The following is a 57,671-nucleotide window of genomic DNA, read 5'->3' as shown; positions in this document are numbered from 1 at the left end:
CTGGTCAACGCCGACCCGCGTGAAATCGTCTGGACCTCCGGTGCCACCGAGTCCGACAACCTGGCAATCAAGGGTGTCGCGCATTTCTACGGCAGCAAGGGCAAGCACCTGATCACCACCAAGATCGAGCACAAGGCGGTCCTGGACACCATGCGCCAGCTGGAGCGTGAAGGTTTCGAGGTGACTTACCTTGACCCGCGTGAAGATGGCCTGGTGACGCCCGAGATGATCGAAGCCGCGCTGCGCGATGACACTATTCTGGTGTCGGTGATGCACGTGAACAACGAAATCGGCACCGTCAACGACATCGCGGCCATCGGCGAACTGACCCGCTCCAAGGGCATCCTGTTCCACGTCGACGCCGCGCAGTCCACCGGCAAGGTCGAAATCGACCTGCAAAAGCTGAAAGTCGACCTGATGTCGTTCTCGGCGCACAAGACCTACGGTCCAAAAGGCATCGGCGCGCTGTACGTGAGCCGCAAGCCGCGTGTTCGCCTGGAAGCGACCATGCACGGCGGCGGTCACGAGCGCGGCATGCGTTCCGGCACCCTGGCGACCCACCAGATCGTTGGCATGGGTGAAGCATTCCGCGTGGCCAAGGAAGACATGGCTGCCGAAAACGTTCGTATCAAAGCCTTGAGCGACCGTTTCTTCAAGCAGGTCGAAGACCTCGAAGAACTGTACGTCAACGGCAGCATGACTGCCCGTGTACCGCACAACCTGAACCTGAGCTTCAACTACGTCGAAGGCGAGTCGCTGATCATGGCGCTCAAGGATCTGGCGGTGTCGTCCGGTTCGGCCTGCACCTCGGCGTCCCTTGAGCCTTCGTACGTACTGCGCGCCCTGGGCCGCAACGACGAACTGGCACACAGCTCGATCCGCTTCACCTTCGGCCGTTTCACCACCGAAGAAGAAATCGATTACGCCGCGCAGAAAGTCTGCGAGGCCGTCACCAAGCTGCGCGCTCTGTCGCCGCTGTGGGACATGTACAAAGACGGCGTCGACATTTCGAAGATCGAGTGGGCGGCACACTGATATATAAGTCGCCGCACACGGGTCCTGTCACGCGCATTGAAATGCAGGCGTGCAGGGCCTAAAGAGCGACTCTCTGATGAGTGAGGATAAGTACCATGGCTTACAGCGAAAAGGTCATCGACCACTACGAAAACCCGCGCAACGTCGGCAAGATGGACGCGGAAGATCCTGATGTCGGCACCGGCATGGTCGGCGCTCCGGCGTGCGGCGACGTGATGCGCCTGCAGATCAAGGTCAACGAAGCCGGTATCATCGAAGATGCCAAGTTCAAGACCTATGGCTGCGGCTCCGCCATTGCTTCCAGCTCCCTGGCCACCGAGTGGATGAAGGGTAAGACGCTGGACGAGGCAGAAACCATCAAGAACACCCAGCTGGCTGAAGAACTGGCCCTGCCGCCAGTGAAAATCCACTGCTCGGTTCTCGCTGAAGACGCCATCAAGGCCGCTGTTCGCGATTACAAGCAGAAGAAAGGCTTGATCTGACTTTCAAGATTTGGCGACGAGTAAGGAGTCACCGATGGCTATCAGCATGACAGAAGCGGCTGCTCAACACGTGCGCCGCTCCCTCGACGGGCGCGGCAAGGGTGATGGGATTCGCCTGGGTGTTCGCACCACGGGCTGTTCCGGCCTTGCCTACGTGCTGGAGTTTGTCGATGAGGTTGGCGAGGACGATCAGGTATTCGAAAGTCACGGCGAGAAAGTGATCATCGATCCGAAAAGCCTGGCGTACCTTGACGGCACCGAGCTCGATTTCGTCAAGGAAGGGTTGAACGAAGGCTTCAAGTTCAACAATCCCAACGTGCGCGGTGAATGTGGCTGCGGCGAAAGCTTCAACATCTGAGGCTGCTCGTGGGTACTCCTTGTCATTTCGCTTTGTTTGAGCTGCAACCGAGCTTCAACCTGGACCTCGACCAGTTGGCTACGCGCTACCGTGAGTTGGCGCGCGGCGTCCATCCAGACCGCTTTGCCGACGCTTCCGAGCGTGAGCAGCGGCTGGCGCTAGAGAAATCCGCGAGCCTCAACGAGGCCTACCAGACGCTCAAGAGTCCTCCCAAGCGCGCGCGTTACTTGCTCGCCTTGAATGGTGGCGAGCTGCCGCTGGAGGTCACGGTGCATGATCCGGAGTTTCTTCTGCAGCAGATGGAGTTGCGTGAAGAGCTCGAAGACCTGCAGGACAGTGCTGACCTGAATGGCGTTGCCGCGTTCAAGCGCCGCCTGAAAGTCGCCCAGGATGAACTGAACCAAAGCTTCGCAGCTTGCTGGAACGATGCCGTGCAACGTGAACGGGCCGAACGCCTGATGCGGCGCATGCAGTTCCTGGACAAGCTCACTTACGAAGTGCGCCAGTTAGAAGAGCGCCTCGACGATTAACCCAGTGCCGCCAAGGTTGCACGCCTGATATACAGATAAGTCCTGATTACGATGGCCCTACTGCAGATCGCCGAACCCGGCCAAAGTCCTCAACCGCACCAGCGTCGCCTGGCTGTGGGGATTGACTTGGGCACTACCAATTCGCTGGTCGCTGCATTGCGCAGTGGTCTTTCCGAACCTCTGGCCGACGCTGCCGGGCAGGTCATCCTGCCGTCTGCGGTGCGCTATCACGCCGACCGTGTCGAGGTGGGCGAGTCCGCCAGGCTGGCGGCCGCTGCCGATCCGTTGAACACGGTGTTGTCGGTCAAGCGCTTGATGGGTCGTGGTTTGTCCGACGTCAAGCAGCTGGGCGAGCAACTGCCGTATCGCTTCGTCGACGGCGAGTCGCACATGCCGTTCATCGACACCGTGCAGGGGCCGAAAAGCCCGGTCGAAGTCTCCGCCGACATCCTCAAGGTGCTGCGTCAGCGCGCCGAGGCGACCCTGGGTGGCGAGCTGGTCGGTGCGGTGATCACCGTTCCGGCCTATTTCGACGATGCCCAGCGCCAGGCCACCAAGGACGCGGCCAAGCTGGCCGGCCTGAACGTGCTGCGCTTGCTCAACGAGCCGACCGCGGCAGCGGTGGCCTATGGTCTGGACCAGCAGGCCGAAGGCCTGGTCGCCATTTATGACCTGGGTGGCGGCACTTTCGATATTTCGATTCTGCGCCTGACCGGTGGTGTGTTCGAGGTGTTGGCTACCGGTGGCGACAGCGCCCTGGGTGGCGATGACTTCGATCACGCGATTGCCGGCTGGATCATCGAGTGCGCCGGTCTGTCCGCCGATCTCGATCCGGGCACGCAGCGCCACTTGCTGCAAACCGCTTGCGCGGCCAAGGAAGCCCTGACGGACGCCGCGGTGGTCGAAGTCGCTTACGGTGACTGGAAAGCCGAACTGACCCGTGAAGCTTTCGATGCGCTGATCGAGCCCATGGTCGCCCGCAGCCTCAAGGCTTGCCGTCGTGCCGTTCGCGACTCCGGTATCGAGTTGGATGATGTGCATGCGGTGGTGATGGTGGGCGGTTCGACCCGCGTTCCCCGTGTGCGCCAGGCCGTGGCCGAGGCGTTCGGTCGTCAGCCGTTGACCGAAATCGACCCGGATCAAGTAGTGGCCATCGGTGCTGCGATCCAGGCGGATACCCTGGCCGGCAACAAGCGCGATGGTGGCGAGCTGCTGCTGCTTGACGTGATTCCGTTGTCCCTTGGGTTGGAAACCATGGGCGGCCTGATGGAGAAGGTGATTCCACGCAACACCACCATCCCGGTCGCGCGGGCCCAGGACTTCACGACCTATAAAGATGGCCAGTCGGCCATGATGATTCATGTGCTGCAGGGCGAGCGCGAGCTGATCAGCGATTGCCGCTCGCTGGCGCGCTTCGAGTTGCGCGGTATTCCGGCCATGGTCGCGGGTGCGGCGAAGATTCGCGTGACCTTCCAGGTCGACGCCGATGGCCTGCTCAGCGTTTCGGCCCGTGAGTTGGGTTCGGGCGTCGAGGCGAGCATTCAGGTCAAGCCGTCCTACGGCCTGACCGACGGCGAAATCACCCGCATGCTCAAGGACTCGTTCCAGCACGCCAACGACGACAAGGTCGCCCGTGTGCTGCGTGAGCAGCAAGTCGATGCCCAGCGCTTGATCGAAGCGGTGCAGGGCGCCCTCGATGCGGACGGTGATCGTCTGCTCGACGCCGAAGAACGCATGGTCATCGAACTGCAGATGCAAGAACTGGCCGAGCTGATGAAAGGTACCGATGGTTATGCCATCGAGCAGCAGACCAAGCGTCTGTCGCAAGTGACCGATGCTTTTGCTGCCCGCCGCCTGGACTCGACGGTGAAAGCCGCTCTGGCGGGGCGCAACCTGAATGAGATTGAGGAATAACGATGCCGCAGGTCATTTTTCTGCCACACGAAAAGTTTTGCCCGGACGGCATGGTTGTGGAGGCTGAGACCGGTGTGTCCATCCTCGAACTGGCTCATGAGCACCATATCGAGATGGAAAGTGCCTGTGGCGGCGTCTGCGCCTGCACCACCTGCCACTGCCTGATTCGCGAAGGCTTCGACTCTCTGGAAGAGGCTGACGAGCTGGAGGAAGACTATCTTGATAAGGCCTGGGGGCTGGAAGCCGTGTCGCGCCTGGCCTGTCAGGCCAAGGTCGGGACCGAAGACCTGACTGTCGAAATCCCGAAATACTCGCTCAACCATGCTGCCGAAGCGCCGCACTGATTCAAGGAATTGTCATGAGTCTTAAATGGGTTGATGTGCTGGAAATCGCGATCCAGCTGGCTGAATCCAAACCGGATGTGGACCCGCGTTACGTGAACTTCGTCGATCTGCACCAATGGGTGCTGGCATTGCCGGAGTTCAGTGATGACCCCACCCGCGGTGGCGAGAAGGTGCTTGAAGCGATTCAAGCGGCCTGGATCGAAGAAGCCGACTGAACGCACCGTACGCTGTTAGGCAATACCAAAGAACCCGCGTATAATTCGCGGGTTTAATTTTTCGCAAATTACCGTTTCTGGAGTTACACCATGGCTGTTCAACGTACTTTCTCCATCATCAAGCCTGACGCTGTTGCAAAAAACGTTATCGGCGAGATCACCACTCGTTTCGAAAAAGCTGGCCTGCGCGTTGTAGCTTCGAAACTGAAGCAACTGTCCAAGGCTGAAGCTGAAGGCTTCTACGCTGAGCACAGCGCTCGTGGTTTCTTCGGCGACCTGGTTGCTTTCATGATCTCCGGCCCGGTTGTTGTCCAGGTTCTGGAAGGCGAAAACGCTATCGCTCTGAACCGTGAGCTGATGGGCGCTACCAACCCTAAAGAAGCTGCTGCCGGCACCATCCGTGCTGACTTCGCTGATTCCATCGACGCCAACGCTGTACACGGTTCGGACTCCGAAGCCGCTGCTGCTCGCGAAATCTCGTACTTCTTCGCAGCTACTGAAGTAACCACTCGCTAAGCATTGCTTAAGAGTGAAGGTGAATCCATGACTACATCGACTGTAAAAACCAACCTGCTGGGTCTGACTCAACAGGAAATGGAAAAATTCTTCGACTCAATCGGGGAGAAGCGTTTCCGTGCCGGTCAGGTAATGAAATGGATTCACCACTTTGGTGTCGATGATTTCGACGCCATGACGAACGTCAGCAAGGCCTTGCGCGACAAGCTCAAGGCCATTGCTGAAGTCCGCGGCCCCGAAGTGGTCAGCGAGGACATCTCCACCGATGGCACCCGTAAGTGGGTGGTGCGCGTGGCGTCCGGTAGCTGCGTCGAGACCGTGTACATTCCCCAGGGCAAACGTGGCACCTTGTGCGTTTCGTCCCAGGCAGGCTGTGCCCTGGACTGCAGTTTCTGCTCCACCGGCAAGCAAGGCTTCAATAGCAACCTCACCGCCGCCGAAGTCATCGGCCAGGTGTGGATTGCCAACAAATCCTTTGGCAGCGTCCCGGCAACCGTCGACCGTGCCATCACCAACGTGGTGATGATGGGCATGGGTGAGCCGCTGCTGAACTTCGACAACGTCGTGGCCGCCATGCATCTGATGATGGATGACCTGGGCTACGGGATCTCCAAGCGCCGCGTGACCCTGTCCACCTCGGGCGTGGTGCCGATGATCGATGAGCTGTCCAAGCACATCGACGTCTCCCTGGCGTTGTCCCTGCACGCACCAAACGACGCATTGCGTAACCAATTGGTGCCGATCAACAAGAAGTATCCGCTTAAGATGCTCCTCGAGTCGTGCCAGCGCTACATGTCGTCCCTGGGCGAAAAGCGCGTGCTGACCATCGAGTACACCTTGCTCAAGGACATCAACGACAAGGTCGAGCACGCGGTTGAAATGATCGAGTTGCTCAAGAACATCCCGTGCAAGATCAACCTGATCCCGTTCAACCCGTTCCCGCATTCCGGTTACGAGCGTCCGAGCAACAACGCCATCCGGCGTTTCCAGGATCAACTGCATCACGCAGGCTTCAACGTCACCGTGCGTACCACGCGCGGCGAAGACATCGATGCGGCCTGTGGTCAATTGGTAGGGCAGGTGCTGGATCGCACCCGTCGTAGCGAACGTTATATTGCCGTGCGTGAGTTGAGCGCCGACAGCGATATGGCGCAAGACGCTGCGAATCGTACCTAAGAGAGGATCTCTATGTCCCTGCGCGTTGCGCTGCTCTTGCTGTTTGCCAGCCTGTCGGCTGGCTGTGTTTTGTCGGGTGACTTCGACCCGATGAAAACCAGCAAGGGCCGTGACGAGGCGCGCACTGCCTACGTGCAATTGGGCATGGGGTATCTGCAACAGGGCATGGCCGAGCAGGCCAAGGTACCGCTCAAGAAGGCGCTGGAGCTCGATGGCTCGGACGCCGAGGCCAATGCGGCCCTGGGCCTGGTGTTTCAGGTCGAAATGGAACCTGAACTGGCTGACCGGCATTTTCGCAAGGCCCTGGCAGCCCGTCCGGGTGATGCGCGTATCCTGAACAACTACGGCAGCTTTCTCTTTGAAGAGAAACGTTACAAAGAAGCTTACGAGCGCTTTGAACAAGCCGCCGCCGATAGCCTTTACCCTGGACGTTCGCGGGTGTTCGAGAACCTGGGCATGACCGCCGCGATGCTGGGGCAGCGCGACCTGGCCCGGCAGCAACTGGAAAAAGCCCTGCGCCTGAATCGTCAACAACCCCGAGCATTGCTGGAAATGGCTGAGTTGTCCTTCGAAGACAGGCATTATGTGCCGTCGCGTGACTATTACGACCGTTTTAGCCTGCTCGCGGAGCAAAATGCACGTAGTCTATGGCTCGGCGTTCGGCTGGCCGGCGTGTTCGACGATCGTGACAAGGCCGCCAGTTTAGGTCTGCAATTAAAACGACTCTATCCCGGTACACCGGAATATCAGCAATACCTGTCGGAGCAATGATGAAAGCGGCGCATCCCGAAGTTGTAGCAGCGACTCGCGTAAACCCTGGCCAGACCCTGCGTCAGGGGCGTGAAAGCAATGGTTGGTCGCTGAGCGAAGTGGCTCTGAAGCTCAATCTCACCGTGATTTCCCTGAGCAATCTGGAAGCCGGCGCGTTCGACAAGCTGCCAGGGCACACCTTTGCCCGTGGCTATATCCGCGCTTACGCCAAACTGCTCGACATGGACCAGGCCGTCCTGGTTCAACAATTCGACCAGCACACCGGCACCGATGCCAAAGGCAGCAACGTACACAGCCTGGGTCGCATCGAAGAGCCAAGCCGCGTTTCCCACACCATTTTGCGCATTGTCAGCCTGTTGTTGCTGATCGCCGTCGTGGGTGGCGGTTTTGTCTGGTGGCAGGATCAAACCTCGCTGCGCACCAAGGACTTGATCGGCTTGAACCCCGAGCATGTTGAAGTCGAAGGCGCCGATGGCACCACGCAGATCCACCCGCTCGACGAGCCGGAAGATCAGGCGGTGGCACAAGCCCAGACTGAAAGCACCACACCGCTGGAATTGCCTGAGGCCGCAACAACTGACGAGGTCCAGGAAAACACCCAGGTACCGGCCCAGGCAGCCCCGTCTGTGACGCCGGCCGCTCCGGTTGTCGTGGCGCCTGTGGCACCAGTCGCCCCGGTCGTGGCCGTCGCCGCCGTTGCTCCGGCGCCTGTCGCGGCAGCCCCGGTAGTCCCGGTAGTCCCTGCTGCCCCGACGGTAGCACCGACTGCTCCGGTAGCCGGCGCCGGTCAGGTGCGGATCCAGTTCGTGGCCGACTGCTGGACACAAGTCACCGATGGCAACGGCAGAGTGCTGTTGAGCGGTCTCAAGCGTAAAGGCGAGGTCGTCGACCTCAGCGGTAAGCCACCCTTTGCAGTACGCCTGGGCTTTGCCCGTGGCGCGCAGATCAGCTACAACGGGCAAGCGGTCGATGTCGCTCCGTTCACCAGTGGCGAGACTGCTCGCCTGAAGTTGGGTCAATAAGTCATGCACGGCGAATCTCCAATCAAACGTCGCGAATCCCGCAAAATCTGGGTCGGTTCGGTACCGGTGGGCGGTGATGCGCCTATCGCTGTGCAGAGCATGACCAACAGCGATACCAACGATGTGGCCGCCACCGTGGCCCAGATCAATCGCCTGGAAGCGGCTGGCGTCGATATCGTGCGGATTTCCGTTCCGGACATGGATGCCGCCGAAGCCTTCGGTCGCATCAAGCAACTGGTCAAGGTGCCATTGGTTGCCGACATCCACTTCGACTACCGGATCGCTTTGCGCGTGGCCGAACTGGGCGTTGATTGCCTGCGGATCAACCCGGGCAACATCGGTCGCGAAGACCGTGTGCGTGCGGTGGTCGATGCGGCCCGCGACCGCGGGATCCCGATCCGTATCGGGGTGAACGCCGGTTCCCTGGAAAAAGACCTGCAAAAGAAATATGGCGAGCCAACGCCGGCCGCGCTGGTGGAGTCGGCCTTGCGTCACGTCGAGCACCTTGAGCGCCTGAATTTCCAGGACTTCAAGGTCAGCGTGAAGGCCTCCGACGTGTTCATGGCCGTTGAAGCCTACCGTCTGCTGGCCAAGGAAATCGTGCAGCCACTGCACTTGGGTATCACCGAAGCCGGCGGTTTGCGTTCAGGCACAGTGAAATCCGCCGTGGGCCTCGGTATGCTGCTCGCCGAAGGGATTGGCGATACTATCCGCATCTCGTTGGCGGCCGACCCGGTCGAGGAAGTGAAAGTCGGCTACGACATTCTCAAATCCCTGCACCTGCGTTCCCGTGGTATCAACTTCATCGCCTGCCCGAGCTGCTCGCGGCAGAACTTCGATGTGGTCAAGACCATGAACGAGCTGGAAGGGCGCCTCGAGGATCTGCTGGTGCCGCTGGATGTGGCGGTCATCGGTTGCGTGGTCAACGGTCCTGGCGAAGCCAAAGAGGCCCATATTGGCCTGACCGGCGGTACGCCGAACCTGATTTACATCGACGGCAAGCCGTCGCGGAAACTGACGAATGACAATCTCGTGGATGAGCTTGAACGCTTGATCCGCGAGAAAGCGGCCGAAAAGGTCGAAGCTGACGCAGCGCTCATCGCTCGCGGCTGATCGAACGAATTAAGGAATTTTTGTGAGCAAGTCTCTGCAAGCCATTCGTGGCATGAACGACATCCTGCCCGAACAGACCCCGCTGTGGCGTCATTTCGAAGGCACCGTCTCGCGTCTGCTGGATAACTACGGTTACAAGCAGATCCGCATGCCGATCGTCGAGTTCACCGAGCTGTTCAAGCGCTCCATCGGTGAAGTGACCGACATCGTCGAAAAAGAGATGTACACCTTCGAGGACCGCAACGGCGACTCGCTGACCCTGCGCCCCGAAGGCACGGCGGCCTGCGTGCGCGCGGTGCTGGAGCATGGCATCACGGGCGGTGGCCAGGTGCAGAAACTCTGGTACATCGGCCCGATGTTCCGCCATGAGCGTCCACAGAAAGGCCGTTACCGCCAGTTCCACCAGATCGGCGTTGAAGTCTTCAACCTCGATGGTCCGGACATCGATGCCGAGCTGATCGTGCTGACCTGGCGCCTGTGGGGCGAGCTGGGCATTCGTGACGCGGTCAAGCTCGAGCTCAACAGCCTGGGTACCAGCGAATCCCGTGGTCGTTATCGCGAGGCCCTGGTCGAGTACCTGTCGGCCCGCCTGGACCAACTGGACGAAGACAGCCAGCGCCGCCTGAAAACCAACCCGCTGCGGGTACTCGACACCAAGAACGCCGATACCCAGGCGGTACTGGTCGATGCGCCGAAGATGGCCGACTACCTCGACGAGGAGTCGCGCGCTCACTTCGAAGGCCTCAAGGCTCGCCTGGACGCCGCCGGCATTCCTTACGTGATCAACCCGAAGCTGGTGCGCGGGCTGGATTACTACAGCAAGACCGTTTTCGAATGGGTCACCGACAAGCTGGGTGCCCAGGGCACTGTGTGCGCGGGCGGCCGTTACGACGGCCTGGTCGAGCAGATGGGCGGCAAGCCGACCACGGGCGTTGGTTTCGCCATGGGTATCGAGCGCCTGGTGCTGCTGCTGGAAACCCTGGAGCAGATCCCGCAGGAAATCTCTCGTCAGGTCGATGTCTACCTGTGCGCTTTCGGCGAAGCGGCCGAGCTGGCCGGCCTGACCTTGAGCGAGCGGGTGCGTGACCAGTTGCCCAACCTGCGCCTGCAAGTGAATGCCGGCGCCGGTAGCTTCAAGAGCCAGTTCAAGAAAGCCGACAAGAGCGGTGCACTGTACGCACTGATCCTGGGTGACGACGAAATGGCCCAGCAAGTGGTAGGTTTCAAACCCCTGCGTGGCCAGGGCGAACAACAAAGCATTGCCTGGGATGCGCTCGCCGCTCACCTGGCCACCTGCGTCGTGCAGGGTTGAAGCTGTCCAACAGCCGATTTAGCGAATAAGGAGTATTGGGGTGTCGAGTACCGAAGATGAACAACTGGCGGATTTGAAGGACTGGTGGACGCGCAACGGTAAACCCCTGGTCACTGGCGGCCTGTTGGCGCTGGTCATCGTGTTCGGCTGGCAGGCGTTCCAGAAATATCAGGGCAACCAGTCGCAAGGTGCCTCGATGCTCTATCAGCAATTGCTGGAAACCACGCTGACCCCGGACGGCAAGCCTGACATGGCCCGTGTCGCGGACCTGTCGAACAAGCTCAACAGCGAGTTCAGTGGCACTGCCTACGCGCAGTACGGCAGCCTGTTCGTGGCGAAAGTCGCGGTCGACAGCGGCAAGCTCGATGACGCTGCACGCGAACTCAAGGCCGTTGCCGACAAGCCGGCCAACGCCGCCCTGGGTGAAGTGGCGCGTCAGCGGCTGGCTCAGGTGTTGGCAGGGCAGAACAAGGTCGATGAGGCCCTGAAACTGCTCGAAGGCGATGCGGACAAGGCATTCCTGGCCACTCGTGAAGAGCTCAAGGGTGACCTGCTGGTCCAGTTGGGCCGTACCGACGAAGCCCACGCGGCGTATCAAAAAGCCAAGGCGGCGCTGTCGGATGAAGCGGCGGTAGGCGGCCTGCAAATCAAACTGGACGACCTGGCCAAAGGGGATGCGTGACGTGATCCGTTGGAAACATGCAGCATTGCTGGCTCTGGCCGTTCTGGCCGCGGGTTGCAGCAGCAACAGCAAAAAAGAACTGCCACCGGCGGAGCTGGTCGACTTCAAGGAAGAAGTGGTCCTGCAAAAGCAGTGGAGCCGTTCGATCGGTGACGGTCAGGGCGAAACCTACAACATGCTGGTGCCGGCGATCGACGGCAACACCATCTATGCCGGCGATGTCAGCGGCGTGGTCGTGGCGATGGATCGCGGCAACGGTGACGTCAAGTGGAAAAAGGATCTTGAACTGCCTGTTTCCGGCGCCGTTGGCGTGGGTTACGGTCTGGTAATGATCGGCACCCTCAAGGGCGAAGTGGTCGCTTTGGACGCCATTAACGGCGAAGAAAAGTGGCGCGCTCGTGTGACCAGCGAAGTGCTGGCGCCGCCTGCGAACAACGGTGACGTGGTGGTGGTTCAAACCCAGGACGATCGCCTGATCGGCCTGGATGCGGCCACTGGCAACCAGCGCTGGTTGTATGACAGCACACCGGCCGTACTGACCCTGCGTGGCACCAGTGCGCCGATCGTGACCAATCGCCTGGCGCTGGCCGGTCTGTCGACCGGTAAAGTCGTGGCGCTGAACATCTCCAACGGCGTGCCGGTGTGGGAAACTCGCGTCGCGATCCCGCAAGGCCGTTCGGAACTCGATCGTGTGGTCGACATCGACGGTGGCCTGCTGTTGTCTGGCGGTACCCTGTACGTCGCCAGCTATCAGGGTCGCGTTGCGGCGCTGGACATGGAGAGCGGTCGCCAGCTCTGGCAGCGTGATGCTTCCAGCTATGCCGGTGTCGCCCAGGGTTTCGGTAATGTCTATGTGAGCCTGTCTTCGGGCACGGTTGAAGGCGTCGACGAACGTTCCACCACGGCATTGTGGAGCAACGATTCGCTGGCCCGTCGTCAATTGTCGGCTCCGGAAGTGTTCTCCAGCTACGTTGCAGTCGGTGACCTGGAAGGTTACCTGCACCTGCTGAGTCAGGTGGACGGTCGTTTCGTCGGCCGTGAACGCATCGACAGCGACGGCCTTCGTGCCCGTCCGCTGGTGGTGGGTGACACGATTTATGTGTATGGCAACAGCGGCAAACTGGAAGCCCTGACCATCAAGTAAGGACTATGCTTGGGGTTAATACCCCAGGCAGCCCCGGATTTCCGGGGTTTGCAGCGCTTGCAGGCGCTGCCCCGAGCACCAGCCGCTGCCTCGCAGCGGCTTTTGTATTTTCTGAAATAACGAAGTGGAGAGCCGCATGGTTCCCGTAATCGCCCTGGTGGGCCGACCGAACGTCGGTAAATCCACCATGTTCAACCGCCTGACCAAAAGCCGCGACGCTATTGTCGGCGACCTTTCCGGTCTGACCCGTGATCGCCAATACGGTGAGGCAAAGTGGCAAGGGCGCTCCTACATCCTGGTCGACACCGGTGGTATTTCCGGTGATGAACACGGCATGGACGAAAAGATGGCCCAGCAGTCGCTGCTGGCTATCGAAGAAGCCGATGTCGTTCTGTTCCTGGTAGACGCCAAGGCTGGCTTCACCGCCGCCGACCAGATGATTGCCGAGCACTTGCGCAAGCGCAACAAACGCTCCCTGCTGGTGGCCAACAAGATCGACAACATCGATCCTGAAATGGCCCGTGCTGAATTCGCTCCGTTGGGCATGGGCCACGCCATTGGTGTTGCCGGTGCGCAAGGTCGCGGTGTGAACACACTGCTGGAAGCCGCCCTGAGCGAATTCCCGCGTGACACCGAAGAAGAGGACCTGAACGCCGACGTCGCCGAAGGCGAAGAAGCTGTGCGCATTCCTGGCCCGAGCGAAAAAGATGGCATCAAGATCGCCATCATCGGTCGTCCGAACGTTGGCAAGTCGACCCTGGTCAACCGTATGCTCGGTGAAGACCGGGTGATCGTCTATGACCAGCCCGGCACCACGCGCGACAGTATCTACATCCCGTTCGAGCGTAACGACGAGAAGTACACGCTGATCGACACCGCCGGTGTGCGCAAGCGCGGCAAGATCAACGAGGAAGTTGAAAAGTTCTCGGTGGTCAAGACCCTGCAAGCGATCAAAGACGCCAACGTGGTGATCTTTGTGATGGACGCCCGTGAGGGCGTGGTGGACCACGACCTGAACCTGCTGGGCTTTGCCCTGGAAGCCGGTCGAGCCATCGTTATCGCCTTGAACAAGTGGGACGGCATGACGCCGTCGGAACGTGACTTCGTGAAGATCGAGCTGGAGCGTCGGCTGTTCTTCGTCGACTTCGCCGACATCCACTTCATCTCGGCACTGCACGGCACTGGCGTGGGTAACCTGTACCAGTCGGTACAGAACTCGTTCAAGTCGGCGATCACTCGCTGGCCGACCAACCGCCTGACCCAGATCCTCGAAGACGCTGTTGGCGAGCACGCGCCACCGATGGTCAACAACCGCCGGATCAAGCTGCGTTACGCCCACTTGGGCGGTGCCAACCCGCCGTTGATCGTGATCCACGGTAACCAGGTCGAGAAGGTTCCGAACTCTTACGTCCGTTACCTGGAAAACACCTACCGTCGTGTCTTGAAGCTGGTCGGTACGCCGATCCGCATCGAGTTCAAGGGGGGTGAAAACCCGTACGAAGCCAACAAGAACACGCTCACCGACCGTCAGGTCAACAAGAAGCGTCGCTTGATGTCGCACCACAAGAAAGCCGACAAGAAGCGCCGCGACAAAAGGTAAAAGGGCCGCTGCAAGTTGTAAGCTGTAAGCGGCAAGTGAAGAACTTGCCAGCTTCAGCTCTGTAGCTTGTAGCTCGCACCGATACCAAGAAAGGGTCCTTTTCGGGGCCCTTTTTTGTGCCTGGAGGTTTGACGCTTGACCGCTTGTGGCTTGCCGCTTGAAACTTGCAGCTCACCTGCAGGGGCCCACCGATGATCACCAGCAAGCTGCCGAATGTCGGCATCACCATCTTCACCCAAATGTCTCAGCTCGCGGCGCAGACCGGTGCGCTGAACCTGTCCCAGGGATTTCCCGATTTCGATGGCCCGCAGGCCCTGCGCGATGCAGTGGGGCGGCATATTGCCAGTGGCCACAACCAGTATTCACCCATGACCGGCCTGCCGGTGCTGCGCGAGCAAGTGGCCGCGAAGATTGCCCGCAGCTACGGTGCCAGGGTCGATGCCGACACCGAGGTGACCATCACGCCCGGTGCCACCCAGGCGATCTTCTGCGCCATTCAGGCAGTTATCCACAGCGGCGACGAAGTGATCGTCTTCGACCCGGCCTACGACAGCTATGAGCCTTCGGTGGAGCTGGCGGGTGGGCGTTGCGTGCATGTGCAACTGGGGGTGAAGGACTTTGCCATCGACTTCCAGAAGCTGCGCGAAGCGCTGAGCCCGCGTACACGCATGATCATCCTCAATTCGCCGCATAACCCCAGCGGTGCACTGATCTCCCGTGCCGAGCTGGATCAACTGGCCGAGCTGATCCGCGACCGCGACATCTATGTGATCAGCGACGAGGTGTACGAACACCTGGTATTCGATGGCGTGCCCCATGTCAGTGTCCTGGCCCACGAAGAGCTGTATCAACGCGCCTTTGTGGTCAGCTCGTTTGGCAAGACCTATCACGTCACCGGCTGGAAGACCGGTTATGTGGTCGCGCCACCGGCATTGACCGCGGAACTGCGCAAGGTGCACCAGTACGTCAGTTTCTGCGGTGTCACCCCATTGCAGTACGCCTTGGCCGACTACATGGCCGAGCACCCGGAGCATGTCGAGGAGTTGCCGGCGTTCTATCAGGCCAAGCGCGATCTGTTCTGCGATTTGCTCCTGCCTTCGCGTTTCAGTTTTACCAAGGTCGCCGGCACCTATTTCCAGCTGGTCGACTATTCCGCGATTCGCCCGGACCTGAACGACGTCGACATGGCGATGTGGATGACCCGCGAGCATGGTGTGGCGGCGATCCCGGTGTCGGTGTTCTACCAGAATCCACCGCAGGAACAGCGTCTGGTGCGCCTGTGTTTTGCCAAGCGAGAGGAGACCCTGCGTGAGGCAGCGGAAAAACTATGCGTGATCTGAGTACCTTGCCCAATCTTAATGTTGCGCTGATCCAGACCACGCTGGCCTGGCATGACCGTCAGGCCAACCTCGAGCATTTCGAGCCGTTGCTGGAGCAGGCACGCGGCGCGGACCTGATCATCCTGCCGGAGATGTTCACCACCGGTTTCTCCATGGAGTCAGAGACCCTCGCCGAAGCGGAAAACGGCCCGACCAGTAAATGGTTACGGGCTCAGGCGGCGAAGCTGGGCGCGGTGATCACCGGCAGTGTGATCGTCCAGGCGGCCGATGGCAGTCATCGCAACCGGTTATTGTGGGCGCGACCGGATGGCGAGGTTTGGCACTACGACAAGCGTCACCTGTTCCGCATGGCGGGCGAGCACAACCATTTCACCCCGGGTGAGCGTCAGGTGCAGTTCGAACTCAAGGGCTGGCGGGTGCGTCCACTGATTTGCTACGACCTGCGCTTCCCGGTCTGGAGCCGTGATCCACACGACACCGACCTGTTGCTGTACACCGCCAACTGGCCGGGAGCCCGGCGTCAGCACTGGAACCGCTTATTGCCGGCGCGGGCGATCGAGAACCTGTGCTACGTGGCAGCAGTGAACCGTGTTGGCACCGATGGCAAGGGCTTTGCCTATACCGGCGACAGCCAGGTGCTGGATTACCAGGGCGAGACGCTGCTCAGCGCCGGCGAGGCCGATGGGGTGTTCAAGGTGGTGCTGGATGCCGCCGAACTAGCCGCTTACCGCACACGGTTCCCGGCTGATCTGGATGCCGATACCTTCAAGTTCCTGTAGTACCCCATGTGGCGAGGGAGCTTGCTCCCGCTGACCTGCAAAGCAGGTCCAAGGCAGCCGATGAGTTCGTTCTGACGGAATGTGCTGATGGCTCTGGGAGGAGGGGGGCGCTCCGCGCCCCAGCGGGAGCAAGCTCCCTCGCCACAACAGCTCCCTTGTCTCAATGGGACACTCCAGCAACGCAAAAGGCCCCGAGGTTCACACCCCGGGGCCTTTTGCGTTTCGGCTATCGTGTTACGCCGCCTTGGCCTGTGGCTGGCTCAGCGAGCGGTTCAGGGCGCTGAACAGGGCCTTGAAGCTGGCGGTGGTGATGTTTTCATCGATGCCCACGCCATGCACTGCACGTTCGCCGTTCACACGCAGTTCGATGTAGGCCGCTGCCTTGGCATTGGTGCCCGCGCCGATGGCGTGTTCGTTGTAGTCCATAATTTCCACCGGGATCGGCAAGCCGGCCACCAGGGCTTCCAGGGCACCGTTGCCCTTGCCGCGCCAGTGCAGGTTGGTTTCGCCCTGGCCTTTGCTGGAGACTTCCACTTCGACCGAGCTATGGCCGTTCTCTTCCTGCAGGCGATGGCTGACCAGCGCGTACGGGGTGTTGGCCTGCAAGTACTCGCTGTGCAGCAAGGCGTGGATCTGCTGGGCCGTCATTTCGAGGCCCAGGCGATCGGTTTCGCGCTGAACCACCTGGCTGAACTCGATCTGCATGCGGCGTGGCAAGTTGATGCCGTATTCCTGTTCCAGCAGGTAGGCGATACCGCCTTTGCCGGACTGGCTGTTGACGCGAATCACGGCCTCGTAGCTGCGGCCGATGTCGGCCGGGTCGATCGGCAAGTACGGCACTTCCCACAGGGCGTCCGGTTGCTGCTGGGCGAAGCCCTTGCGGATAGCGTCCTGGTGCGAGCCAGAGAATGCGGTGTGGACCAGGTCGCCGACGTACGGGTGACGTGGGTGAACGGCAATCTGGTTGCACTCCTCGACGACCTTGCGCACGCCGTCGATGTCGGAGAAATCCAGCTCAGGGTTGACGCCCTGGGTGTAGAGGTTCAAGGCCACGGTGACCAGGTCGACGTTGCCGGTGCGCTCGCCGTTGCCGAACAGGCAGCCTTCGACGCGGTCGGCGCCAGCCATCAGGCCCAGTTCGGTGGCCGCAACGCCAGTGCCACGGTCGTTGTGGGTGTGCAGGCTGATGATCACGCTGTCACGACGGTTGATGTGACGACCGAACCACTCGATCTGGTCGGCGTAGATGTTCGGCGTGGCGCACTCAACGGTGGCGGGCAGGTTGAGGATCATCTTGTGTTCGGGGGTCGGGTTCCAGACCTCGATCACCGCGTCGCAGACTTCCTTGGCGAACTCGAGTTCGGTGGCGCTGAAGGTCTCCGGCGAGTACTCGAACGTCCACTCGGTTTCCGGCTGCTGGGCAGCATGCTTGACGAACAGCTTGGCCGCGCTGACCGCGATTTCCTTGACGCCGTCCTTGTCCTGGTTGAAGACGATCCGGCGGAAGGAAGGGGAGGTCGCGTTATACAGGTGAACGATGGCCTTTTTCGCCCCGCGAAGGGATTCGAAGGTGCGCGCAATCAGGTCTTCACGGCCCTGGGTGAGCACTTGGATGGTGGTGTCGTCCGGGATGTGGCCGTCTTCGATCAGGGTTCGCACGAAGTCGAAGTCGGTTTGCGAGGCTGCCGGGAAGGAGGCTTCGATTTCCTTGACGCCCACCGACACCAGGGTTTTCCAGAAGCGCAGCTTCTTCACCGCGTCCATTGGCTCGATCAGCGACTGGTTGCCGTCGCGCAAGTCGGAACTGCACCAGATCGGCGCGGCGGTGATGGTCTTCGACGGCCAGGTGCGATCCGCAATGTCGATGGTCGGGAACGCGCGGTATTTGGAAGACGGGTCTTTGAGCATGCTCATCTGGGAAGTCCTTATTCTGTTGGCCGAAAAGTGGCGGCCTGCCGGTGGATCAAAAATACGTGGGATAAAACCGGGGGCGAGGCACTGCGATTCAGCCCGGCAGTCGTGCGCTGACGAGGCACAGGCTGCGGTGCTGGCGAAGCTGAATGAGGGTGTGAGAGGTTTTCATGCCTTCAACCCTAACCGCGGCGAGGAAGGATGGCAAGCAGTCGAAAAACTTTGAGAGGAATACTCGAAAAGTCGTTTTTCGCGAGATTTTATTCGTGGATTATGTGGAAATGTTGCTGGGTATTGCGCAGACCGTTCGTCATGCGCAATCCCTGTGGGCGGGTTATGGCTGGAACGCACCAATGAAAATCGCCGGGTCCACACGAGCATCGTTCAGGCTGACGTTCCAGTGCATGTGTGGTCCGGTGGCGCGGCCGGTGGCGCCGACTTTACCGACGATACCGCCGCGGGCCAGTTGCTGGCCGACTTTCACGTCGATTTTCGACATGTGGCAGAACATGCTGATAAAGCCCTGTCCGTGGTCGACGAAGACCGTGTTGCCGTTGAAGAAGTAGTTGCCGATCAGGATCACCTTGCCGCCCGCAGGGGTCTTGATCGGGGTGCCGGCCGGCACTGCGAAGTCCAGGCCAGCGTGGGGATTACGCTCTTCGCCGTTGAAGAAGCGGCGCACGCCGAACTTGCTCGATAGCGGCCCGTTGACCGGTTTGTCCAGCAGCAGGTTGCTCGGAATGTTCGGGCTGAAGGTGCGGTAGGCGCTGAGTTGCTCGGCCAGTTCACCCTCGATGCGCTTGAGATTGGCCGGGTTCGGGTTGACCTGCTGCGTGTTCTTCAGGGTAATGCGTTGCTCCGGGTATTGCTTGGTACCGACAGTGAAGCTCAGGGCGCGGTCACCGCTGCTGATTTGCTGGGTACCGGGTTTGACCGTCAGGGGCACGCCGACAATCGCCAGCCAGTTGTTCTGCTCCTTGACCACCAGCACCGGGTTGCCCTGGTAACTGGCCTTTGGCGCCTGGGCCGAGGTGCCCAGGTCGAGCACCGCAACACCTCCGGGAACCGGCTTGTTCAGCAGGCGGGTGATGTAGCTGTCGGCGTGGGCGTTGAAGGTCAGGCACAGCAGAACGAGAACACTGAAAAAACGCGGCATGGATCAATCCAGTAGAGAAAGGGTGACAGGCGTCAGATGGTTGTCTTCGACCCGGACCTGCAGTTCGCCTTCGCCCAGCCTGGCTTTCAGGCGTTGGCCATTGTGGGTTTGCGCGGCGCTGCGGATCGCGTTACCGCGTTCGTCGAGCAAAATGCTGTAGCCACGGCCCAGTGTCGCCAAAGGGCTGACGACATGCAGGGTTTGCATCTGGGTCTGCAGGTGCAGGCGTCGCGCCTTGAGGCCTTCGCGCATCGCACGCGGCAGGCGTTCGGCGAGGCTGTCCAGGCGCTGGCGCAAGAGTGCCAGTTGCCGCCCCGGGTGCTGTCCGGCGAGGCGGGTTTCCAGGCGGATCAAGCGTTCGCGGCGAGCCGTGAGGTTGCGCTCGAAGGCGCGGCGCAGGCGCATGTCCAGATCGTCCAGGCGCTGTGCCTGCTGACGCAGGCGTTCGCCGGGATGGCGCAAGCGCCGGGCCATGCCTTCCAGGCGCAAGCGGTCACGCATCAGGCGGTCGCGCATGCGCATCACCAGTCGGCGGTGCAGGCTTTCGACTCGGTGCAGCAGGTCGCTGGAGTCCGGTGCCAGCAGTTCGGCGGCGGCCGACGGCGTGGGGGCGCGGACATCGGCGACGAAATCGCAGATCGACACATCGGTTTCATGGCCGACGGCGCTGACGATCGGCGTGACGCAGGCGTCCACCGCACGGGCCACGGCTTCTTCGTTGAAGCACCAGAGGTCTTCCAGCGAACCACCGCCACGGGCCAGGATCAAGGCATCGAAGCCGCGGGCGTCGGCCAGTTTCAGGGCGCGGACAATTTGCCCGGTGGCTTCACGGCCCTGCACGGCGGTAGGGATCAGGGTCAATGCCACGTGCGGCGCGCGGCGGCGGAACACACTGATGATATCGCGGATCACCGCGCCGGTGGGCGAACTGATGATACCAATGCGTTGCGGATGCGCCGGCAGCGCTACCTTGCGTTCGGCGCTGAACAGGCCTTCGGCGCTGAGCTTTTCCTTCAGGGCATCGAAGGCCAGGCGCAGCGCACCGTCACCGGCCGGTTCCACGGTGTCGAGAATCAGCTGGTAGTCGCCACGGCCTTCGAACAGCGAGACCTTGCCCCGGACCTTCACCGCCAGGCCGTCCTTCAGCGCCTGGCGCACCCGTGCCGCGTTCTGCCGGAACAGCGCGCAACGCACCTGGGCGCCACTGTCCTTGAGGGTGAAATACACATGGCCGGACGCCGGACGGGCGAGGTTGGAGATTTCGCCTTCGACCCAGATGTTGCTGAACACGTCTTCGAGCAACACCCGCGCGCGGCCGTTGAGCTGGCTGACGGTCAGGACTTCACGGTCCAGGCCGAGTCTTGCAAAGGGATCTTTAATCATGGGGCGCAGTTTAAAGGCATTCGGCGATCAATCTCCATGAGTCAGCGCAAATCCCTTGAGGGAGCGGGGTCGGCGCTATTCCCGCAGAAGCTTGCGCAGGACTGGGTGAAGTGTTGCGTGAACTGCTGGACCAGCGCCGTGGGATTTTGCGCGAAGGCGAGGGCAACGGTGCTCTGGCAATCCGGATCCGCCAGGGGCAGGAAGCGGATGTTGGCTGGCGCGATGTCGCGCATCGATTCCGGCAACAAGGCAATCCCGAAACCGGCCTGAATCAGCTGCAACTGGGTGGTTTTGCGCGACACCACGCGGGCTGCCCTGGGGAAAAAGCCCTGGCGCATGCACAGCTCGGCGGATAAATAGCTGAGCCCGCCGCGCTGCGGATGGGGGATCGAGATAAAGGCTTCGTCCTTCAATTGCGCCAGGTCGATGGCCTGCTCGGGGTGATGGATAGCCAGTGGATGAGTGGGGGGAACGGCGAGCAATAACCGTTCGCTGAACAGCGGGACAATGCTCACCCCTTCGCGCTGGCGCAGCACTGGCAGGCGTAGCAGCCCGACGTCCAGGCGGCCTTCGGCCAGCGCTTCGAGTTGTGCTTCGGAGGACAGCTTGACGATCTCCATGGAGACGCCGGGGCAGTGATCCAGATAGCCACTGATTGCATTGAGTAACCGGCCGCTCAAAGGGACGGTGCTGGAGTGGCTCAGGCGCAAGGTGCCCAATTGACCGGTGCCCACCTGGGTTGCCATGTCGCTGGCTTTGCCCAGTTCGATCAGCAGGTCTCTGGCCCGAGGGTAAAAGGCTTCGCCGGCGGCGGTCAGCCTCGGCTGGCGAGCGGTGCGCTCGAACAGCGGGGTGTTGAGTCGGCTCTCCATCTCCTTGATCTGTCGGCTCAGGGCCGACTGGGCCACGAACAATCGTTCGGCGGCAGCACTGAAGCTGCCGGTTTCTGCAATTTCGACGAAGTAGCGCAGTTGGCGGATGGAGAGCACGAGTCATGCCTTTTCGAGATGGGTGGATGGCGCTGAAGATATTAGTCGCAAGGCTCGTCGCTGGCTAAAGTCATTTCACCTTGGATTCAGGACGTTTAACCAATGAGTGTTATCGAGTTGTTGCAGCAATGGCCGTTTGGCTCTGTGGATTGGCTGGTGATCGGCGCGGGGATTGTCCTGGCCTATATCGTGTTTGGCATCGCCGGCTTTGGCACGGCACTGGTGGCCGGCCCGGTGCTGATTCTGTTCATGCCGTTGTCGAAGATTGTGCCGTTGCTGGTGCTGCTGGATTTCGTCGCCGCGTTTGGCAATCTGCTGCCCTCGCGCCGGGACGTGGCCAGGCCCGAACTGCTGCGCCTGCTGCCGTGCATGGCACTGGGTTGCACGCTGGGGGTGATCTTCCTGTTGAACCTCAAGTCCGACCTGCTGCTGTTATTGATGGGGCTGTTCATCAGCGTCTATGCAGTCTATAGCCTGTGGGTGAAGGCTCGGCCAGCCCAGTTGTCCGCCGTCTGGGCAATGCCCATGGGCACGGTCGGCGGGATGTTTGGCGCGCTGTTCGGCAGCGGGGGCTTTTTGTATGCCATCTACCTGAACAGTCGCTTGCCCAAGGACGAAGCCCGGGCCACGCAAAGTGCGCTGATCAGTTGCAGCACGGTGGTGCGCTTGAGCCTGTTCGTGATCGCCGGGGTGTATGCCGAGCTACCCTTGTTGATGTTGGCGCTGTGTTTGTTGCCGGCCATGGTGCTGGGGCTGTGGATTGGTCGACGGTTGACCATGAAGTTGTCCCGGGAAGCCTTTGTGCGACTGGTCACCTGGCTGGTGCTGGCCAGCGGGATTGCGTTGATCGGGCGGTACCTGAGTACTTGACCTGAGCGGGGCAGGGATTATGCTGCCGACCGCCCTGGCGTCAGGTCGAATACCGCAGCACATCCTTATTAGAAGTCGCAGGCCGCCTCATGAATTCCCAAAGCATCATCGTCCCGAAAATCTCTACCCTGCCCGTGCATGAGGCCCGGGCGCGGGCGATTGTGCGGTGGCTGGTGCGCAAGAACATCATTGAGGAGGCACTCACCACCTGCGGCCGTACCGGCAATCGCATGGCCCATGCCATCGCGCCCGGCGCGCGGGCCGTGGTGCTGCATCCCGAAGCGCTGCCGTTCGGTGATCCCGTCAACGGCCTGGAAATCATCACCAAGCGCTGCATCTATACCCCGGCCAAGGGTTTTCTCGAGGAAGCCGGTTGTGCCGAATGCCGCAAGGAGATCGGCGAAGCACTGTTCGAAAGCCTGGAAGACTGGATGCCCGGCCGCACGGATAACTTCATCTGCCCCGAATGCGGGCATGAAGATGACATCAATGGCTTCCTGTTCCTGCAGGAGTGCGGGTTTTCCAACCTGGGCTTTATCTTCAATAACTGGGCCGAGGCCGGGTTCAAGCAAGGTTTTATCGATGAGTTTGCCGAGTGGCTGGATTTGCCGGTGAGTTGGGTGAAAGTCGAACTCTGAATACCCGCAGGCGCAGCGTTCGGCCGCGCCGACAAAGAACGAAATCCCCGTACATCAGCAATGCGAATAATAGACAGAGTTTTACATTGAGCCCGCGGGGGTGTCTGAGTATAATGGCGCGCTTCCATTTTCCCGCTCGGGAGCCCCCGCGATGCTGCGTATCAGCCAAGAAGCTCTGACCTTCGACGACATTCTTTTAGTGCCTGGTTATTCCGAGGTGCTTCCTAACGAAGTCAGTCTCAAAACCCGTCTTACCCGTGGCATCGAGCTGAATATTCCACTGGTCTCCGCCGCCATGGACACCGTCACTGAAGCCCGTCTGGCAATCGCCATGGCTCAGGAAGGTGGTATCGGCATCATCCACAAGAACATGACCATCGAGCAGCAAGCTGCCGAAGTGCGCAAGGTCAAGCGTTACGAAGCCGGCGTGGTCAAGGACCCGATCACCATCGAGGCTGACGCCACGGTGCGCGAGCTGTTCGAACTGACCCGCATGCACAACATCTCCGGTGTTCCGGTACTGCACGATGGCGACCTGGTCGGCATTGTCACCTCCCGTGACGTGCGTTTCGAGAACCGTATGGATGCCACCGTCCGTGAAGTCATGACGCCTAAAGAGCGTCTGGTCACGGTCAAGGAAGGCGCCGACAAGAACGACGCCCGCGAGCTGTTGCACAAGCACCGCATCGAGCGCGTGCTGATCGTCGACGACAAATTCGCCCTCAAAGGCATGATGACCGTCAACGACATCGAAAAAGCCAAGGCTTACCCGCTGGCCAGCAAGGACGATCAAGGTCGTCTGCGCGTTGGCGCTGCGGTCGGCACCGGTAAAGACACCGGCGATCGCGTTGCAGCCCTGGTCGCTGCCGGCGTTGACGTGGTGGTGGTCGACACCGCCCACGGTCACTCCAAAGGCGTGATCGACCGCGTTCGCTGGGTCAAACAGAATTTCCCTGAAGTGCAGGTCATCGGCGGCAACATCGCCACTGGCGCTGCCGCCAAGGCTCTGGCCGAAGCGGGCGCGGATGCGGTCAAGGTCGGTATCGGCCCTGGCTCGATCTGCACCACCCGTATCGTCGCCGGTGTCGGCGTGCCGCAAATCAGCGCCATCGCCAACGTCGCCGCTGCCCTTGAAGGCACTGGCGTTCCGTTGATCGCCGACGGCGGCATCCGTTTCTCCGGTGACCTGTCCAAGGCCATCGTGGCCGGTGCTTCCTGCGTGATGATGGGCTCGATGTTCGCCGGTACCGAAGAAGCACCAGGCGAGATCGAACTGTTCCAGGGTCGCTCGTACAAGGCTTACCGTGGCATGGGTTCGCTGGGCGCCATGTCCCAGGCTCAAGGTTCCTCCGACCGTTACTTCCAGGACTCCTCGGCAGGCGCCGAGAAGCTGGTTCCGGAAGGCATCGAAGGGCGTGTTCCGTACAAGGGCACCCTGAGCGCCATCATCCATCAACTGATGGGCGGCCTGCGTTCTTCCATGGGCTACACCGGTAGCGCCAACATCGAAGAAATGCGCACCAAGCCTGAGTTCGTGCGGATCACCGGCGCTGGCATGGCCGAATCCCACGTTCACGACGTGCAGATCACCAAAGAAGCGCCGAACTACCGCGTAGGTTGAGCCTTCAAGCAAAAAGTTAAGTAACCGGGGCTGTTCTATTCAGCCCCGAGTTGTTTCTGAATCACGACTGTTTCTGAATTACTTAGACGAGACTGAATCATGGCCCTCGACATTCACGCTCACCGCATCCTGATCCTCGACTTCGGTTCCCAGTACACCCAACTGATCGCCCGCCGCGTGCGTGAAATCGGCGTGTACTGCGAACTGCACCCGTTCGACATGGACGACGAAGCGATTCGCGAATTCGCGCCAAAAGGGATCATCCTCGCCGGCGGCCCCGAGTCCGTACACGTCGCCGACAGCCCTCGTGCACCGCAAGCGGTATGGGACCTGGGCGTACCGGTCTTCGGTATCTGCTACGGCATGCAGACCATGGCCGAACAGCTGGGCGGCAAGGTGGAAGGTTCCGAACTGCGTGAGTTCGGTTATGCCCGCGTTGATGTGGTCGGCAAGAGCCGCCTGCTTGACGGCATCGAAGACCACATCGACGCTGACGGCCTGTTCGGCCTCGACGTATGGATGAGCCACGGTGACAAGGTCACCAAGATGCCGGAAGACTTCCACATCCTGGCCAGCACCCCGAGCTGCCCGATCGCTGGCATGTTCAGCGACGAGCGCGGCTACTACGGCGTGCAGTTCCACCCGGAAGTGACCCACACCAAGCAAGGCGGTCGCATCCTGTCGCGCTTCATCCTCGACATCTGCGGCTGCGAAGCCCTGTGGACCCCGTCGAAAATTGCTGAAGACGCGATTGCCAACATCCGCGCCCAGGTCGGCACCGACAACGTACTGCTCGGCCTGTCCGGCGGTGTGGATTCCTCGGTGGTTGCCGCGCTGCTGCACAAGGCCATCGGCGATCAACTGACCTGCGTCTTCGTCGACAACGGCCTGCTGCGTCTGCACGAAGGCGAGCAAGTGATGGCCATGTTCGCCGAGAACATGGGCGTCAAGGTGATCCGCGCCAACGCCGAAGAGCAGTTCCTCGGTAACCTGGCCGGCGAGTCCGACCCTGAGAAGAAGCGCAAGATCATCGGCCGTACCTTCATCGACGTGTTCGATGCCGAATCCTGCAAGCTGGACAACATCAAGTACCTGGCCCAGGGCACCATCTACCCGGACGTGATCGAGTCGGCTGGCGCGAAAAGCGGCAAGGCCCACGTGATCAAGTCGCACCACAACGTGGGTGGCCTGCCGGAAGAAATGAACCTCAAGCTGGTTGAACCCCTGCGCGAGCTGTTCAAGGACGAAGTTCGTCGTCTGGGCCTGGAACTGGGCCTGCCGTACGACATGGTCTACCGTCACCCGTTCCCAGGCCCGGGCCTGGGCGTGCGGATCCTCGGTGAAGTGAAGAAGGAATACGCCGACCTGCTGCGTCGTGCCGACCATATCTTCATCGAAGAACTGCACAAGGCCGACTGGTACCACAAGGTCAGCCAGGCCTTCGTGGTGTTCCAGCCGGTGAAATCGGTGGGTGTGGTGGGTGATGGCCGTCGTTACGCCTGGGTCGTGGCCCTGCGTGCCGTGGAAACCATCGACTTCATGACCGCGCGTTGGGCACACCTGCCTTACGAACTGCTGGAAACCGTCAGCGGCCGCATCATCAATGAAATCGAAGGCATCTCCCGCGTCACCTACGACGTGTCGAGCAAGCCGCCAGCGACCATTGAGTGGGAATGATCCCGCGCAAGCCTTGATGGCTTGATTGCCGGTATCGAAAAGGCCGTGTGAACCTCGTGTTCATGCGGCCTTTTTGCGTTGTGGGGGGCGGTCGTCTGGCTTGCCTGCGTCCCGTGGTCACGTCCGCTTTGCTGTTTCTTTCACAACTGCGGGTGTATCGTATTCGCCTTTTGCGGGCCCTGCGCCTGCGGCAGATACGTGAGGTAGTTGAGTCCATGTCCTTTACCCGTCGACAAATACTGGGTGGTCTGGCCGGTCTGGCAGTGGTAGGTGTCGGGGTCGGTGGTGCGTCGCGTTACTGGCTGGGGAAGCGGGCGGACGCCAACGCAGGGCATGACTACGAGCTGATCGCAGCGCCTCTGGACGTTGAGCTGGTTCCCGGGCACAAGACCGAAGCCTGGGCCTTTGGGCCTTCGGCCCCGGGGACCGAGCTGCGGGTACGCCAGGGCGAATGGCTGCGGGTGCGCTTCATCAACCACCTGCCGGTGGCCACCACCATTCACTGGCACGGCATCCGCCTGCCGCTGGAAATGGACGGCGTGCCCTACGTTTCGCAGCTGCCGGTGTTGCCGGGCGAGTACTTCGATTACAAGTTTCGCGTGCCGGACGCCGGCAGCTACTGGTACCACCCCCATGTCAGCAGCAGTGAAGAACTGGGCCGCGGGCTGGTGGGGCCGTTGATTGTCGAAGAGCGTGAGCCCACCGGTTTCAAGTACGAGAAAACCCTGAGCCTGAAGAACTGGCATGTGGATGAGGAAGGGGCGTTCGTACCCTTCAGCATTCCTCGCGAGGCCGCGCGGGGGGGCACGGCGGGGCGCCTGTCGACCATCAATGGTGTGCCGCAGGCGGTGATCGAGCTGCCGGCCGGGCAGATCACTCGGGTGCGCTTGCTCAACCTGGACAACACCCTGACCTACCGCATCAATATTCCGGGCGTCGAAGCCCGGATCTATGCACTGGACGGCAACCCGATCGAACCGCGCCCGCTGGGCAAGGAATACTGGCTGGGGCCGGGCATGCGCATTTGCCTGGCGATCAAGGCGCCAGCGGCGGGTGAGGAGTTGGCGCTGCGCAACGGTCCGGTGCGCCTGGGCACCTTCCGTTCGGTGGCCAACAGCGATGCACCCACCGAGTGGCCTCCCGCGCTACCGGCCAATCCGATTGCCGAACCGGACATGGCCACTGCCGAGAAACTCAACTTCAATTTCGAGTGGGTGGGTTCGGTGTCGGTGGATGTCGACAATGGCAAGCCGCCCAGTCTGTGGCAGATCAACGGCCAGGCCTGGGATATCACGGACAAGACCTGCGCGGACCGGCCGATTGCTACGCTCAAGAAAGGCCAGAGCTATATTTTCGAATTGAAGAACATGACCCAGTACCAACACCCGATCCACTTGCACGGCATGAGCTTCAAGGTCATTGCCTCGAACCGGCACAAGGTCGTCCCGTATTTCACCGACACTTACCTGCTGGGCAAGAACGAGCGCGCGCGCGTCGCGCTGGTGGCGGATAACCCGGGGGTATGGATGTTTCACTGCCACGTCATCGACCACATGGAAACCGGCCTGATGGCCGCGATCGAGGTGGCCTGATGCGTCAGATTCGCCCCACGCAGATCATCGACCGTAGCCGTGACCAGCACTTCATGCGTGAAGCCCTGGCACTCGCGGCCCAGGGTGCGGCCCTGGGAGAGGTGCCGGTCGGCGCGGTCGTGGTACAGGACGGTGAAATCATCGGTCGCGGCTTCAATTGCCCGATCAGTGGCAGCGACCCCAGCGCCCATGCCGAGATGGTCGCCATCCGTGCCGCCGCCCAGGCCGTCAGCAACTATCGCCTGACGGGCAGCACGCTCTACGTCACGCTGGAACCGTGCAGCATGTGCGCCGGGTTGATCGTGCACTCGCGGATTGCCCGGGTGGTCTATGGGGCGTTGGAGCCCAAGGCCGGGATTGTGCAGAGCCAGGGCCAGTTCTTCACTCAGGGTTTTCTCAACCACCGAGTGTTGTATGAAGGCGGGGTGCTGGCCGAGGAGTGCGGGGCGGTGTTGAGCGAATTTTTCAAGGCGCGGCGGGCGAAGCCTTCAGACTAAACACATCCATCAGATGTGGGAGCGGGCTTGCTCGCGAAAGCGCTGGGTCAGTCAACAGCTCTGTTGAATGTCAGTGCGAATTCGCGAGCAAGCCCGCTCCCACATGTTGATCTCGAATGATCGGGCAATCGGCTTACTTGCGGGCCACAATCACCGCCCGCATCGGCGCCGGCAGCCCTTCAATCGTCTTGCTGTGATCCTCGGGATCGAGGAAGTCACTGAGCGACTGATACTTCATCCACTCGGTCCCGCGTTGTTCTTCAATCGTGGTCACGCTCACATCCACGCAACGCACATCACTGAACCCGGCGCGGCGCAGCCAGAGCATCAGCGCCGGCACCGATGGCAGGAACCACACGTTGCGCATCTGCGCGTAGCGGTCTTCCGGCACCAGCACCTGTTGCTCGTCACCTTCGATCACCAGCGTCTCCAGCACCAGTTCGCCGCCCTTGACCAGGCAATCCTTCAACGCCAGCAAGTGCTCGATCGGCGAGCGGCGGTGGTAGAACACCCCCATGGAGAACACGGTGTCGAAGCCTTCCAGGTTCGGCGGCAGGTCTTCGAACGGGAACGGCAGGTGCCAGGCGTTGGGCTCGGACAAGTAACGCTGCACGGCCTGGAACTGGCAGAAGAACAGCCAGTTGGGATCAACGCCGATCACACTGTCGGCACCGGCGCCGAGCATGCGCCACATGTAATATCCGTTACCGCAGCCGACATCGAGGATGCGCTTGCCCGCAAGGTCCAGGTGGGGGGCGACCCGCGACCACTTCCAGTCCGAACGCCATTCGGTATCGACATGCACACCGAACAGGTCGAACGGCCCCTTGCGCCACGGCGACAGGCCCATCAGCGCGGTGCGCATTTGCGCGCGGGTCTGGTCATCGCAGTCGGTGTCCAGGGTCAGGCCGTTCAGCAGGTCGATTTCGCTCGGCTGGATCCTGGGCAAGGCGTCCAGCGCGCTCTGCCAGCGCTCCAGGTCGCCATGACCCTTTTCCATTTTGCTATCGAGTTGCGCTTGCAGGGTATTGGCCCAGTCGGCCAGCGGGGTACCGGCCAGACGGCGGGCGAGGGGAGACAGATCAATCATGGCAAGGCAATCAACGAGGCAAAGTTAAGACACTGGAACCACGGCACGACTTTCGAGAACCCGGCCGCCAGCAGGCGTTCGCGGTGTTCTTCGAGGCTGTCGGGCTTCATGACGTTTTCGATGGCGCTGCGCTTCTGGGCAATTTCCAGTTCGCTGTAGCCGTTGGCGCGTTTGAAGGCGATGTGCAGGTCGGTGAGCAGCGCGTGCTCCTGCTCGTCTTCGAAGCGCAGTTTTTCCGAGAGGATCAGGGCGCCGCCGGGCAACAGCGACTGACGGATCCGCGACAGCAACGCGGTGCGCTGGTCCGGGGCAATGAATTGCAGGGTGAAGTTCAGCGCCACCACCGAGGCAGGCTGGAATTGCAGGGCGAGGATGTCGCCCTCGATGACCTCGACCGGCAGCAACTCCTGGAACATCGAGTCCTGGCCGTTGAGGTATTCACGGCAGCGCTCGACCATTGCCGCAGAGTTATCCACCGCGATCACCCGGCAACCGTCGGTGCGCACGTGACGACGCAGTGCCTGGGTCACGGCGCCCAGGGAAGCGCCCAGGTCATAGAGCACACTGTTGGGTTGGGCGAACTGTGCGGCGAGCACGCCGAGGTTTTCGACGATGGTCGGGTAACCCGGTACCGAGCGCTTGATCATGTCCGGGAACACCCGCACCACGTCCTCGTTAAAGGCGAAGTCAGGCACCTGGGCCAAAGGCTGGGCGAAAAGGCGATCGGGTTGTTTGCTCACGGCGGTTCCAGCGGCGGATGTGGAAAAGGCCGGTATTTTAGCCAAGTTGGCGCGTGGATGCGCGGGTTGTCTGATAAACCGCTGGTGTTAAGGCGACTGCATGGCTGGTGCGCAGTTGTGGCGAGCGAGCTTGCTCGCGCTCGGCTGCGCAGCAGTCGCAAACCGGTCGATACATTCTGCCTGTTGAAACGCGACTAGCGGTACTGGGACGGCTTTGCCGTCCAGCGGGAGCAAGCTCCCTCGCCACGGGAGTCAGCGCGGTTTCTGGTGAAAGGCCGACGCCGCGATCCCCCATTGCCCCAGCCAGTAGCTGATGATGATCACGTAGGGCGCGGCGTCGAACGGCATCACGAAGCGGCTGATGCCGATCACGCTGTCGGAGAACACAAAGGCCACGGCGCCTGCGGCGGCGAGCAGTGCCGAACGCTTGGGGACATCGCTGCCCAGGCGGGCCAGGGCGCGCCAGAGCATGGCGCTGATGGCCGTGGCGTAGACAATCACCGGAATCAGCAGGGGGCCCAGGCCGTGGGAAATCAGCAGGCTGAGCAACAGTCCACCCACGACGACCGCCAGGATCAGCGGCAGCAGTGCCAGGCGCCGGCAATCGCTCAAGTAAGCCTTGAGGTACGCCAGGTGAGCCACCAGGAACGCGCCGAGGCCAAACACGAACAGGTCGCCGGGCCACGCCAGCAGCACGTCGCCCAGCAGGGAAAAGATCAGGCCCAGGCTGATCCAGCGTCGATACTCGCTGGGCGGTGCGTCATGCAACCAGCCCAGCAGGGCCAGCACCGGCAACGGCTTGACCAGCAGGCACAGCAACTCGGCGTGAACACTCACCCCGTAGAGAAAGGTCGATGCGCCCATCAGCGCCAGAATCAGCCAGCCCATGGTCAGTTCACCGTGATCGTGCAGTCGAAGGTCTGCGCCGGTTCTGCTTCCGGCTCCCACGGCTGCTGGTAGGTCAGACGCAAGCGGCCGTTACCGCTGGCGAAGGCCTGAAAGCGCCAGGTCGATTGCCCGCCGGCACCCACCAGTCCAGTGTTTTCCGGGTTGGAGTAAACCTCAGGGCTGATCGCCCGCAGTACGCCCCCGGCCGAATCCTGGATGGCCCAGCGATAACCCGTGGTCGGGTTGCTCGGCAGGGTCAGGATCAGGTTTTGCCCATTGCTCAGTTGCACCGGGCATTGGCTCTGTTTCTCCAGCGTCACGTTGTGTTTCGGCTGGGTGGCACAGGCGGTCAGCAAGGCAAGGCTCAAGGGCAGCAACAGGCGGGTTGGGGACATGGGGTCAGGCGCTCCGGATTTGCGACGAACGGCGAGCATAACCGAAGATGAGACAAATTGTGACGGTTAGACCGGGATGCTGTCGTCAGTACCGACGCCTTCGCGGGCTTACCCGCGAAGAGGCCGGTCCAGGCGCTACAGAAACCTCAGAACAGCACCTTGGCCACATCCGTAAAGCGTTTGGCAAAGTGCACGGTGATGCCTTCTTTCAAGTAGTCCGGCAGTTCTTCGAAGCTGCCACGGTTGGCCTCGGGCAGGATCAGTTCGAAAATCTTCTGCCGGCGCGCGGCAATCACCTTTTCCCGTACACCGCCAATCGGCAGCACGTGCCCGGTCAGGGTCAGTTCGCCGGTCATGGCCACGCCTTTTTTCGGCGGCTGGTTGCGTGCCAGCGAGAGCAGGGCACTGGCCATGGTCACGCCGGCGCTCGGGCCGTCCTTGGGGGTCGCGCCTTCCGGAACGTGCAGGTGGATGAAGGCTTCGTCGAAGTATTTCTGGTCGCCACCGAACTGCTTGAGGTGCGAGGTCACGTAGCTGTAAGCGATCTCGGCCGATTCCTTCATCACATCACCCAGTTGCCCGGTGAGTTTGAGGCCGCGGTTGAGGGTGTGGATGCGAGTGGCTTCGATCGGCAAGGTCGCGCCGCCCATGCTGGTCCAGGCCAGCCCCGTGATGACACCGGTGCCGGACAGCACTTGCTCGTTGCGAAACACCGGCATGCCCAGGGAGGCTTCGAGGTCCTTGGGGGCGATCTTGATCACGGATTGCGGATCATCCATCAGCTTGACCACGGCCTTGCGCACCAGTTTGCCCAGTTGCTTCTCCAGTTGCCGTACCCCGGCTTCGCGGGCGTAACCGTCGATCAGGGCCTTGAGGGCGTTGTCGCTGATGGACAGGCTGGTTTTCGCCACGCCGGCCTTGTCCAGCTGCTTGGGCCACAGGTGGCGCTTGGCAATGGCGATTTTCTCTTCAGTGATGTAGCCCGACAGGCGAATCACTTCCATGCGGTCCAGCAACGGGCCCGGGATCGAGTCCAGGGTGTTGGCGGTGCAGACGAACAGGACTTTCGACAGGTCCAGGCGCAAATCCAGGTAATGGTCGAGGAATTCGACGTTCTGTTCCGGGTCCAGGGTTTCCAGCAGTGCCGAGGCCGGGTCGCCCTGGAAGCTTTGGCCCATCTTGTCGATTTCGTCGAGCATGATCACCGGGTTCATCACTTCGACGTCTTTCAGCGCCTGCACCAGTTTGCCCGGCAAGGCGCCGATGTAGGTGCGGCGATGGCCCTTGATCTCGGCTTCGTCGCGCATGCCACCGACGCTGAAGCGATAGAACGGCCGCCCGAGGGACTCGGCAATGGATTTGCCGACACTGGTCTTACCTACGCCCGGCGGGCCGACCAGCAGCACAATGGAACCGGAAATTTCGCCTTTGTAGGCGCCCACGGCGAGGAATTCGAGGATGCGGTCCTTGATGTCGTCCAGTCCGGCGTGGTGTTTATCGAGCACCTTGCGCGCGTGCTTGAGGTCGAGCTTGTCTTCCCCATAAATGCCCCACGGCACCGCCGTCGCCCATTCCAGGTAGTTGCGGGTCACCGCGTACTCCGGTGAGCCGGTTTCGAGGATCGACAGCTTGTTCATTTCATCGGCGATGCGTTTTTGCGCCTGTGCCGGCAGGACCTTGCCGGTCAGGCGCTGCTCGAACTGCTCGATGTCGGCGCTGCGGTCGTCTTTGGTCAGGCCCAGCTCTTGCTGGATCACCTTGAGTTGTTCCTTGAGGAAGAACTCGCGCTGGTGCTCGCCGATCTTGCGGTTCACTTCCGCAGAGATTTCCTTTTGCAGGCGCGCGACTTCGACTTCCTTGCGCAGCATCGGCAGGACTTTTTCCATGCGCTTGAGCATGGGCACGCAGTCGAGCACTTCCTGCAGTTCATTGCCGGTGGCCGAGGTCAGGGCGGCGGCGAAGTCGGTCAGCGGCGACGGGTCGTTGGGGCTGAAGCGGTTGAGGTAGTTCTTCAGCTCTTCGCTGTACAGCGGATTGAGCGGCAGCAGTTCCTTGATCGCGTTGATCAGGGCCATGCCGTAGGCCTTGGTCTCGTCGGTCGGTTCGCTCGGCTGGTGCGGGTATTCGACTTCCACCAGGTACGGTGGGCGATGGTGCTTGAGCCAGGTTTTAAGGCGTACGCGGGTCAGGCCCTGGGCGACGAATTGCAGTTTGCCATTCTCGCGGCTGGCGTGATGGATCCGCACCAGGGTGCCGTAGAGCGGTAGGGCCGAGGTGTCGAAATGCCGGGGGTCGTCTAGCGGGGTGTCGACGTAGAACAGGGCCAGCGAGTGATGTTCGGATTTGGCCACCAGGTCCAGGGTCTCGGCCCAGGGTTCTTCATTGACGATCACCGGCAGCACTTGCGCCGGGAAGAATGGCCGGTTGTGGATCGGGATGATGTAGACCTTGTCTGGCAGGTTCTGTCCGGGCAGGGCCAGGCCTTTGCCCGCGGCGTGGTGCTGTTCGGCGTTTTCGGGTGCGGCGTATTCGCTGGGGTCTTTCGGGAATGCTTGCTGGTCGCTCATGGGGCACCTGCGCAATGGGGTATGAAAGTTAGATGGGGCAGGTGGGGGGCGGTTTCAATGTTCAGGGGGCTTTGGGGGGGGATTTGTTTGGTAAGCGGGTTGTTACGTGGCCTGACTGTCGGCCATTCTCTTGTTGGTGTACATATCCGTTGTTGCGGTCATGGCGGCTGGCGGTTTCGCCCTTACGGCGAGGCACTTTTGGCAAGCGCCCCAAAAGTACCCAAAAGGTCTCGCCCCGAGCGTTCGGCCCCTCGCCGAGGCTCGGGGTTCCCTCGCTTCGGCATTCCTCAGGGGGCATCGCCCTCCGGTCGGCTTCGCTCGCCCTCCGGTCGGCTTCGCTCGACCTCCATGCGATGTCCTCGACTGCGTCGAGGGGCGCTACGCGCCATTCCCCTGATGAACGCCTGCGCTCGGCCTGCCGAGGGGGCGGGTGGATCAAGATCAAAAGCCAAAGCAAGATCAAGAGCGGCAGGCGAGCTAACGCTCGGCCTGTTGAGTGGTGTGTGGTGGTGGTGGTGGTGGTGGTGGTGGTGGTGGTGGGCGGCCTACAAAAAAGGCGACTACCTTGCGGTAGTCGCCTGTTTCGTTGTCGCTGCTGGCGTTTAGTTGGCCAGTTTGTACGCGATCACATAGTCGCCCATTTTGGTTCCCAGGGAGCCGTGACCACCGACCACCAGCAATACGTACTGCTGGCCGTCCTTGCCGGTGTAGGTCATGGGGGTGGCTTGGCCGCCGGCCGGCAGGCGTGATTTCCACAGTTCCTTGCCGGTGTTGACGTCGTAGGCGCGCAGGTACTGGTCCAGGGTGCCGCTGAGGAAGCCCACGCCACCGGCGGTGACGATCGAGCCGCCCATGCTTGGCACGCCGATGGGCAGGCCGATTGGCAGTGGCGAGCTGTCGCGGCTGGTGCCGTTCTTGCGTTTCCACACCACTTTGCCGGTGGTCAGGTCGATACCGGCTACGTAGCCCCAGGCCGGTGCCTGGCACGGTACGCCGATCGGCGACATGAACGGGTGCATGATCACCGCGTAAGGCGCGCCAGTGTTGGGTTGCACGCCAGCGGTTTCGCTCTCGCGCTTGCTGCCTTCCGCCACTTGGGCGCGGGGCACCATTTTCGAGACGAAGGCCATGTAGTTCGGGCTGGTGAACAGCATCTGGCGTACCGGGTCGACGGAGACGCCGCCCCAGTTGAACACACCGACGTTACCCGGATAGATCAGGCTGCCTTGTTCCGACGGCGGGGTGTACTGACCGTCGTAACGCAGTTCCTTGAACTGGATGCGGCACAGCATCTGGTCGAACGGGCTGGCGCCCCACATGGCTTTTTCAGTCAGGTCCGGAGCCAGCAGGTTCAGGTCCGAGCGTGCCTGGGTCGGTGCCGTGCGATCGCCAGGTACCGCGCCTTGTGGCGCCGCGACCTCACGAATCGGCACGATCGGCGTGCCGTCGCGACGGTCGAGCACATACAGGCTGCCCTGTTTGGTCGGTGCGATCAGTGCCGGCTTGATGCCGTCGGCGGTTTTCATGTCCAGCAGGGTCGGCTGGCTGCCGACGTCCATGTCCCACAGGTCGTGGTGGGTGAACTGATAGTTCCAGCGCACTTTGCCGCTGGCCAGGTCCAGCGCGACGATGCCAGCGCTGAATTTCTCGGCGCCCGGGGTGCGGTCGGCGCCCCATTGGTCAGGGGTCTGGTTGCCCAGTGGCAGGTAGACCATGCCCAGCTTCTCATCGACGCTGGCCAGGGACCACATGTTGGCCGAGTTGCGGCTGTAGTGCTCGCCCGCGGGCAACGGCTCGGTGGCGTCTGGCTTGTCGCTGTCCCAGTTCCACACCAGGTGACCGTCACGCACGTCAAAGGCGCGGATCACACCGGAGGGTTCGTTGGTCGACTCGTTGTCGGTGACGTGGCCACCCATGATCACCAGGTTGCGGGTGATCGCAGCAGGCGAGGTGGCGTAGTAACCGCCCGGGGTGAACGGGCCGATGCCCTGGGTCAGGTCAACCACACCTTGATTGCCGAAGCCTTCGCAGAGTTTGCCGGTGTCGGCGTTCAGGGCGATCAGGCGTGCATCGGCGGTCGGCAGGTACAGGCGACGCGGGCAGGCCTGGGCAACGGCCTTGCCGGCTTCGGAGATGGCAGCGGTCGAGGTGCCGGCCTTGGCGTAGGCATTCTCGTCATAGTAGGAGACGCCACGGCAGGTCATGTGGGCGAAGCCCTTGAAGCCCACCGGGCTCTTGATCTGCGGGTCGAAGCGCCAGATTTCCTTGCCGGTGTCCGGGTCCAGTGCCAGCACCTTGCTGTGGGCGGTGCAGGCATAGAGCATGCCGTTGGCCTTGAGCGGGGTGTTCTCGTTGGTCAGTTCCACCGGATCATCGGCGGTCGGCAGGTCGCCTGTGCGGATGCGCCAGGCTTCCTGCAGCTTGCCAACGTTGTCCGGGGTGATCTGCTTGAGTGGCGAGTAGCGGTCGCCGAATTCGGTACGGCCATAGGCCTGCCAGTCGCCATCGGGCATTTGCGGCGCGGTACTGCTCATGTCGGCGCTGTCGCGACCCAATTCACCGAGGATTTCACCGGGGTGGGTGAACTGGCTGGCCAGGGCCGTGGCCCCCGCCAGCACCACGGCCACGCTCAGCGCGCCGGTGCCCAGCGGTGCGGCGCCGTTGCGCAGCAGCGGGCGGCGGAACCATGGCAGCAGCATCACTACGCCGAGGGCGAACCACAGTGACAGGCGCGGCACCAGTTGCCACCAGTCCAGGCCCACTTCCCACAGCGACCACGCGGTACTGGCCAGCAGCACCAGTGCGTACAGGCCCAGGGCTGCACGATGGCCGGCCAGCAACAGAATGCCGGTCAGTACCAGGCCGATGCCGGCCAGCAGGTAGTACAGCGAGCCGCCGAGCAGGCTCAGCTTGATCCCCCCGGCCAGCAAGGCCAGGCCCATGAGTAGCAGCACAATGCCGAGCAGGCTCGGCATCAGGCGGCTTGGACTTGAAGCACCTTCAGTGCTCATAGTGCGATTCTCCGTGACGTTTCAAGTAGTCCCGCGCCTGTTCACTGTAGATGACGAACAGGCGTGGGCAGGGTTCGGTTACTGCGGGGTTAGAAGGACGACTGCACCTTGATCCCGCCGATCAGCGCGTCGTCGACCTCATTCACGCCACCCGGGTGGCGGATGTATTGCAGGTTCGGGCGCACGGTCAGCCAGTTGGTGACATGCACGCCGTAATAGAGCTCGGCGCTGTATTCGGTGTCTTGCGGCGGCAGATACGCCGGGTCGTCGTAATCGAAGGTAGCGTGGGCCTGGTTGCTCGCCTCGGCGTTCTTGCGGTAGGCCGGGTTGACGTGGACCCGGGCGATGGCTGCGCCGATATCGTCCTTGGCACGGGCATCGAACAGGCCTTTGTAGACGACACCGGCCTGGACGTAGTTATCGATGGCGTTGGTTTTCTTGTCGTGCATCGTGCCGTTGGCGAACACGCTCAGGCCGCGCGAGTGGTCGCTGGCAACGCTGGTCAATTGCTGCTGGATACCCAGCCACAGGCCGTGCTTGCTCGATGCGCTACGGTACGCCTCGCCACTCAAGGCCGCGGGCTGGCCGTTGCTGTCCTTGTAGACATCGCTGGCGCTGGCACTGCTGTAGTAGTAACCGGCGCGGTATTCGCCCGGCAGGTCATTGAGTGTCGGCGTCCATACCAGCTCCACCGGCACGACGGTGCCTTGGGTGCCGCTGCCGCTGAGCTTGAAGCCGTTGTCTTTGTCCAGGTTGGAGGGGTTCTGTTCATAGGCCCCGATTTGCGCGTACAGCTCGGGTGTCAGGTGATACTTGACCCGCAGTGCCCATTGGCTGACCGGCCAGTTGTACCAGATGCCTCCGGCCCAGTTGCCGACCTGGGAGCCACAGAACGCCAGGTTCTGGAAGTCGCAGGGAAAGCTGTTGAAATCTTCGCCTTCACCAAAGCGGCCGGCCTTGATGTCGAGTTTTTCATCGAGGAATTTCTGCTGGTACCACATCTGCGTCAGGCGCGTGGTCTGGCCACGCCCCCAGACTTCCTGGGCCGAGGTGAAGCCACCGACCCGCGGATCGTTGATCCGGTCGTTGCTGATGTTGTTGCCGCTGCGTTTGGTGATGGTCAGTTGAAACTCGGCATCGTTCCAGCCGAGGATCTTTTGCAGGTCCAGGTGGCTGCCGAAGGCGAACTGGTCGCTGTAGCGCGCGGTGCGGTCCTGGTCGTAGCCGCCGTGCAGGTTACTGCCCATTTCGCCGGTGTAGTCGATTTTGAAGTCGTAACCTTGTTCCGCCAGTTCGCTGCGTGTGCCGTTCCAGTCACCGAGCATCCACGGTGACTCGCTATCGAAGGCCGGGGCGGCATGGGTGCAGGTGGCGAGGCCCAGGGCGGTGAGGCCACTGAGCAGGCTCAGGGCATTTCGGCGGGCAATCGCTGTTGAGACAGCGCTGTCTCGTGAGGTCTGAAGGTCAGGCATAAAGAAGAAATTCGGTCTTTTTCTATAGGAGAGAGCTGAACGCGCAAGGGGGTGAAACGATTGGGAGAAACGTTTCAGCTTGAGGGCGCAAGGATAATGATCTGTTACAAATAGAGAAAGGGCTTTTCTCGACATGAATCCTTTCGGATTCGGTAACAGTCAGCCGGAGGGAAACATCGCCTAGAGTTAAGGCTGTGCCGCACAGAATCCTTCCACCGCGGGGCCCCCTCGGCTAAGGTGCGCGCCTTCCTTACTTTCTTTGTGCAAAGGCCCGGCATGACCGAACACAACACCAACCCGCTGCACGGCGTGACGCTTGAGCAGATTCTCAATGCGCTGGTCCAACACTACGAGTGGTCGGGGTTGGCCGAGCGTATCGATATTCGTTGTTTCAAGAGCGATCCCAGCATCAAGTCGAGCCTGACCTTCCTGCGCAAGACGCCGTGGGCCCGCGAGAAAGTCGAAAAGCTCTACGTGAAACTGATGCGCACCAAACGTCCGCTCTAAGGAAGATCGATGCCTGTCGAGTTGACTCGAGGCTCCCCAACCGGGAGTGGTCTGATCCGTCTGGCGGCCGTGCTGGGTTGGCTGGGCCTGAGCATTCAGATGTACCTGGTGTTGTACGGGCGCTGGAGCGTCGAGGCCAGCTTGCTGGGCGGGCTGGTGAGTTACTTCAGTTTCTTCACGGTGTTGACCAACACCCTGGCGGCTGCGGTGCTGACCTGTGCCGTGACCTCGCGGCAGTCCCGTGGCCGGCGCTGGCTGTTGCAGCCCTGGGTCAGCAGTGGCGTCGCAGTGAGCATTGCCGTGGTCGGCCTGGCCTACAACCTGTTGTTGCGGCACTTGTGGCACCCGCAGGGCTGGCAGTTCGTGGCTGACGAATTGCTGCACGACATCATGCCGCTGGTGTTTTTGCTGTACTGGTGGCGCTGCGTGCCCAAGGGCACCCTGCACCTGGGGCACATCGGGTTGTGGGTGATCTACCCGCTGCTGTACTTCGCCTATGTCTTGCTGCGCGGGCACTCGCTGGGGTGGTACCCGTACCCCTTCATTGACGTCGACACGCTGGGGTATGCCCAGGTGTTCATCAATGCCAGTGGGGTATTGCTGGGGTTTGTGTTGATGGCGCTGCTGGTGGTGGGGCTGGATCGCTGGTGCGGGCGGCGGGGTGCGGCCCACGGTCTGTAGCGTTCGGCCCGGACCCACCCTCAATCAAGCGTGAACGCTGCCCCGTGGCGAGCGAGCTTGCTCGCGCTGGGGAGCGAAGCGCCCCCGACAAGACGCTTGCAGGTCTTCAGATAGAATCCGGTGACTGGTTTTGGGGCTGCTGCGCAGCCCAGCGCGAGCAAGCTCGCTCGCCACGGGGGTAAGTGTTCGCTATCCCTCTGTGTGGCGAGAGCAAAGACCGTTAGCGGGAGCTCGCGGGCAACGATCAGGCTTCGTCGCTGTCTCCCAGCCGCCAGTAGCCGACGGCCTTGACCCGCTGCTCGTCCAGGCCATGCTCATCGAGCAGCACCCGGCGAATCTGCCGCGAGGCTTTGCTTTCCGTGGCGATCCAGGCATACAGATTGCCCTTGGGCATCTGCAGTTGCTTGACCGTGGTCAGCAGGTTGTCCTTGCCTGCTTCACGCAGCACCCAGATGACATTGACCTGGGCTGAGCTTTTCAGGGCTTGCTGCTCGGCAGCATTTTCCACCTCGACCACCACCAGCGCGCATCGGTTGGCTGCCAGGCCTTCCAGGCGCCGAGCGATGGCGGGCAGGGCGGTTTCGTCACCGATCAGCACATAGCTGTCAAAGATGTCCGGGACCACCATCGAGCCGCGCGGCCCTCCGATATGCAGGCACTGGCCGGGTTTGGCCTGCGCCGCCCATGTCGCGGCGGGGCCGTCGCCGTGCAGGACGAAGTCGATGTCCAGTTCCAGGGTGTCCAGGTCATAACGGCGGGGCGTGTAGTCGCGCATCGCAGGCATCGGCCCGTTGTCCTTGCCGGCGCCCAGCACCAGGGTTTCCAGCGCTGCTTGCTCCGCGGCGTTTTGCGGGAAAAACAGTTTGACGTGGTCGTCGGTTCCCAGGCTGACAAAGCCCGCCAGTTCCGGCCCGCCGAGGGTGATGCGGCGCATGCGCGGGGTCAGGTCGACCACCCGCAGCACATGCAGGCGGCGACGTTTGAGTGCGTGGCTGACGCGGTGAATGGTGCTGGCGATCAGTTCGCTCATTCGGCGTGCTCCTGAGGGCCGTCAACGATGGCCTTGGCGGTGTTGTTGAGTAGGTCACGTACCCGCAGGATTTCTGCCGGGCTCCAGCGCCCGTGATGCATCTGCAGGGCATGGCGCAGGTTGTGCACCGCTTCGTGGATCTCGGCGGGGCGGTCGTGGCCGCGCAATGAGCGTTTGCTCACCTCGATGCGCATGCGCACGCCCTCCAGGGCAATGGCCTGTTCGCTCAATGACAGGCGCCCGGTCTCGGTGATGGTGTAGCGTTTTTTTCCGCCAGCGGCATCGCCCAGGATCATTTCGCTTTCTTCAAGGAAGGTCAGGGTCGGGTAGATCACCCCGGGGCTGGGGCTGTATGCACCGTCGAACATGCTCTCGATCTGGCGGATCAGGTCGTAGCCGTGGCACGGCTGTTCGGCGATCAGCGCCAACAGCAACAATTTCAGATCGCCAGGAGCGAAGACCCGAGGGCCGCGTCCACCCCGTTCACGGCCGGGACCGGGGCGTTTTTCGAAGCCGTCGCGGCCGACAGTGTGTTCGCGGTGGGAATGATGGTCTCTCATTTTCCGTTCTCTCGTCGTGTTTAGACATAACTTAAGATATATCTTTATTGGGCGCAAGAAATCAGGATCAACGGTGCAACCCCCGTGCAACCCCGTCACGACGACAACGAGCGGTGGGAGCAGGTAGGGAGTGGTGGTTTTTTGATCGATGGTCCATCAGAGGAAAACAGTATCGGGTTCACATTTATAGATTTTGGTTTAGTGCTAACTCTCTAATAGTGCGGTTTGGGCCTTTATTTATAGTGGGGGGAGGGCTAGTCTCTTAAAAGTTAAATGGCTGTTGGCCATCTGTGTGGTTTTTCGAGTCAATCTGTGTGTCATCTGTCTCTGACGGTTATTGTTATGAGTTATTGTTTTTCATGACTTTTTCCTTGTCTACGTGTGTCGGTCTAACTACGCGAATGGCGGAACTTGCCTGCTTACTTTCATGTGTTAATGGTCGATGATTTCTCGGCGTTGAAAGTTAAGACAAAGCGCCGTCATGGCGTGCGGCTGATGAGCAGTCCGTTGTCGTTTTCAATGAATCGACCCTTTAAAAAGACAGGTATAAATGATGTTCAAAAAAATCGCGTTTGCTGCTCCTCTGGCTGTTCTGGCTCTGAGTTCTTCCGCCGTGTTTGCCGCGGGTGAAGCGCGTCACTCGATCAGCCTGGTGGCTGATGTACCGAGTAACGGCTTCTACGTGGTCCCGAGCGATCCGGATCTGGTCAACAAGGATCAGGACATGAGCTATCGTCCCACTACCGGCAGAATGGGCGAGGTCAATGGCTTCTTTGACATGATCAACACTAGTGGGTCTGTGCACGCCAGCCTTGAAAGCGTGCCGCAACTGTACTCCGGTTCTAACGCAATCAATCTGCAAGTGGCGGTTAATGGTGTAGTCCTCACCACGACCCCGCAAATGGTGGTCGGCGAGACCGAGTCGAACGTCAACTTCCGCGCACCACTCAATATCAAGGCTGTTAGCCCCAACATTGCGCCAGGGCATTACACCGGCTCAGTCGCCATGACGTTCGACGCTGTTCCTCCTGTTGCTCTTTGAACTTCATAAAGAGTCATAAGCGCTTACTTGCTTAAGTAACGTGACCGGCCGGCAATGCTAATTGTCGGCCGGGATTCGAATTTTTTGTTATTAGAGTATTCGTTCATGTTCCCGATGACGCCCATCGCGGCGGCGCTTGCGCTGCTGTTATGTAGCAGTGCATTTGCGGCGCCCACTACCGTTGAAAATACGCCGCGAAGTTTGCTGGCCCAGGCTAAAGGCTTGCCGGCAGAGTTCGAGGAACACTTCTTTGATGTTCCGTTGGCGGTACAGGTCGAACTCGATCAACAACCGTTGGGCGAGGCGATGATTGTATTGTCCCGCGATGACCGGGTGACGTTGCTCGATTTCACCGACACCAGCGAAAGCCGCTTCGGCGCCAGCGAACGCGAGACTTGGGCCGATATCCTCAAACCCGGTGTGGCACTGGGCACCTGCAGCGGTCAATGTTCGGCGCAGATGCTGGCGGTGCATTACAACCTTGAAAATTCATTGCTGTCGATCGTCACCGAAAATGCCGAGCGCGACAGCGAGGCCAAGCGTTTCTACGATCAGCCCGAAGGCGGCAGCAGCGGCCTGATGGTGCGTAACCAGCTCAACCTCAATGGCGGACAGGACCAGGACCTGGGGGGGCGTTTTGGCCTCGAGGCCAGTGGTAGCCTGGGTAACTGGAGCCAGACCTTCAACATGCAACTGGCTCGCCTCGGCGGACCGGATGACAAGCTCTATCACGCAGTGCACGAACTCCATACCCAGCGTGAGTTACAAGGCAGCTTCTTTCGCCTGGGCTACTTCACCCCCAACTCCGAAGGCTTGACGCGTCAGCCGCGTTCGTTCGGCACCAGCCCCGATACGGCCGTGGGGGTGATGTACGGCAGTTCCGACAGTCTGGCGATCGACAGTCCCAAGCCCAGCGTGTACCCGGTTTATGTCACGGCCAACCGACAGGCGTCCGTGGAAATTTATCGCGAGGGCTTGCTGATCAACACGCAGTCGGTGCCGGCCGGTTTGCAGACCCTCGATACCCGTCCGTTGCCGGGTGGTATTTACGAAGTGGAAGTGCGCTTGATCGAGGACGGTCAAATCACGTCGACGACCCAGGAGCTGATCTACAAGCCCAACAACTGGCGTAACCATGATGAGCGCTGGCGCTACAACCTGTTTGCCGGGCAGGAAAGCAAACTGCTTAGCAATTGGGATGAACAGGACAGCGGCGATGCTACGGCGGGAGCCTCCGTCAACTATCTGCTGCATCCACGGGTGATCCTTGGCTTGTCGGCGCGGCAAGTACGGGAAAAACTCCAGTACGGCAGCTCAATCGACTGGAGCCTGGGCAACAGCACCAGTCTCTACGCCAACCTGTACCAGACCGAAGACCACGGCACCGGCGCTGATCTGCAAGGTATCTACAACTACGGTGCCGGGAGTCTGGTGATCAGCCACAACCGCAGTTGGCTCGACACCACCAACACCTACGAAACCCTGCCCGACGGCACCCGCGTGCGCCAGCGCAACGTGTTTACCGGCGAGACCAGCAATTCCTCGCTGGCGCTGAACCATCGGCTCAGCCGTAAGAATTCGCTTAACGCGCGGGTGTCCCACAGTGAGGGCAACGTCGAAGGCGTGGGCGTGGACCTGGGCTGGTCGCAACGCGGCGTGGTGTTTGGCAGCGATGCCAATTGGCGGTTCTCGGTGTTCGACCGCCCTGGCAGTTACAGCAGTGGCGATGATCGCAATCGCGGGGTCGACCTGAGTATCAACCTGGCCCTCGGTGGTCCTGGCCAGCAGATTTCCGGCAGCATCGGCAGCCGTACCGCCCGGGATGGCGGCCGCGACAACAACGCCTCGGTCGGTTACCGCAAAGATTTGCAGGACCATGTGCTGCAGAGCGTTTCGGTGACCGCGCTCACCGATACCTATGGTATTGGCCTGTCGAGCCTGGCGAACTTTCGTACCGACGAAATCAACGGCGACGCATTTGTTCAGCGTTCGTCCTTCAACGACAAATTCACCGGCGGTATGAACCTCGACAGCACCCTGGTCGTCGGCGCGCAACATATGGCGTTGACCAGTCAGCATCAGGGGCGCGGTGCGGGGATGATCGTCGACGTCGAGTCCGACATCGACGCCATTGCCTTGCGTGCCGACGACCTCAGTGGCGGCAGTGCGGCGCTGCGACCGGGGCGCAATTTCATTCCGTTGACGGCCTACAAAAACAGTTCGGTGAGCTTCGACTTTGAAGGCAATCACGTGCCGGCGGCCAGCATCGAGCCTGCGCGCACCCGCTACCACCTGAACAAGGGGGGCGTGGAGTACCGCAAGGTCCGGGTGATGAAAACCCTGACCGTGCTCGGTCGATTGCTCGACCCCCAAGGCCGGCCGCTCAAGGGCCATCACGTGATCAACCACGCCAGCCGTGGTGTGAGTGAAGTCGACGGCTTCTTCTCCATGGAAATGAACGCCGGCTCGCCGACTCTGGAAGTGCGCTACGCCGATCAGTTGCTATGCCAGTTCCGGCTCGATGCGACTCAGCATCGCAGTGAAAACAACGTATTGATGATCGGGGATTTGCGTTGCAGTCCCGACACCTTGGCCGATACCACTTCAACTTCGCACGCGGCGGGTTGAATGACTAACGCTCGGATCATGCAGAGAGTGCATTCATGAATCTCACGACTTTTTTGCCCAGGCTGCTTCGGTGTGGCCGTTGGCTGGGGCTGCTAACAATGGTTGCCTCGCCCTCGGTAGGGGCAGTTACCCAGGAAATCAGGGCTTTGTTTACCCCAGACTCCGCCAACCCGCAAAGTAACAAGTTCATCAATAAAACACCGTCCACTGGCTACTGTGAGTACTACCCCGATATATGTCGCAACAGCGATACATTCAGTATCCGTTTGCTGACGCAACTCGAGTCGAACAAGGCAATTGAAGCCGATGCCGGACCGCGCAACAGTGCAATGTTCAAAGTGCCGGGGGGATGGCGTTCATTGACGGTCACCAATGCGGATACGGGAGAAGTTGAAACAGTCGAGGTACGTATTTCCGGCGTTGGCTCCAATTATGTCTTGAGTGATACGGCCGCCAATCTGACCGGAGCCTCGAATGCAGGAGAAGGGCACAATCAGTTATGGAAAGGTGCAGGCTGGGTGAATCCAGCGCCTCCCTGCACAACCACCGGGATGGGTTTTTATGGGGCGAGTACGTACGCTTTTTTCTGGAAAACCCCAGATGAAAGCGCTTGCGTAAAAGTGGCCAATTTTCCGATCCCTGCCATGACCTATGGCTATCTGGACTTTGCCTACGAACTGCGCACGCCCAATCCGTTGGGCATGTCGTCGGGACTCTACACCGGGAGCTTGAGCTATCGCCTCGGCCCTGGCGGTGATTTCGATTTCGGCGACGTCATGATTCCGAACGATTCCGACCTGACCCTGGATTTTGTGTTGGATGTTCAACACACCCTCAAGGTCGACATTCCCCCCGGCGGCGAAAAAGTCCAGTTGGTCCCCGCAGGTGGCTGGCAAAGCTGGTTGCAGGCGGGACGTCGTCCGGTGCGGTTGTTTCGTGACCAGACTTTCAATATTTCCGCGTCGTCACGCTTCAAGATGCAACTGGAGTGCGAGTTCGGCGGGTTTCCCTATGACTGCATGCTCAATGATCCGGTCTCGCGACGTTCGGTCGAACTAAGCGTCAGCATCAGTCTACCCAATGGCTTGATGGACAGCGCTGGGCAACCGGTCAAGCGCCAGAGGCTACGTGCGGGAGCGGCCAATGCACTGCAGTTCCAGCCTGGTTTCTATGTGGACAGGGCGCCGGGAATCCTGCATTTCGAAATCCCACAGCGGCAGATGGAATTCATGCTGCAGCCCGGCGTGGCAAGCCGTTATGCCGGCAACGTCACGGTGATCTGGGATTCGGAAGTCTGATGGGCTGCGCATCGATGAGTCGAGCCAGTGTCGAGTTCAATGTTACGAGGTTTAGGTAATGAAGCGTTTATTAGTACTGCTGGGCGTGAGCGGATTCTCCCTGGCGATCCAGGCCGGGCCGCAGATCAATGTGGGAACGGTGTACGACTATCTGGATGGCGACAAAAGCACCTACCTCAAGCGGGTATTCAACAGCGGCGACAGCACGGCGTTCGTCAAGGTCAACATCCTGGAAATCGTTTACGACGCCGAGGGCGGTCACCAGGAAATACCGGTCAAGACCCAGGCAGACGGCAGTGGCCGGGATGGCTTGATGGCCAGCCCCGCGCGCCTGATCGTGCCGGCCAAAGGCATGCAGGGCACGCGTCTGTTACACATGGGCGACCGTGACACCGAGCGTTATTTTCGCGTGCGTTTCGTGCCAGTGGTGCCGGAGAAAGAAGACGAGTTCGCCGTGTCGAGTGAAGAACGGGACGCCTACAAAGAGAACTTGTCGGCGGGTGTCAACGTCATGACCGGTTTCGGTACGGTGTTCTTCGTGCGTCCGAAAAACAGCCGCTTCGACAGCGTCATCGATGACAGTGCCGGCGTTTACCGCTTGCGTAACAACGGCAACACCGTGGTGCTGGTCGATGAGTTCCGCAACTGCTCGCTGAAAAACGAAACCGAGTGCGAGCCGACCACCAAGCACCACGTCCTGGCGGGAAAGACCTTCGAGTTCGAGAAAAAAGCGGGGCGTGAATACCGCTTCAATCTGGTCGAAGGCGACTCCAAAAAAACGGTGCGCATTGCCAGCCAATAACGACCGACCGGGGCGAATGACCATCGGTTGCTCGCCGCTTTGTTTTTGACGCAATAGGTACCTGACATGATCAAGCAATCGGCCATCGCCCTGTGGGTGGGTGTAGTGGCGCTGATGAGTTCATTGGCATTCGCCGCGCGGGAAGAACATAGGTTCGAGGTCTCGGTGGACATTCCGACACTGGGGTTTTACGTCACACCGGCCGAGACGAACTGGATTCATCTCGAACAGACCTTGCCGTGGAATATCAACACCTCGACGCTGGAAGGGCTGCGCAAGAATTTCGATGTCAAGCACGACACCAGTGCGATCCAGGCACGGCTGGAGAATGAGCCCTATTTGTCCAACGGGCGTGATGATCAGAACATTTACTTGCGTGTCAGCTTCAACGGCCAGGAGCTGAGCCATGATCCGTTGCCTCGGGAAGTGGTCTCTGCCGAGCACGCTGTCGCGGGCGGGCGCTTTCCCCTGGTGATACAGCCAAAAACGCCAGCCGGTGGCTACAAGCCGGGTCATTACTATGGAAGTGTCCATTTGACCTTCAATGCCGCAGCGCCTTGATCCCTGTTGCCTGACCTGACGCTTGCAAGGTGGAGACAGCGGGCTGGCATCCGCCTCCCGGGTTAAATAGGCTTATCGGAGATTCTGCATTGATGAACGTCTCATGCTCTCTTGTTTCACTCAGTCGTCGTGGGTTGTGGGGCGTTTTAATGGCTTGCGTGATTGCATGTCCGGCCCGGGCTCAAGACGTTTCGATCACCGCCGTGTTCAAACCGGACTCGGCGTACCCGCACCTCAACAAGTTCAAGAACACCACGCCACCCAGTGGTTATTGCGGGAATTACCCGAGCCAGTGTGAGTTGAATGAGACATTCAGCCTGCAGGTACCGATTCAATTCAATTCACGTTCACCGATCCTGGCCAACCATGCTTCCGAGCGGCAGGGGGCGATGTTGAAAGCGCCAGCCCAATGGCGCGAGCTGACCGTGTATCACGAAACGACCCGCGAGCCCGAGAAGGTCAGAGTGCGAGTTGTTGGCATCGGTTCGAGGTCTGTGACCGATGACGTGATGCAGTTGGTGGGCGGGGCCGATGACTATCGGATTGCGCATAACCTTCTATGGGGATCGAGCTGGGTGAATACTCCCCCACCCTGTCTCTACAGCGGTGTGGGCTGGTACAGCACCACCACCTACGATTTTTTCTGGAAGACCCCGGAGGAAGCCGTCTGCGCGAAGCAGGCAAAGTTTGACGTGCCATGGATGCGTTTCGATCACCTGGACTTCGCCTACGAACTGGAGACGCCCAACCCCTTGGGCATGTCTTCAGGACACTACCTCGGATCGTTGACCTATACCGTCGGCCCCAATGGCGATTTCGATTTTGGTGATGTCATGTTGCCAAGCAGTTCGGCATTGACCCTGAACTTCAACCTTGACGTGCAGCACACCCTCAAGGTCGACATTCCACCCGGTGGCGAAAAAATCCAGTTGGTACCCGCAGGTGGCTGGCAAAGCTGGTTGCAGGCGGGGCGCAAGCCGGTGCGGCTGTTTCGGGACCAGACCTTCAACATCTCGGCGTCATCACGTTTCAAGATGCTGTTGGAATGCGAGAGAACCCTGCTGTTCAATTGCCTGATTCGTGACCCGGTCTCAGAACGTGAAGCCGTGGTGCAGGTGAGTGTCAGTCTGCCCAATGGCTTGACGGATATGGCCGGGCAACCGGTCAAGCGTCAGCCATTACGCATAGGGCTGGGACAGGAACGTCAGGTGTTCCAACCCGGGTTCTACGTTGATCGGGCCCCCGGCATCCTGCATTTCGAAATGTCGCCCTATTACGTGAATCAGCTCCTGCAGCCGGGCGTGTCAGGCCGCTATGTCGGCAACATCACGGTGATCTGGGATTCGGAAGTCTGAGGTGGGGGCAACACGGGCGGCCAGCCTGACGGCGGTTTCTTGCGCCAGGCTGGCTAGACTCGTGCGGTTACTGCTTGGCCCTGCGCAGGGCGGCTCGGGTAAAGCGTCTCGACAGCTCGCTTTCTTCATAACCCAGGTCCACCAGCAGGCGGTCGAAGGTCGCGTCGCTGATCGGTTCATCGGCAAAGACCACTGTCGATGGAACCGGTAAATCGTTCATCAGATCATTGAGTCGGTTTCTCAGATCCATGCGTTGAGGTTCGGTCAACTGTGCCGAATTGACCCATTCGTGCTGTGTGGTTCGTAACGTCTCCAGTTGTTCGAATTTACTCAGATAGAGTCGTGTGTTTTCTTCGAATTGCACCGGGTAAGTCTTGCGCAGATAGGTCTCCCAAAATTCTTGCTCAAGCATGCGGTTGACCAGACCGTCGCCCTCACCCAGTGACAGTGCCGTATCGTAGGCTTGATCGATCATTGCGTCGGTGACGCCCGATACCGGTCGGTAGAGCATGCCTTCCGATTGCCAAGGCAAGTTCAGGCGCTGTGCGAGCCCGGTCTGATAGGCCAGATAGACTTCGACATCGTCAGGGCTGCCCCCCCGGGAATCGATGTCGCTGCGGGCAATGTCATTGACCTGCTCCAGCCGTGCCGCGCCTTCGGCCAGGGTCACCAGTTTCTGTTCAAGCTGCACCGGATCGGTTGAATACAGATACGCTTCAGAGGCGATCACCTGGATCCCCATATGGTTGAACAGTTGGGCTCCGGCATCGGCACAGTCCACCGGGGCGATGGTCATGGTGAATAGCTTTTCCCGCAGGCGGGTATCCATGTAGACGGCATCGAGCATGCGCCACAGGCGCTGTAGCAGTTGTGTCCGGGCTTGGCCGCCGGCCCGATAATCGGCGAATTGCTGTGCGCTGCTGATCACCGCCATAAAAGGCCCGGCGTTGGGTTCGAGTTTCAGGTCCTCCCAAAATGCCGCCCGATCGATACCCACTCCAGGCACATTGGTCCATATCGAATCGTCTGTCGGATAGACCACTTCGCCGGGCAATCGAACGGCGGGCTCGGGGGGCAGGGCTACGGTTTTGCGTACCTGCTGATAGAGCACCTGGTTGATCTCCGACAGGTTGCCGACATCCAGGCGGGTACGAGCCACTACCCACGCATCTGACGAACCCGGGACCACCTCGGGAATCAGTGTGATCGGATTATCCCGCATATCCAGGAAGAATCCGCGCGGTCTGATTTTGTCAAAGGTACCCAAGGGCCAGGTGGCGATGCCAGTGTCTCTCAGTCCCACAACCTTCAGTCGGGGCATACGCCCGATGTCCGGCAGCCTGCCCAGCGGATTAGCGTCGAGACGGAGTATCTCCAGGTAGGTCAGGTTCCTCAACTGTTCGACCGCGGGAGCGTCCAGCACGATCTTGTTGTCACTCAACCTCAGGCGCTCCAGGCGGTGCATGGTACCGATGCCTTTGGGTAGATGAGTCAGATCGCAACCTTTGACGCTGAGTTCGCGAAGGTTGGGAAAGTCTTTGAGCAAGCCGTTCGAGCCGCTGGAGATTCGTGTGTTGTCGAGTTTAAGCACCGTGATTTTATCGAGAAATTTTTTCAGTTCCGGGCGTTTGCTCCACCAGGTTTCCAGGTCCAGTGGCAGTAACTCCCTGGAGAGGTCGAGGGCGTAGGAGGATGGATCGGTTCGGCTGCCAAGATCGATGTTCTTGCGCTCGAAACAATCAATCAAGCGTTCGGCGATGTGTTGCCCGCCACCGTCACGAAAACCATGAGCGCCAGGACCCCAGTATTGGGGCTGTTGGTACTCCCAACGGTGCAGGATCCCCCGCAACTCTTCGAAGTCGTTTTCCTGTGCATCCATGGCCCGGAGCGGTTCACCTTGTGCGATCAGGGCATTGGCAAACGTGTTGACCTCGTTTTCGCTGAAATGGGGATGAAGATCCTGAATGCGCTCGTGCAATGTCACGCCACTCAGGCTGAGCCCGGCGCCGCGAACCAGTAACAGCGTTTCGTGCTCAGCCACGGGGCGAATGGGCGGCTCGGCGAGAATTGTTCGGCGATCAATGGGGGCGGCGGTCTTGGCGAGGACCCACTGTTTGAAACGCTCGCCGTCGCCGGGTTTGTAGCCCAGTGAGTCCTGTTGCTCGCCAGGCAATGCGTGGAGTATTGACTCGTACAGGTTACCGGCATCAAGGAGTATCGAATTTTCGGCATCACGCAATTGGTACTTTCCCGAATCGTCTGTAAGCAGTACTCGCACCAGTGTTGCGTCCTCTGGTCCCGCGCTGCAACGAAGCGCTCCATCGATTGTTCCCTGCCGGATCTCGATTCGCAGGTCGCCGAACAGGTCGGTATAAAGGCGCAATGACCCTAACACCAATCGTTCAGTGTCGACGTTGGCCAGTGATTCCTTATACACGCCCTGACTGGCTCGAACCGTTTGGGTTTCTAGCTGAAGTTCGCGAGCCATGGTTTTCAGTCGAAGTGGGAGACGATCCTGAGTGGTCATCCTTTGTCGCTCGGACGTCGAGGCTTGCGCCATGATTTTTTCCGCGACGCTGACTGGAAGATCGGGGAAGTCGCGCTGAAGCAGGCGGATGTCAGCCTCCAGCGGGGCAGTCGTGATTGCTGTGTGTCCATCGAGGCGTTGCAGGGTGTCGGTGAGCAGCGGCGGTGGCGCCGCGTTCTCGACGTACATCCTGCGCAGTACGGCCTCGTCGGTACCGCTGACGCGGCGGATCTGCTCCAGCTGTCGGTCGGTATAGGCGTCTACGCTGTGTCCGAGGCGACGCATCAGTTTCGAGGTTTGCCAGCCGCGCGGGTTTTCGGTTTCGCTGACCCAGGCGCCGTGACCATTGTGTTTGAGGGCGGGGGCATAGGCGTTCGGGCGCTGAGGGTGTTTGATGCGGTACTGCTTGCTGGTCGGATCTTTTTGCACTTCGAAGTGTTGGTTTTCCAACGGTAGAACTTGCTTGCCCTGGTGCTGGTGCAGGCCCTGGGCATCGGGAATGGAATCTTTCTTCACGGCCAGGTCCGGCTGTTGGTAGGGGGTGAGATCCGGATGCCACAGGCGGGTTTGGCCGTCGGGCAGGGTGACGGGTTTCATGCCTTCGACAAACGGTGAGAGCTTGAGGCGAGCGGCATGACCGATTTGCGCCCCAGCGGCAAAGGCACCCAGCTGGACCACGCTCTCCAGCACGTCGATGGCCTGTTCAGCGGCCTCGGCGAAGCGCCCCTCGGCCCAATCGACAATGCCCTCGAACACTTCGTCAGTCAGTTGATAAACGGTGTACGCCAGCATCAGTCCGTCGAGAAAGGGCACAAAGGGTGTGACCACCAGCAACGCGACATTGAGAATGTCCGAGAGTATTTTCTCCAGGTTGTCCCACCAGGCCCAACGGGCCATGCGGTCGGCGTACTGGGTGGAAATCGCGATTTCCCGTGCGTCGTTGAGAATCTTGTTGAGTTTCTGCCGATAGAAGTAGCCCCACAGATCGCCGTTGAAGCGGGTCTGACGATCATCCCGCACACTCGACAGGCTAAATTGCAGGTCGGGGTTATCCACAGGCGTTTCACGCCAGCTCGGTAAGTTGGACCCCGGTGGTGTCGGTTGCCATTTCACCGTGCTCAGACGGTCATTCAAACGGGCAAAAAAATGTCCTCGCTGTTGATGGCTCACAAACTGGCTGAAGAACTTTTGATAGCTCGTGGCGGGCGCTTCGCCTCGTAACTGCCGCGTCAGCTCAGCCATGAAATCGAGCGCTGACGGGTATTGCTTGAGCGGGTGTTCCGGGTCATGGGGAACATACGCAATCATGGGGACGGGAGTCGTGGCGGTGGAGATATCGATAGCGGCGATCAGGACAATACCCGTCAGGGACACGTCCATCAGGGTCAGGTTGTAATAGCCGACGGCTCGACCGTTCCATTCCACTCGCGCACGGTCGTCGAGCATGTCCAGCACCACCCCATAGACCTTGCTGTCAATGTCTTGCTTCATCAGGGCCATTTGCGCCGCGACATTGAGCGTGCTTTTCTGGCTGATCATGACTTTGTGGCGCAGGACATTGCGGGCCACCTTGTTAGTCGACAGCAAAACCTTATTCAAGTGCTGTTCGTATTGGGCGCCAATGTCCAGTTCGCGGCACAGTGACTTGAACTGATCGATGCTCAGTTTGTGTTTGAGTGGTTTGACCCCGAAATGTCCGCGGACGTCGGGGCGGGTGATGAACTCAGAGTCTTGGCTAAATGCTTCGTCGCGGGAAAAGTTGTGCAGGGCAGCATCCAGCAGCGAGACGGTTCGACTGGTGGTGCCGTCTGAAAAGTCATGCACCCACCATGGGGTTTTCACCGGCGCATACAGTCGCAGCCAAGTGTCCTCGACGTCATCCTCGACACCGAAGCGCTCCTTCAACGCCTTTTGCAGCAAGGGTCTGGCAAAGGTGTAGACATCCTGTAGATCGCTCAGTGCCTTATCGACGTTATTCTGCGCGGTCCAACTGAGCTTGATGCCATTCTTCAAGCGACGATGTTGCTTTTGCGCGGCCCCCCTCTGCCAGTCAGGAATCGTCAGATTGTCGGTTTTTAGCGCTGTGACACGTGACATTGACGCATCTGACAACCAGGAGGGGATGGCCTTCTTGACCAACTCAAAGTGGACACTTTTATCGGGAAGGTCGCTTGAGAGGTGGTCAGGCCTTTGATTCGTCATGGGTGGATTGGGCATTGCATGATCGTCCGTTGATCAATTGTGGAACGATCAGGCTAGGTAAACATGTTGCCCGGAAAAAGCTCAAAGTTTGGTTTGAAACAGCGCGGGTTCCGACTCAAACCTCAAAAAACAAAGAGTTGAAAGTACATAGTTACCGCCACGTCGCCCCCCTGCGTTGATCTTCGCTTAATGACCCACCGTCGCCACGGTTGGCTGGCACATTGTGTGGGTGCCTGGTTGCAAATACGGTGACAAAATCGGCGCCATGCCCTTGAGCACTTGTACTGGCAATGCCGAGGTGAACTTGAAGTCCTGCGCCGATGCGCCCGGAACGAAGGCGGTCAGGGTGCCGAAGTGATGGTCGCCGATATAGAACACAAAGGTCGCCGTGCGGTTGATCGCTTTGGAGCTGAGAATCCGCCCGCCAGAGCCGACGGCTTCGATGCGATTGTCGCCGGTGCCGGTCTTGCCGCCCATGGCCAGCGGTGTGCCGTCAGCCAGCTTGAAACTGCCCGCCACGCGTCTTGCCGTACCGGCGTCGACCACTTGCGAGAGCGCTTCGCGCAATGCGGTTGCCACTTCCGAAGGCATCACCCGTTTGCCCTTGTCAGGGTCGTTGATCAATCTGGTTTCATAGGGGGTATCGGGGGCGAAGTGCAGGGTGTCGATACGCAGCGTCGGCATGCGCACGCCATCGTTGAGAATAGTCCCCACTAGCTCTGCCAAGGCGGCGGGGCGGTCGCCGGAACTGCCGATGGCCGTGGCCAGTGACGGCACCAGGTGATCGAAGGGGTAACCCACTTGTTGCCAGCGCTGGTGGATGTCCAGGAACGCTTCGATCTCCAGCATGGTGCGGATGCGGCTGTCGCGAGCGCTTTTGTGCCGGCTCTTGAACAACCAGCTGTAAACCTCCTGGCGCTCGAACTGGCTGGCTTTGACGATCTGGCTGAACTTGGCGTCGGGGTTATCGATCAGGTAGCCAATCAGCCACAGGTCCAGTGGGTGAACCTTGGCGATGAAGCCTTGGTCGGGCAGGTCATAGGAGCCCGGGCCATAGCTGTTGTAGAGCCGTTCCAGGCGTTCGTCGGTGAGATTTTCCTTGGTCTTGGCGGTTTTCAGGTGGGAGCGCACGAAGCTGTTGAAACTCTCCTGAGTGGCTTCGGGCAGCAGGTAGCGGTGCACGGCGGCCAGACGAATCGGGGTCGGGTGCATGCTGTCCAGGAAGGTATCAAGGCGAGCCTGGGTGTCCTTTTTCTGGTACTTCTTCCAGAACTTGAGCAGGAACGAGGTGCCCTCGCGGTCGGCGAACTGGGCCAGGTACTCCTGGCGCCGCGGGTTCACGTCATCCTTGAGCAACTGGCCGCTGTTCTCAGGCCCCGAATAGGTGGTGTAGCGCACCAGGTCGCGCATCAGCCGGATAAAGGGCAGGTTGATCGACTCGCGAAGCGCATCGCGCAGGGTCGGCAGGCGACCGTTGTCCTCTTTGCGGAAGTTATGGAAGGTGTGCAGGCCACCCCCTGTGAAAAAGGCTTCGCCGGGGCTGGCCGAGTATTTGCGGTCCAGCGCGGCGCTGAGCATTTTTGGCAGGCTGCGGTCGGTGTTCTGGATCAGGTAGTCGACGGCCCAACGGCTCAACCGGTCCTGCTCGGCGACTTCGACCGTTTTCAGTTCGGCCGGGGTCTTGGTCGCGTACCGGTCGTGCAACTCGGCCATGATTTGCAGGTAAGTGGTCAGTACGCGCAACTTGGCGGTGGACCCCAGTTCCAGTTTGCTGCCTTCGTTGATGTCGAAGGGTTGGTCGGTGCTGTCGGTTTGTACCCGTACCCGCGATCCGTCGGGGGTCAGTTCCAGCAAGGTAAAGCTGTAGCGCACTTGTGCGGTGCTGGTGGGGGTCAGCAGGCGTTCGCCGAACAGGCCGATTTCGGCGGCAAAGGTCGGGTCGGCGAGGCGCTTGAGGTAGGCGCTGGCCTGGGTTTGCAGATCGCCCTGCAAGGTGCTGGTGGCGGACAGGTCGAGACGGTCCAGGTCATACAGCGGGCGGTTGAGTATCGAGGCCAGGCGACTGCGCGCAACGCTGATGCCTTTGTTGGTTTCAATCGGCTGGATGGTCGGTTGTTGCAGCCAGTCGCGGTAGCTCACCTTGCTGGCGAGCGCTGCGGTGGTCAGCGCGCTGTCGATCACTCCGTTCTGGGCCAGCAGGCGGATATGGCTATCGGTGAGGTCCGCCAATTCTTCCCGGCCCTTGGCCAGGTAGTACGACGGCCGGCGCTGGGCGATCATCAGCGACAACACCTGGCGCAGGGCCAGGCCGCGTTGCGCCAGGCTTGCCGAGTCAGTGGCATCGCTGGCCAGGGCCTGGTTGACTTGATTGAAGTCGGCGCCGTACCAGACCCGCAATCCTTCGGCCATGCCATGCACTTCGCCATGGCCAGGCACGGCCGACAACGGCACGCTGTTGAGGTAGTCGCGCACGATGTTCTGCCGGGCTGCCAGGGTCTGCGGGCCACCTTGATAGGCGCGGACGCTGGCGGAAATCATCTGGCGGATTTTTTCGCCGCCCGACACGGTCAGGCCGTCAGGCGAGTGGCGGTATTTTTCCAGCTGGGTGGCCAGGGTACTGCCGCCGGCCGTCTGGCCGGGCAAGTGAAGCATTTTGGCAACCTGCGACCAGGCGGCCTTGGCAAAACGCGGCCAGTCCACGGCGGGGTTGGCCTTGGGTTGTTTAGGGTCCAGCAGTTCACGGTTTTCGATGAACAGCAGGCTATGGGTCACCAGCGGCGGGATCGTCGCGAAGCTCGAGTACAACTGTTGCGGGTACTTGAATTGATACAACGGGGCAGCGGTGCAGTCGGTGATCGACAGGCCAGCCTGGATTTTCTCGGCATAGGGCACGAAAAAGCCGTTGAGGCTGTACTCGAGCAGCTTCGGTGAAAATCGGGATTGCGCGGTTATCACGTAGTCACGCTTGAGCAGGCGTGGCAAAAACTCGCCCAAGGCGCTATAGCCCAGGCGTTTGTCGAAAGGACCGGCACCGGGGTAGAAAATCGAGTCGCTGGGGCCCGGCTGCATCGAATAACTCAACGACGCCGCAAACCGGCTGAACTCGCGAGCCTGGAACCTGGAGGTGCGGACCTCCTTTTCGATGGCAAAGCCGAGCACGATCAGAATGATCACCAGCAATAGCCAGAACGACCCCCAGGCATAACGGCGGCGGGGTGATTTTTTCGGTGGTAAAGGCGCTTCGTCCACGTTCTCAGTTGGCACCACAGTTTTACTCGAATCGGTTTGCCACAAAGCGCCCATAGTCGACTGATCCATTCACGCAGATTGATCGGACTTGCCTGAAGCTTAGACGCTGGTTGGCGCGGGTGAAAAATTTGTGAAGGGATAAAGTGTGAAAGCAGGTATTAGTCTCTGCGTGGTCAGCGAGCTTACTCGCGCTGGACGGTGCAGCCGTCCCGATACAGCCATTGAAGCGTGCCAGGTAATCCGCATTCAGCTGTATGGCGGCGGCTACGCCACCGAGCGGGAGCAAGCTCCCTCGCCACGGGGGTAAGTGCTGCCTGAAAGTAGTGAGCCTGAGCCTGAGCCATGAGCTGCCACCTGCCACCTGAAAACGCGGCGGCTGATGAAGATCCCCTGTGGCGA

At 60.5% G+C, this 57,671-nt stretch carries 47 protein-coding genes (1 of these 47 running past the window's edge); 32 read left to right on the top strand and 15 right to left on the bottom strand.

The genetic code is table 11. From position 1 onward, the window contains the following. The 18 genes from AC3WQN_RS14865 to AC3WQN_RS14780 all read left to right on the top strand — a co-directional run. Positions 1–1,035 carry the 3' portion of an IscS subfamily cysteine desulfurase gene (locus tag AC3WQN_RS14865; RefSeq protein ID WP_103400523.1) on the top strand. It extends 180 nt beyond the left edge of the window, so only the last 1,035 of its 1,215 coding nucleotides appear in the window; its start codon lies beyond the left edge, outside the window; the stop codon is at positions 1,033–1,035. Positions 1,036–1,130: 95 nt separating this feature from the next. Beyond that, positions 1,131–1,517, top strand: a complete 387-nt coding sequence (gene iscU / locus AC3WQN_RS14860; RefSeq protein ID WP_028620148.1) for a Fe-S cluster assembly scaffold IscU — start codon at positions 1,131–1,133, stop codon at positions 1,515–1,517. Positions 1,518–1,551: 34 nt separating this feature from the next. Then, entirely contained in the window at positions 1,552–1,875 is a 324-nt protein-coding gene (gene iscA, locus AC3WQN_RS14855) for an iron-sulfur cluster assembly protein IscA (protein ID WP_095079935.1), read from the top strand. An 8-nt stretch (positions 1,876–1,883) separates the two neighbouring features. Further along, complete coding sequence (gene hscB, locus AC3WQN_RS14850; RefSeq protein ID WP_095079937.1) at positions 1,884–2,405, top strand: co-chaperone HscB; 522 nt, start codon at positions 1,884–1,886, stop codon at positions 2,403–2,405. Between the two features lie 51 nt (positions 2,406–2,456). After that, a complete protein-coding gene (gene hscA / locus AC3WQN_RS14845; protein WP_103400522.1) occupies positions 2,457–4,319 on the top strand; it encodes a Fe-S protein assembly chaperone HscA in 1,863 nt (620 codons plus the stop codon). A 2-nt stretch (positions 4,320–4,321) separates the two neighbouring features. Further along, complete coding sequence (gene fdx / locus AC3WQN_RS14840) at positions 4,322–4,663, top strand: ISC system 2Fe-2S type ferredoxin (RefSeq protein ID WP_095079940.1); 342 nt, start codon at positions 4,322–4,324, stop codon at positions 4,661–4,663. Between the two features lie 14 nt (positions 4,664–4,677). Further along, complete coding sequence (iscX, locus tag AC3WQN_RS14835) at positions 4,678–4,878, top strand: Fe-S cluster assembly protein IscX (protein ID WP_007941386.1); 201 nt, start codon at positions 4,678–4,680, stop codon at positions 4,876–4,878. 90 nt (positions 4,879–4,968) lie between these two features. Continuing rightward, the gene (gene ndk / locus AC3WQN_RS14830) at positions 4,969–5,394 is read left to right on the top strand and encodes a nucleoside-diphosphate kinase (RefSeq protein ID WP_007916882.1); all 426 of its coding nucleotides are present in this window, start codon (positions 4,969–4,971) and stop codon (positions 5,392–5,394) included. A gap of 27 nt (positions 5,395–5,421) precedes the next feature. After that, positions 5,422–6,570, top strand: a complete 1,149-nt coding sequence (rlmN, locus tag AC3WQN_RS14825; protein ID WP_103400521.1) for a dual-specificity RNA methyltransferase RlmN — start codon at positions 5,422–5,424, stop codon at positions 6,568–6,570. 12 nt (positions 6,571–6,582) lie between these two features. Then, positions 6,583–7,341, top strand: coding sequence for a type IV pilus biogenesis/stability protein PilW (gene pilW, locus AC3WQN_RS14820; protein ID WP_103400520.1), 759 nt, complete (start codon positions 6,583–6,585; stop codon positions 7,339–7,341). Next, positions 7,341–8,363 (top strand): RodZ domain-containing protein, encoded by a 1,023-nt coding sequence (locus tag AC3WQN_RS14815; RefSeq protein WP_103400519.1) that lies wholly within the window; start codon positions 7,341–7,343, stop codon positions 8,361–8,363. The genes pilW and AC3WQN_RS14815 overlap by 1 nt, the downstream gene beginning before the upstream one ends. Before the next feature lie 3 nt (positions 8,364–8,366). Beyond that, on the top strand, positions 8,367–9,476 hold the full coding sequence (ispG, locus tag AC3WQN_RS14810; protein WP_103400518.1) for a flavodoxin-dependent (E)-4-hydroxy-3-methylbut-2-enyl-diphosphate synthase: 1,110 nt from the start codon (positions 8,367–8,369) through the stop codon (positions 9,474–9,476). A gap of 22 nt (positions 9,477–9,498) precedes the next feature. Continuing rightward, complete coding sequence (gene hisS / locus AC3WQN_RS14805) at positions 9,499–10,788, top strand: histidine--tRNA ligase (RefSeq protein ID WP_095079953.1); 1,290 nt, start codon at positions 9,499–9,501, stop codon at positions 10,786–10,788. A gap of 40 nt (positions 10,789–10,828) precedes the next feature. Beyond that, entirely contained in the window at positions 10,829–11,470 is a 642-nt protein-coding gene (locus tag AC3WQN_RS14800) for a YfgM family protein (protein WP_103400517.1), read from the top strand. Then, positions 11,463–12,614, top strand: a complete 1,152-nt coding sequence (gene bamB / locus AC3WQN_RS14795) for an outer membrane protein assembly factor BamB (RefSeq protein WP_095147101.1) — start codon at positions 11,463–11,465, stop codon at positions 12,612–12,614. Before AC3WQN_RS14800 ends, bamB begins: the two co-directional genes overlap by 8 nt. Positions 12,615–12,750: 136 nt before the next feature. Continuing rightward, positions 12,751–14,214, top strand: a complete 1,464-nt coding sequence (der, locus tag AC3WQN_RS14790; protein ID WP_103400516.1) for a ribosome biogenesis GTPase Der — start codon at positions 12,751–12,753, stop codon at positions 14,212–14,214. Between the two features lie 191 nt (positions 14,215–14,405). Then, complete coding sequence (locus tag AC3WQN_RS14785) at positions 14,406–15,554, top strand: pyridoxal phosphate-dependent aminotransferase (protein ID WP_103400515.1); 1,149 nt, start codon at positions 14,406–14,408, stop codon at positions 15,552–15,554. Next, positions 15,542–16,333: an amidohydrolase gene (locus tag AC3WQN_RS14780; protein ID WP_103400514.1), complete on the top strand. Its 792-nt coding sequence runs from the start codon at positions 15,542–15,544 to the stop codon at positions 16,331–16,333. Before AC3WQN_RS14785 ends, AC3WQN_RS14780 begins: the two co-directional genes overlap by 13 nt. Positions 16,334–16,567: 234 nt before the next feature. On the opposite strand, the gene leuA is transcribed toward AC3WQN_RS14780, so the two are convergent. From leuA to AC3WQN_RS14760, 4 genes are all read right to left on the bottom strand, one after another. Then, positions 16,568–18,247: a 2-isopropylmalate synthase gene (leuA, locus tag AC3WQN_RS14775; protein ID WP_103400513.1), complete on the bottom strand. Its 1,680-nt coding sequence runs from the start codon at positions 18,245–18,247 to the stop codon at positions 16,568–16,570. Between the two features lie 331 nt (positions 18,248–18,578). After that, entirely contained in the window at positions 18,579–19,400 is an 822-nt protein-coding gene (locus AC3WQN_RS14770; protein ID WP_103400512.1) for a M23 family metallopeptidase, read from the bottom strand. A gap of 3 nt (positions 19,401–19,403) precedes the next feature. Beyond that, entirely contained in the window at positions 19,404–20,783 is a 1,380-nt protein-coding gene (gene xseA / locus AC3WQN_RS14765; protein WP_103400511.1) for an exodeoxyribonuclease VII large subunit, read from the bottom strand. 41 nt (positions 20,784–20,824) lie between these two features. Next, complete coding sequence (locus tag AC3WQN_RS14760; protein WP_103400510.1) at positions 20,825–21,772, bottom strand: LysR family transcriptional regulator; 948 nt, start codon at positions 21,770–21,772, stop codon at positions 20,825–20,827. A 102-nt stretch (positions 21,773–21,874) separates the two neighbouring features. Between AC3WQN_RS14760 and AC3WQN_RS14755 the strand changes: the two genes are divergently transcribed. The 6 genes from AC3WQN_RS14755 to tadA all read left to right on the top strand — a co-directional run bounded on the left by AC3WQN_RS14755 (position 21,875) and on the right by tadA (position 28,667). Continuing rightward, positions 21,875–22,642 (top strand): sulfite exporter TauE/SafE family protein, encoded by a 768-nt coding sequence (locus AC3WQN_RS14755; protein ID WP_103400509.1) that lies wholly within the window; start codon positions 21,875–21,877, stop codon positions 22,640–22,642. Positions 22,643–22,731: 89 nt separating this feature from the next. Then, entirely contained in the window at positions 22,732–23,280 is a 549-nt protein-coding gene (locus AC3WQN_RS14750) for a sugar ABC transporter ATPase (RefSeq protein WP_095147091.1), read from the top strand. Between the two features lie 151 nt (positions 23,281–23,431). Next, a complete protein-coding gene (gene guaB / locus AC3WQN_RS14745) occupies positions 23,432–24,901 on the top strand; it encodes an IMP dehydrogenase (RefSeq protein ID WP_103400508.1) in 1,470 nt (489 codons plus the stop codon). A gap of 99 nt (positions 24,902–25,000) precedes the next feature. Then, positions 25,001–26,578, top strand: coding sequence for a glutamine-hydrolyzing GMP synthase (guaA, locus tag AC3WQN_RS14740; RefSeq protein ID WP_103400507.1), 1,578 nt, complete (start codon positions 25,001–25,003; stop codon positions 26,576–26,578). A gap of 215 nt (positions 26,579–26,793) precedes the next feature. Then, complete coding sequence (locus tag AC3WQN_RS14735; protein WP_103400506.1) at positions 26,794–28,170, top strand: multicopper oxidase family protein; 1,377 nt, start codon at positions 26,794–26,796, stop codon at positions 28,168–28,170. Next, entirely contained in the window at positions 28,170–28,667 is a 498-nt protein-coding gene (tadA, locus tag AC3WQN_RS14730) for a tRNA adenosine(34) deaminase TadA (RefSeq protein WP_103400505.1), read from the top strand. The genes AC3WQN_RS14735 and tadA overlap by 1 nt, the downstream gene beginning before the upstream one ends. Before the next feature lie 133 nt (positions 28,668–28,800). Here tadA and cmoB read toward each other — a convergent pair whose 3' ends face one another. The 7 genes from cmoB to AC3WQN_RS14695 all read right to left on the bottom strand — a co-directional run bounded on the left by cmoB (position 28,801) and on the right by AC3WQN_RS14695 (position 38,830). Next, entirely contained in the window at positions 28,801–29,757 is a 957-nt protein-coding gene (gene cmoB, locus AC3WQN_RS14725) for a tRNA 5-methoxyuridine(34)/uridine 5-oxyacetic acid(34) synthase CmoB (RefSeq protein ID WP_103400504.1), read from the bottom strand. Further along, positions 29,754–30,497 carry a carboxy-S-adenosyl-L-methionine synthase CmoA gene (cmoA, locus tag AC3WQN_RS14720; RefSeq protein WP_103400503.1) on the bottom strand — a complete coding sequence of 248 codons (744 nt, stop codon included), beginning with the start codon at positions 30,495–30,497 and terminating at the stop codon, positions 29,754–29,756. The genes cmoB and cmoA overlap by 4 nt, the downstream gene beginning before the upstream one ends. Positions 30,498–30,749: 252 nt before the next feature. Then, entirely contained in the window at positions 30,750–31,385 is a 636-nt protein-coding gene (locus AC3WQN_RS14715; RefSeq protein WP_103400502.1) for a lysoplasmalogenase, read from the bottom strand. A gap of 2 nt (positions 31,386–31,387) precedes the next feature. Next, a complete protein-coding gene (locus AC3WQN_RS14710; protein WP_103400501.1) occupies positions 31,388–31,780 on the bottom strand; it encodes a protease inhibitor I42 family protein in 393 nt (130 codons plus the stop codon). 146 nt (positions 31,781–31,926) lie between these two features. Next, complete coding sequence (lon, locus tag AC3WQN_RS14705) at positions 31,927–34,347, bottom strand: endopeptidase La (protein WP_103400500.1); 2,421 nt, start codon at positions 34,345–34,347, stop codon at positions 31,927–31,929. 602 nt (positions 34,348–34,949) lie between these two features. Continuing rightward, complete coding sequence (locus AC3WQN_RS14700; RefSeq protein WP_103402034.1) at positions 34,950–37,358, bottom strand: glucose/quinate/shikimate family membrane-bound PQQ-dependent dehydrogenase; 2,409 nt, start codon at positions 37,356–37,358, stop codon at positions 34,950–34,952. Between the two features lie 89 nt (positions 37,359–37,447). Continuing rightward, positions 37,448–38,830, bottom strand: a complete 1,383-nt coding sequence (locus AC3WQN_RS14695) for a carbohydrate porin (protein WP_103402035.1) — start codon at positions 38,828–38,830, stop codon at positions 37,448–37,450. A 276-nt stretch (positions 38,831–39,106) separates the two neighbouring features. On the opposite strand from AC3WQN_RS14695, the gene AC3WQN_RS14690 reads away from it, so the two are divergent. Beyond that, positions 39,107–39,337, top strand: a complete 231-nt coding sequence (locus tag AC3WQN_RS14690) for a VF530 family protein (RefSeq protein ID WP_095079985.1) — start codon at positions 39,107–39,109, stop codon at positions 39,335–39,337. A gap of 9 nt (positions 39,338–39,346) precedes the next feature. Beyond that, positions 39,347–40,018: a Pr6Pr family membrane protein gene (locus AC3WQN_RS14685; RefSeq protein ID WP_103402036.1), complete on the top strand. Its 672-nt coding sequence runs from the start codon at positions 39,347–39,349 to the stop codon at positions 40,016–40,018. A 244-nt stretch (positions 40,019–40,262) separates the two neighbouring features. On the opposite strand, the gene AC3WQN_RS14680 is transcribed toward AC3WQN_RS14685, so the two are convergent. Together AC3WQN_RS14680 and AC3WQN_RS14675 are read right to left on the bottom strand one after the other, a co-directional pair. Next, positions 40,263–41,048, bottom strand: a complete 786-nt coding sequence (locus AC3WQN_RS14680) for a siderophore-interacting protein (protein ID WP_103402037.1) — start codon at positions 41,046–41,048, stop codon at positions 40,263–40,265. Further along, on the bottom strand, positions 41,045–41,608 hold the full coding sequence (locus AC3WQN_RS14675; protein WP_103402038.1) for a PadR family transcriptional regulator: 564 nt from the start codon (positions 41,606–41,608) through the stop codon (positions 41,045–41,047). The genes AC3WQN_RS14680 and AC3WQN_RS14675 overlap by 4 nt, the downstream gene beginning before the upstream one ends. A 550-nt stretch (positions 41,609–42,158) precedes the next feature. Here AC3WQN_RS14675 and AC3WQN_RS14670 point away from each other — a divergent pair. From AC3WQN_RS14670 to AC3WQN_RS14645, 6 genes are all read left to right on the top strand, one after another. Continuing rightward, positions 42,159–42,650, top strand: a complete 492-nt coding sequence (locus tag AC3WQN_RS14670) for a CS1 type fimbrial major subunit (RefSeq protein ID WP_103402039.1) — start codon at positions 42,159–42,161, stop codon at positions 42,648–42,650. A gap of 105 nt (positions 42,651–42,755) precedes the next feature. Further along, positions 42,756–45,278, top strand: coding sequence for a TcfC E-set like domain-containing protein (locus AC3WQN_RS14665; RefSeq protein WP_103402040.1), 2,523 nt, complete (start codon positions 42,756–42,758; stop codon positions 45,276–45,278). Positions 45,279–45,313: 35 nt separating this feature from the next. Then, positions 45,314–46,576 (top strand): hypothetical protein, encoded by a 1,263-nt coding sequence (locus AC3WQN_RS14660; protein WP_103402041.1) that lies wholly within the window; start codon positions 45,314–45,316, stop codon positions 46,574–46,576. A 58-nt stretch (positions 46,577–46,634) separates the two neighbouring features. Continuing rightward, positions 46,635–47,378 (top strand): pilus assembly protein, encoded by a 744-nt coding sequence (locus AC3WQN_RS14655; protein WP_103402042.1) that lies wholly within the window; start codon positions 46,635–46,637, stop codon positions 47,376–47,378. A 66-nt stretch (positions 47,379–47,444) separates the two neighbouring features. Continuing rightward, positions 47,445–47,939 (top strand): CS1 type fimbrial major subunit, encoded by a 495-nt coding sequence (locus AC3WQN_RS14650; protein ID WP_103402043.1) that lies wholly within the window; start codon positions 47,445–47,447, stop codon positions 47,937–47,939. A gap of 149 nt (positions 47,940–48,088) precedes the next feature. Beyond that, the gene (locus tag AC3WQN_RS14645; protein WP_103402044.1) at positions 48,089–49,294 is read left to right on the top strand and encodes a hypothetical protein; all 1,206 of its coding nucleotides are present in this window, start codon (positions 48,089–48,091) and stop codon (positions 49,292–49,294) included. A 67-nt stretch (positions 49,295–49,361) separates the two neighbouring features. On the opposite strand, the gene AC3WQN_RS14640 is transcribed toward AC3WQN_RS14645, so the two are convergent. Both AC3WQN_RS14640 and AC3WQN_RS14635 read right to left on the bottom strand, forming a co-directional pair. After that, the gene (locus AC3WQN_RS14640) at positions 49,362–54,038 is read right to left on the bottom strand and encodes a dermonecrotic toxin domain-containing protein (protein ID WP_492589415.1); all 4,677 of its coding nucleotides are present in this window, start codon (positions 54,036–54,038) and stop codon (positions 49,362–49,364) included. Between the two features lie 171 nt (positions 54,039–54,209). After that, positions 54,210–57,326, bottom strand: coding sequence for a transglycosylase domain-containing protein (locus tag AC3WQN_RS14635; RefSeq protein ID WP_103402046.1), 3,117 nt, complete (start codon positions 57,324–57,326; stop codon positions 54,210–54,212). Between the last annotated feature and the right edge of the window lie 345 nt (positions 57,327–57,671).

The sequence above is a fragment of the Pseudomonas sp. FW300-N1A1 genome (assembly GCF_058789115.1).
This window is presented reverse-complemented; position numbering and strand designations above follow the sequence as displayed.

What these genes read in the sequence shown, in the direction of transcription:
- iscU (WP_028620148.1), top strand. Translation starts at nt 1,131, where the DNA reads ATGGCTTACAGCGAAAAGGTCATCGACCACTACGAAAACCCGCGCAAC.
- iscA (WP_095079935.1), top strand. Translation starts at nt 1,552, where the DNA reads ATGGCTATCAGCATGACAGAAGCGGCTGCTCAACACGTGCGCCGCTCC.
- hscA (WP_103400522.1), top strand. Translation starts at nt 2,457, where the DNA reads ATGGCCCTACTGCAGATCGCCGAACCCGGCCAAAGTCCTCAACCGCAC.
- fdx (WP_095079940.1), top strand. Translation starts at nt 4,322, where the DNA reads ATGCCGCAGGTCATTTTTCTGCCACACGAAAAGTTTTGCCCGGACGGC.
- iscX (WP_007941386.1), top strand. Translation starts at nt 4,678, where the DNA reads ATGAGTCTTAAATGGGTTGATGTGCTGGAAATCGCGATCCAGCTGGCT.
- ndk (WP_007916882.1), top strand. Translation starts at nt 4,969, where the DNA reads ATGGCTGTTCAACGTACTTTCTCCATCATCAAGCCTGACGCTGTTGCA.
- rlmN (WP_103400521.1), top strand. Translation starts at nt 5,422, where the DNA reads ATGACTACATCGACTGTAAAAACCAACCTGCTGGGTCTGACTCAACAG.
- pilW (WP_103400520.1), top strand. Translation starts at nt 6,583, where the DNA reads ATGTCCCTGCGCGTTGCGCTGCTCTTGCTGTTTGCCAGCCTGTCGGCT.
- AC3WQN_RS14815 (WP_103400519.1), top strand. Translation starts at nt 7,341, where the DNA reads ATGAAAGCGGCGCATCCCGAAGTTGTAGCAGCGACTCGCGTAAACCCT.
- ispG (WP_103400518.1), top strand. Translation starts at nt 8,367, where the DNA reads ATGCACGGCGAATCTCCAATCAAACGTCGCGAATCCCGCAAAATCTGG.
- bamB (WP_095147101.1), top strand. Translation starts at nt 11,463, where the DNA reads ATGCGTGACGTGATCCGTTGGAAACATGCAGCATTGCTGGCTCTGGCC.
- der (WP_103400516.1), top strand. Translation starts at nt 12,751, where the DNA reads ATGGTTCCCGTAATCGCCCTGGTGGGCCGACCGAACGTCGGTAAATCC.
- AC3WQN_RS14785 (WP_103400515.1), top strand. Translation starts at nt 14,406, where the DNA reads ATGATCACCAGCAAGCTGCCGAATGTCGGCATCACCATCTTCACCCAA.
- AC3WQN_RS14780 (WP_103400514.1), top strand. Translation starts at nt 15,542, where the DNA reads ATGCGTGATCTGAGTACCTTGCCCAATCTTAATGTTGCGCTGATCCAG.
- leuA (WP_103400513.1), bottom strand. Translation starts at nt 18,247, where the DNA reads ATGAGCATGCTCAAAGACCCGTCTTCCAAATACCGCGCGTTCCCGACC.
- AC3WQN_RS14770 (WP_103400512.1), bottom strand. Translation starts at nt 19,400, where the DNA reads ATGCCGCGTTTTTTCAGTGTTCTCGTTCTGCTGTGCCTGACCTTCAAC.
- xseA (WP_103400511.1), bottom strand. Translation starts at nt 20,783, where the DNA reads ATGATTAAAGATCCCTTTGCAAGACTCGGCCTGGACCGTGAAGTCCTG.
- AC3WQN_RS14755 (WP_103400509.1), top strand. Translation starts at nt 21,875, where the DNA reads ATGAGTGTTATCGAGTTGTTGCAGCAATGGCCGTTTGGCTCTGTGGAT.
- AC3WQN_RS14750 (WP_095147091.1), top strand. Translation starts at nt 22,732, where the DNA reads ATGAATTCCCAAAGCATCATCGTCCCGAAAATCTCTACCCTGCCCGTG.
- guaB (WP_103400508.1), top strand. Translation starts at nt 23,432, where the DNA reads ATGCTGCGTATCAGCCAAGAAGCTCTGACCTTCGACGACATTCTTTTA.
- guaA (WP_103400507.1), top strand. Translation starts at nt 25,001, where the DNA reads ATGGCCCTCGACATTCACGCTCACCGCATCCTGATCCTCGACTTCGGT.
- AC3WQN_RS14735 (WP_103400506.1), top strand. Translation starts at nt 26,794, where the DNA reads ATGTCCTTTACCCGTCGACAAATACTGGGTGGTCTGGCCGGTCTGGCA.
- tadA (WP_103400505.1), top strand. Translation starts at nt 28,170, where the DNA reads ATGCGTCAGATTCGCCCCACGCAGATCATCGACCGTAGCCGTGACCAG.
- cmoB (WP_103400504.1), bottom strand. Translation starts at nt 29,757, where the DNA reads ATGATTGATCTGTCTCCCCTCGCCCGCCGTCTGGCCGGTACCCCGCTG.
- AC3WQN_RS14715 (WP_103400502.1), bottom strand. Translation starts at nt 31,385, where the DNA reads ATGGGCTGGCTGATTCTGGCGCTGATGGGCGCATCGACCTTTCTCTAC.
- AC3WQN_RS14710 (WP_103400501.1), bottom strand. Translation starts at nt 31,780, where the DNA reads ATGTCCCCAACCCGCCTGTTGCTGCCCTTGAGCCTTGCCTTGCTGACC.
- lon (WP_103400500.1), bottom strand. Translation starts at nt 34,347, where the DNA reads ATGAGCGACCAGCAAGCATTCCCGAAAGACCCCAGCGAATACGCCGCA.
- AC3WQN_RS14700 (WP_103402034.1), bottom strand. Translation starts at nt 37,358, where the DNA reads ATGAGCACTGAAGGTGCTTCAAGTCCAAGCCGCCTGATGCCGAGCCTG.
- AC3WQN_RS14695 (WP_103402035.1), bottom strand. Translation starts at nt 38,830, where the DNA reads ATGCCTGACCTTCAGACCTCACGAGACAGCGCTGTCTCAACAGCGATT.
- AC3WQN_RS14690 (WP_095079985.1), top strand. Translation starts at nt 39,107, where the DNA reads ATGACCGAACACAACACCAACCCGCTGCACGGCGTGACGCTTGAGCAG.
- AC3WQN_RS14685 (WP_103402036.1), top strand. Translation starts at nt 39,347, where the DNA reads ATGCCTGTCGAGTTGACTCGAGGCTCCCCAACCGGGAGTGGTCTGATC.
- AC3WQN_RS14680 (WP_103402037.1), bottom strand. Translation starts at nt 41,048, where the DNA reads ATGAGCGAACTGATCGCCAGCACCATTCACCGCGTCAGCCACGCACTC.
- AC3WQN_RS14675 (WP_103402038.1), bottom strand. Translation starts at nt 41,608, where the DNA reads ATGAGAGACCATCATTCCCACCGCGAACACACTGTCGGCCGCGACGGC.
- AC3WQN_RS14670 (WP_103402039.1), top strand. Translation starts at nt 42,159, where the DNA reads ATGATGTTCAAAAAAATCGCGTTTGCTGCTCCTCTGGCTGTTCTGGCT.
- AC3WQN_RS14665 (WP_103402040.1), top strand. Translation starts at nt 42,756, where the DNA reads ATGTTCCCGATGACGCCCATCGCGGCGGCGCTTGCGCTGCTGTTATGT.
- AC3WQN_RS14660 (WP_103402041.1), top strand. Translation starts at nt 45,314, where the DNA reads ATGAATCTCACGACTTTTTTGCCCAGGCTGCTTCGGTGTGGCCGTTGG.
- AC3WQN_RS14655 (WP_103402042.1), top strand. Translation starts at nt 46,635, where the DNA reads ATGAAGCGTTTATTAGTACTGCTGGGCGTGAGCGGATTCTCCCTGGCG.
- AC3WQN_RS14650 (WP_103402043.1), top strand. Translation starts at nt 47,445, where the DNA reads ATGATCAAGCAATCGGCCATCGCCCTGTGGGTGGGTGTAGTGGCGCTG.
- AC3WQN_RS14645 (WP_103402044.1), top strand. Translation starts at nt 48,089, where the DNA reads ATGGCTTGCGTGATTGCATGTCCGGCCCGGGCTCAAGACGTTTCGATC.
- AC3WQN_RS14640 (WP_492589415.1), bottom strand. Translation starts at nt 54,038, where the DNA reads ATGCCCAATCCACCCATGACGAATCAAAGGCCTGACCACCTCTCAAGC.
- AC3WQN_RS14635 (WP_103402046.1), bottom strand. Translation starts at nt 57,326, where the DNA reads ATGGGCGCTTTGTGGCAAACCGATTCGAGTAAAACTGTGGTGCCAACT.